Source organism: Micromonospora reichwaldensis, from assembly GCF_031845925.1.
Classification (GTDB): domain Bacteria; phylum Actinomycetota; class Actinomycetes; order Mycobacteriales; family Micromonosporaceae; genus Micromonospora; species Micromonospora reichwaldensis.
This window is the reverse complement of the sequence record NZ_JAVRFL010000020.1, coordinates 57,672-115,342: the sequence shown is the minus strand read 5'-3', so window position 1 is coordinate 115,342 and position 57,671 is coordinate 57,672. Positions and strand designations below refer to the sequence as shown.

The following is a 57,671-nucleotide window of genomic DNA, read 5'->3' as shown; positions in this document are numbered from 1 at the left end:
GGCGACACGGGCGTGGGAGCCTGCGCTCAGGGCTTGCGGGAGGAGAGCAGGGTGGCGAAGGCGATGATGTTGTCGGCGTAGCCCGTCCGGCCGCCGAGCCAGTCGCCGCCGCAGGTGATCAGGCGCAGGCCCGCGGGGCCCTCGTCGCCGTAGACCCGCTCCGCCGGCAGCCGCTCCTTGGGGAAGTGCTCCACGGAGTCGACCCGGAACACCACGACCGACCCGTCCGCCCGGGCCACCTCGACGGTGTCGCCCGGGCGCAGCTTGTGCAGGTCGTAGAAGACCGACGGGCCGCGCTTGGTGTCCACGTGCCCGACGATGACCGACGGGCCCGCCTCGCCCGGGGTGGGGCCCCGGTCGTACCAGCCGGTCTCGTCGGCCCGCTCCAGCGGCGGGACGGCGATGGAGCCGTCCCGGGCCTGGCCGACGGGGGCCACCGGGGCGGACACCTTGATCGCGGGAATCGACAGGCGCACCGGCCGGCTGGCCGCCAGCGCGCCGTTCTCGCTGCGGGCCGGCCGGTCCTGTCCCCCGCCGGCGGCCCATTCGAACGGCCCGGCGGTGCGCCCCAACCCCGCGCCGGTGGCGAAGACCCCGGCCAGCACCAGCACCACGGCCAGCGGCACCGACCAGGGGCGGCGTCCGGGCGGCCGTGGGCTCCGGGCCGCTGCGGCGGCCGGCTGCGGGGCGGGTGTGGGGACCATGACCGCGCTCAGCGCCGGGCGGTACGCGGGCGGCGGGCCGCCCGGACCGCGAGCACGATGCCGGTCACGATCAGCGCGAGGCCACCCGGAAGCAGCAGCCCGCCCGTGACGCCACCAGCGCCTCCGCCGAACCCGGTCGCCGGGCCGCGACTGGGCTTCACGGCCTTGACGACCTGGAGCATCGTCGAGGCGGTCTCGCCGTCGCGGCACTCCAGCTTGATCCGGTAGTTGCCGGGCCGGGTGCGCTCCCGCACCATCGGCGCGGCGGTCAACGTGCCGCCCTGCGGCTGCACCTGCACCCGGCCGAAGGCGTCCGAGACCACGGTGGCGGGGACCGAGTTGTCCTGGCAGCTGGCCCGGATCCCCACCAGGAAGCCGGGCTCGACGGTGCTCGGGCTGACCTCGACGAAGACGCGCGGCCCCGGCGGTCCCGGCTGGGGCGCGCCGCCGGGCGGCAGAGCGGTCGACGGCAGAGCGACGTTGAGCGGCAGGGCGACACTGGGCGCGGCGGTGGCCGGCTGGGCGGCCGGGGCCGGCGAGGCCGCGAGCAGGGGACCGGCGACCACGGTCACGATCGCCAGCGCCACACCGCCGCGGTGCACCGACACGACGCCCCCTCCCGGCGCGTTGGGGCAGTGCCGGGCAATACCAGACGCCCGGTCTGCCGTACGGGATGGATCCTCTCATCCCCGGGCGAACATCACATCCGATTCGGCGCGGTCGTCGCGTACCCTCGGGTCGTTGTGACCTCCACCGACTCCCCCGCCGCCGCCGCCGTCGCGCCGCCCGCCGCCCGACCGATCCGGACCTTCCATCCGCGTCGTGGCCGGATGAGCAGCCGCCAGACGGACGCCCTCGACCGGCTCTGGCCGGTCTACGGCCTGGACGTGCCCGAGCGGCCCGGCACGCCGGTGGACCTGGCCGGCCTGTTCGGCCGACGGGCCCCGCTGGTGCTGGAGATCGGCTCCGGGATGGGCGACACCACGGCCGAGATGGCCGCCGCCGACCCCGACCGGGACTACCTGGCGGTCGAGGTGCACACGCCCGGGATCGCCAACCTGCTGGACCTGGTGGACCGGCACGGCCTGCGCAACGTACGGGTGGCGCAGGGCGACGCCCTGGACCTGGTCGCGGGCCTGGCGGAGGCGTCGCTGGACGCGGTGCACGTCTTCTTCCCCGACCCCTGGCCCAAGTCCCGGCACCACAAGCGGCGGATCATCCAGCCGGCCCACGTGGCGCTGCTGCGCTCCCGGTTGGCGCCCGGCGGCACCCTGCACTGCGCGACCGACTGGGCCGAGTACGCCGAGGCGATGCGCCAGACCCTGGACGCCGACCCGGGGCTGGTCGACGCGTACGACGGCTTCGCGCCCCGTCCCACCCACCGTCCGGTCACCAAGTTCGAGCGCCGGGCCCTGCGGGCGGGTCGCCCGATCTTCGACCTGATCCACCGCCGGCCGTGAAAGGAAGGGCCCCCTGTTAACGGATTCCGTTGCACAGGGGGCCCTTCCTCACACTTCAGGCGCGCGGAGCCGGTTGGCGTTCGGGGGCATGATCCAGGCACCATGGACGGGCTATGACGCTCACCGCCGCGCTGCCGACAAGCGCCGACCCCGACACCCTCTTCGACGCGTTCGCCGGCTGGGCGAAGGAGCGCGGCCTCGACCTCTACCCCCACCAGGAGGAGGCGGTCATCGAGATCGTCTCCGGCGCCAACGTGATCATGAATACGCCGACCGGCTCCGGCAAGAGCCTGGTCGCGATCGCGGCGCACTTCGCGGCCCTGGCCGACGACCGGACGACCTTCTACACCGCCCCGATCAAGGCGCTGGTGTCGGAGAAGTTCTTCGCCCTCTGCGAGGTCTTCGGCGCCGACAACGTCGGCATGCTGACCGGCGACGCCAGCGTCAACGCCGACGCGCCGATCATCTGCTGCACCGCCGAGATCCTCGCCAACCTGGCGCTGCGCGAGGGTGACCGGGCCGACGTCGGCCAGGTGGTCATGGACGAGTTCCACTTCTACGCCGAGCCGGACCGGGGCTGGGCGTGGCAGGTGCCGATCATCGAGCTGCCGCAGGCCCAGTTCGTCCTGATGTCCGCCACGCTGGGCGACACCACCCGCTTCGTGGACGACCTGACCCGGCGTACCGGCCGGCCCACCGCCGTCGTCCGCTCGGCCGAGCGGCCGGTCCCGCTGATCTTCTCGTACGCGATGACGCCGCTGCACGAGACGCTCGAAGAGTTGCTGGAGACGAAGCAGGCACCCGTCTACGTCGTGCACTTCACCCAGGCCGCCGCCCTGGAACGCGCCCAGGCGCTGATGAGCGTCAACGTCTGCACCCGCGCCGAGAAGGACATGATCGCCACCGCGATCGGGAACTTCCGGTTCACCTCCGGGTTCGGCAAGACCCTGTCCCGGCTGGTCCGGCACGGCATCGGCGTGCACCACGCCGGGATGCTGCCCAAGTACCGCCGGCTCGTCGAGACCCTCGCCCAGGCCGGCCTGCTCAAGGTCATCTGCGGCACCGACACCCTCGGCGTCGGCATCAACGTGCCGATCCGCACCGTGCTCTTCACCGGCCTGTCCAAGTACGACGGGGTGCGCACCCGGCTACTCAAGGCCCGCGAGTTCCACCAGATCGCCGGCCGCGCCGGGCGGGCCGGGTTCGACACCGTCGGCCGGGTCGTCGTGCAGGCCCCCGAGCACGTCATCGACAACGAGAAGGCGCTCGCCAAGGCCGGCGACGACCCGAAGAAGCGGCGCAAGGTGGTGCGCAAGAAGCCGCCGGAGGGGTCGATCGGCTGGGGCAGGCCCACCTTCGACCGCCTGGTCGAGGCCGAGCCGGAGCCGCTCACCTCCAGCTTCCAGGTCAGCCACTCGATGCTGCTCAACGTCATCGGCCGTCCCGGCGACGCGTTCGCCGCGATGCGGCACCTGCTCACCGACAACCACGAGGACCGCGCCGCCCAGCGCCGGCACATCCGGCGGGCCATCGCCATCTACCGGGCGTTGCGCGCCGGCGGGGTCGTCGAGCAGCTCGACGAGCCCGACGAGACCGGGCGGCGGGTCCGCCTCACCGTCGACCTCCAGCTCGACTTCGCCCTCAACCAGCCGCTCTCGCCGCTGGCGCTGGCCACGATCGAGCTGCTCGACGTCGAGTCCCCCGCGTACGCCCTCGACGTGCTCTCGGTGGTCGAGTCGATCCTGGACGACCCGCGCCAGGTGCTCTCCGCGCAGCAGTTCAAGGCGCGCGGCGAGGCGGTCGCCGCGATGAAGGCCGAGGGCATCGAGTACGAGGCCCGCCTCGAACTCCTCGACGGGGTGACCCACCCGAAGCCCCTCGCGGAGCTGCTGGACTCGGCGTACGAGATGTACCGGCAGGGGCACCCGTGGGTGGCCGACCACCAGCTCTCCCCCAAGTCCGTCGTTCGGGACATGTACGAGCGGGCGATGACCTTCACCGAGTACGTGCAGTTCTACGGGCTGACCCGGTCGGAGGGCCTGGTCCTGCGCTACCTCGCCGACGCGTACAAGACGCTGCGCCAGACGGTGCCCGAGGACGCCAAGACCGAGGAGCTGGTCGACCTCATCGAGTGGCTCGGCGAGCTGGTCCGGCAGGTCGACTCCAGCCTCATCGACGAGTGGGAGCGGCTGCGCAACCCCACCGACGCCGCCGAGGCGGCCGAGGCGCTGGACGACCGGGTCCCGGCGGTCACCCGCAACGCCCGCGCCTTCCGGGTGCTGGTGCGCAACGCCCTGTTCCGCCGGGTCGAGCTGGCCGCCCTGCGCCGCTGGTACGACCTCGGCGAGCTGGACGCCGCGTCGGGCTGGGACGCGGACGCCTGGGCCGACGCGCTGGAGCCGTACTTCGAGGCGTACGACTCGATCGGGGTGGGTCCGGACGCCCGCGGCCCGGCGCTGCTGATGATCGAGCAGGGCCGGGAGCGGTGGACGGTCCGGCAGATCCTCGACGACCCCGAGGACGACCACGACTGGGGGATCAGCGCCGAGATCGACCTCGCGGCCTCCGACGAGGCGGGCGCGGCGGTCGTCCGGATCACCTCGGTCGGCCAGCTCTAGCCACCGCCACGACCGTGGGGGCCGGCTCCGGCCGGCCCCGCCACGGTGTTCCGGGTGCCCACGGGCACATATCGCGTTGCCGGGGTGAACCGCCCTGGACTACGTTGACCCCGTGCCCGCCTCGGACAGGGTGCGCCGCCCCTAGCGGCGGCGCGAAACCCCAGACTGCCGAACGCTCTGCGTTTCCGCTCCGCCGCATCAGCGACCCTTCGCCGGTGTGGCCGTCCGAGCTGCCCGGCTCCGCATGCGATGTCCGGAGCCTTTCGTGCACAGTTCTGCATCCACCTGTCCCGTCCCCTGTGACGCCCCCCGCTTCCGTCTCCTCCTGATCGTCGTCGTCCCGGGTCGGTGGTCGCGGTGAACGCGCGCGCCCTCACCCTGACCGCGGTGCTGTTGTCGTCGCTGTCGTTCCCGCTGACCATCACCGGAGCGTCCGTCGCGCTTCCCGGCATCCAGCACGATCTCGACACGTCACTCACGACGGCACAGTGGGTCGTCAACGGCTACAACCTCTGCTTCGCGGCGTTCCTGGCCTTCGGCGGCTCGCTCGCGGATCTGCTCGGCAAGCGCCGCCTCTTCACTGCCGGGGTCGCGGTCTTCTTCGCCGGCAGCGTGCTGTGCGTGCTGGCCCGGGACGCCACGGTCCTCAACCTCGCACGCGTCCTCGCCGGGACGGGGGCGGCAGCGGCGACGGCGACCGGTCAGTCGATCCTGGCGGCGACCTTCGGCGGACCGGCCCGGACCCGGGTGTTCGGCGCGCTCGGCGCGGTACTCGGCGTCGGCCTCGCGTTCGGGCCCACGATCTCCGGCCTGCTGGTGGACGCGCTCGGGTGGCGGGCCGTCTTCGCGGTCCCCGCCGCGCTGGCGGGAGTCGTGCTGCTGGTGTGCCCCTTCCTGCCCGCCCTGCCTGGCGCGAGAAGGAGGATCGACTGGGCCGGCGGCACGCTGTTCACCGCCGCGCTCGCGCTCCTCATCTGGGCCTTCGTCGAGGCACCCGCCCTGGGTGCCTCGCATCCGTCGGTGATCGCCGCGCTTCTCGCCCTCGTGATCTGCGGGATCGCCTTCGTACGGGTCGAGAAGCGCGGCACCGACCCGATGTTCGACCTCGGCCTCCTGCGCGACCAGCGCTTCGTCGGGTACTCGCTGGTCGCCGCGACCATGATGGGACTGCTCGTTCCCCTTCTGGTCTACCTGCCCTCCTACCTCATCGACGTCGCCGGCCTCGACGCCGGGCGAGCCGGGCTGTGGATGCTCATGCTCACCCTGCCCTCGGTCGTCCTACCCCCGGTCGGCGCGACGGTCGCGCGTCGCTCGCCCCGCCTGCTGTCAGTCGGGGCGGTCGCCCTCGGCACGGCGGGCATGTTCACCCTCACCACCGTCGGGCCCGACAGCACACCGGGTTCCCTCCTGCTCCCGCTGCTGCTGATCGGGGCCGGTGTCGGCGCCACCACGGGCGTGATCGACGGACTCGCCATCTCCAGCGCGCCCGTCCGACAGGCCGGCACCGTGGCCGGGCTGTTCAACACCGGCCGGCTCGTCACCGAGACGGTCGCGCTCGCGCTCGTCGGCTCCACCCTCGCCACCGTCAGCGGCGGGCACCTCGCCGGCGACGGCTTCACCGCCGCGCTGCGCGTCGTCGCGACGGCGCTCGGCTGCTTCGGCGCGGTCTCCGCCGTCGGCGTCGGTCTCCTCCTGCGACGACGGGATGCCGGGCGCCCGGCGGCGTGAGCCTCTGACGCCGCGCGTCCCGGCGCCCGTCGCGTGCCTGGGACGCGCGGTGGGCGCGTCGTCAGGAGGTGGTGAGGACGACGAGCTGACGGGTCGCCCGGGTCATCGCGACGTAGCGGTCCACCGCGCCGGCGACGCCGGCGCCGAACGCCTCCGGGTCGACGAGGACGACCAGGTCGAACTCGAGCCCCTTCGCCAGCTCCGGCGTCAGTGACCGGACGCGGGACGTCGCCCGGAACGTGGGGTCGCCGATGACGCAGGCGGTCCCCTCGGCGTGGGCGGCGAGCCAGGTGTCGAGGATCGGGTCCCGATCGGCGGCGGATCCGCGTACGACGGGGGCGCCGCCGCCGCGGATGGAGGTCGGCACGTTGGCGTCGGGGAGCACGGCCCGGATGACGGGCTCGGCCTCCGCCATGACCTCCTCCGGCGTCCGGTAGTTGACGGTCAGGGAGGTCACGGTGATCCGGTCGAGCCCGACGCGCTCCAGCCGTTCCCGCCACGGCTCGGTGAACCCGCGCCGGGCCTGGGCGCGGTCCCCGACGATGGTGAAGCTCCCCGACGGGCAGCGCAGCAGCAGCATCTGCCACTCGGCGTCGGTCAGTTCCTGAGCCTCGTCCACCACGATGTGGGCGAACGGTCCGGCGAGCAGGTCCGGCTCCGCGTGGGGCAGGGCGGTCTCGTCGACCAGGGCGTCCTGGAGGTCCAGCTGGCGCAGGCTCGACAGCACGCCCTCGCCGTCGTCGTAGGCGTCGGCCTCGATCAGGTCGTCGACGACGGCGGCCATGCGCGCGCGTTCGACGGCGACGACGGCCTCCTGCCGGCGCCTGCGTCCGGACGCCTCCGCGTCGCCGAGCCGCTGCCGTGCCGCGTCCAGCAGCGGCAGGTCGGACACCGTCCACGCCCGGGCGTCGCGGCGCTGGAGGGTGCGGACCTCGTCCGGGCTGAGCCAGGGAGCGCACCGGCGCAGGTAGGCGGGCACCGACCACAGGTCGCCGACGAGGTCGGTCGCCTCGATCAGCGGCCAGGCCCGGTTGAACGCCGTACGCAGCTCCCGGTCGCGCAGCAGCGAGGCGCGGACCACGTCGTCGGGCTCGTCGCCGTCGTACTTCTCCACCAGGATCGTGAGCAGCTCCGCCCAGACCTCGTCGCGCGCCTCGTTGTGGGGCGTACCGGGTCCCGGCGCCTCGAACGCCTCGGCCCAGTCGGCGGCGCGCAGCCGGATGTCGGCCTCGTCCGTGCTGACCGTCATCGGTGCGCTCGGCGGCTCCTCGTAGAACCTGACGGCCGACTCGATCGCCTTCACCATCTCCGCCGACGACTTCAGGCGGGCCACCTCCGGGTCGGTCTCGACGCTCGCCGAGGCCCCCTCGGGTACGAGGTCGCGCAGGGTGCAGGTCTGCACCTCCTCCTCCCCCAGGCTGGGCAGCACGTCGGAGACGTACGCCAGGTAGGGCTGGTGCGGCCCGACGAACAGCACGCCGCCACGGCGGTGGCCGAGGCGCGGGTCGGCGTAGAGCAGGTACGCGGTGCGGTGCAGCGCGACGACGGTCTTGCCGGTGCCGGGACCCCCGTCCACGACGAGCGCCCCGCTCGACCCCGCGCGGATGATGGCGTCCTGGTCGGCCTGGATCGTGCCGAGCACGTCGCGCATCCGCGGCGACCGGCTGGCGCCCAGGCTGGCGATGAAGGCGGACTGGTCGTCGAGCGCGGCGTGCCCCTCGAGGGCGTCCGGGGTGAACACCTCGTCCCAGTAGTCGGTGATCCGGCCGCGCGTCCAGCGGTACCTGCGGCGGCTCGCCAGGCCCATCGGGTTGGCGTGGGTCGCCGCGAAGAACGGCTCGGCCGCGGGGGAACGCCAGTCGAGCAGCAGCCGCCCGCCCGCGCCGTCGGTGAGGCCGCGCCGACCGACGTACACGGGCGCGGGATCGTCGGCGCCGACCATACGGCCGAGGCACAGGTCCACGCCGAAGCGGCGCAGTGTGCGCAGGCGGGCGGCCAGCCGGCGGACCTCCATGTCCCGGTCCACCGCCTGCCGGCCCTTGCCACCGGGGGCCCGGCGCTCGGCGTCGAGGCGGTCGGACAACTCGGTGCCCGTCCGCTCGATGCTCCCCGCGACGGCCGCGAAGTGCTGCTCGTCGGCGGCGATCAGCATCGGATCGGCCTTGGCGGCCAGGTGGTCGGGAAGGTCGAACGCGCTGGTCGTCAGGCGATCCACGTCAGCAACTCCACTCTCGTTCCGGCTCCTGGCCCCCGATGCCGTGCGCCGCACGCGCACCGGGCGTCCGACCATCGGCTCGACGTTTCCATTCGGCCGTACGTCGACGGCGACCCACGCTTTCGCTGGTCCCGTTTCCGCAGCTCGCGGCCTCGGCCGGGTGATTCTGCGGCACGGACCGGGTCTTGCCGCAAGCCCCCGGGTGCGATATACCTTGAAAAGGGAAAGGGGTGGCCACACTCCCTTTCCCTTGTTTCTTTCCGGGACGGAGTGTCTTTTCCGGAGCGGAAAACCCTTCGGAATCGGCACCGCCCGAGACGGGCACCGCACAAGGCGGCAGCGGGGCGCGCCTCGGCGCGGGCCGTCGGCGGATCTCCCGCGTGCGCGTCGGGGGCCTCCCCGCGCGCCCGCCCTCGGGCGGCAGCTACGCGCTGGGTACGCGGACCACGTCGTCGAAGAGTTCCTGCAGTCGGTCCCGGCAGCGCAGCAGCAGGCCGGTGATCTCGTCGAACGTCACCGCGTCCACCCGGCCGTGCTCCGACCACAGCGCCCGAACGGCTCTCTGGCTCTGCGTCAGATACAGCTCCGCGGAGTCGAGCAGCCTGCTGAACTCGTCGTGGCGGTCCGCGGCGGCGAGCCGGACCAGGTCGCGTGCGGCCAGCAGGGGATCCCCGGGGACCGCGAAGACGGTCGCCGGATCGTCGCCTGCCTGGTCCGCCACGATCCGCGCGAGGAGCCGGTCGGCCGTCGGCGGACCGGGCGAGAGAGTCCCCGCGAACCCTGGGAGATGTCACACCCGTCGATTAGAATGTGTGTACTAATCGAGGTCCTGACCTGGGAGGACGCCCGTGACCACGCCCGCCTCCGCCCCACCCACCCCCTACGCCACCCTGCTCGGTTTCACCCGCTACGTCGACCGCACCGGCCCGACCAAGGCCACCTTCGTCGGGGGCCTGCGCAAGCAGCGGGCCAGCCGCTCCGGCTTCAACCCGCACGGCCAGTTCGTCAAGGCGCTCAAGGCCGACATCGCCTTCCACACCGGCGGCACCCACCTCGACCAGGTGGTCGATGTGGTCAAGCCCCGCTGGCGACCGCTCTACCAGGCCCTCGTCCCCGGCGCGACGACCTGGCTGCGTTCCCTCGGCGAGCCGAGGGCCGTCGACCTCGCCCAGACCCGCGACGCGCTCGCGATGCTGGGCGACCTGCCCGTCAAGGTCAACCCCCAGTTCGGCGTACGGCACGCCGACGGTCGCGTCGAGGCCGTCCGACTGCACTTCGACGAGGCGCCGCCCAGCGAGGAGGCGACGCTCGCCACCCTGCACCTGATGGCCCGGCACATGGACGCGGTGCTCCCGCACGCCGAGCCGGTCCTGGTCGACGTCCGCCGCGGCGAGGCCCACCGCATGCCCGCCGACGCCCGTCCGGAGCAGATCGAGCGCTGGCTGGCCGGCGAGGCGGCGGCCTTCCGGGCCATCTGGGCCACCGCCGCCTGATCCCTTCCCACCACCCACCCACCCGATCCCGATCGCCCGGTCCGGCCGACGTGGCCGGGCCGGGCGGCTCGGCCAACCAGCCCGGAAGCCCATATCCCGGGCGGCGGATCGACACGGCGGCCACCATCGTGAATCATCTATCTTCATGACCACCGGGTCCACGGACGCCCGTCCGTCCGCCGAATTCGCCGACCACGACCAGGTCCCCGACCCCGGGGATCCCGGCCGACGGGACCGGTGGGGCTGGCTGCGCCACGAATGGACGCTGGCGGTGCTCGGCGGGCTGCTGCTGGCGGTGGTGCTGACCTGGCCGACGATGCGGCATCCGGCGAGCACCATCCCCGGCGACATCGGCGACCCCACGCTGCAGGCGTGGCAGATGGCCTGGGCCGGGCACGCCGTGCTCAACAACCCGGCCGGCCTCTGGCACTCGAACACGTTCTTCCCCGAGACCTACACGTACGCCTACAGCGACACCCTGCTCGGCTACGCCCCGTTCGGGATGCTCGGCTCGGGCTTCGAGGCCGCCCTGGTCCGCTACAACGTGATGTACGTGCTGGTGCATGCGTTGGCCTTCGTCGGGGCGTACGCGCTGGCCCGGCAGCTCGGGGCGGGCCGGCTGGGCGGGGCGGTCGCCGGGATCGCGTGGGCGTACGCGCCCTGGCGGCTGGCGCACTCCGGCCACCTGAACATCCTCTCCAGCGGCGGGATCGCGTTGTGCCTGGCGATGCTGGCGCGCGGCCACGGCTGGTCGCTGCGGCACGGCTACCGGCCGGAGCGGCGGCGACCGGGCTGGGCCTTCGCGGGGTGGCTCGTCGCCGCCTGGCAGATCAGCCTGGGCTTCGGCATCGGGCTGCCACTGGTCTACTTCCTGCTGGCCGCGGTGCTGGTCGGAGCCGGGGGCTACGGCTGGTCGTGGTGGCGGCGCGGGCGACGACCCGCGTTCGGCCGGCGGCTGCTGGTCGCCGACGTGGCCGGTGGCGGCGTCTTCGGCGCGGTGACGCTCCTGCTGGGCCTGGTCTACCTGAAGGTCGTCGACCTCAACCCGCAGGCCGAACGGTCGTTGGCCTGGACGGAGATGTTCTCGCCGCCGCTGATCGGCTTCGTCACCGCCCCGGCGGACTCGTGGTGGTGGGGCGAGCGGCACGCGGCGGCGCGGGAACAACTGTCCTGGCCGCCGGAGATGGCGCTGCTGCCCGGGATGGTCCTGCTCGCGCTGGCCGCGGCGGGGCTGTTCGTCTCGGTCTACCCGGCCCGGCGCCGGGTCGCGTTGGCGCTCGGCGTGCTCGGCACGGTGCTGCTGGGGCTGGGCGTCACCCTCGGCGGCGACGGCGATCCGGGCTACCTGACGCTGTCGAAGCACCTGCCGGGCTGGGACGCGCTGCGGACGCCGGGCCGGATGATGCACTGGACGAGCCTGCTGCTGGCGGTGCTGGCGGCGGGCACGGTGACGGTGTTCGCCACGGCGGTGCGGCGCTGGTCGTCCCGGGGCTGGACCAGGCTCCTGGCACCGGTGCTCCTGCTGGTGCCGCTGGCCCTGGTCGGGCTGGAGGGGGTCAACCGGACGCCGCATCCGGTGGTGCCGACGCCGCCGGCGGCGATGCGTACGGCGGCGGAACCGATGCTGGTGCTGCCCGCCGGCGGCGCGGTCGACCTGATCTTCATGTTGTGGACGACGGACGGGTTTCCCCGGGTCACGAACGGGCTGGGCGGGTTCGAGCCGGTGACCCAGGCGCAGACCCGGGCCGCGACGGCCACCTTCCCCGATGCGGGCAGCGTGGCGTACCTGCGGGGCATCGGCGTACGGTCCGTGACGGCCCTGCCGGGCTGGACCGCCGGGACGCCCTGGGAGGGCATCGCGGACCGGCCGATCGACGGGCTCGGCATCACCCGGGAGGAGATCGATGGTGTGCTGGTCTACCGCCTCTGAGCGGGGCGGCGCGGGGCGGGCGTCCTCGGGCGCCGGCCGGGCGGGGTGACGCAGGTGCGCCTGTCGCTGGTGGTGCCCTGCTTCAACGAGGAGGCCTCGGTGGAGCGCCTGCACACGGCGGTGACCGCCGCGGTCGCGGAGCTGACCGACGTCGACATCGAGGTGGTCTACGTCGACGACGGCAGCTCCGACGGCACCCTCGTGGCGCTGCGCCGGCTCGCCGCCGCCGATCCCGCCGTGCGCTACACGTCGCTGAGCCGCAACTTCGGCAAGGAGGCGGCGATGCTGGCCGGGCTGGAGCGGGCCACCGGGGACGCGGTGGTCATCATGGACGCCGACCTCCAGCACCCGCCCCGGCTGCTGCCCGACATGGTGGCGTTGTACCGGCAGGGTTTCGACCAGGTGATCGCGCGCCGGGACCGGCGTGGCGACCGCTTCGTCCGGATGCTGGCCTCGCGGTCCTTCTACCGGGTGGTCAACTGGTGGATCGACGTGCGGCTGCTGGACGGGGCGGGTGACTTCCGGCTGCTGTCCCGGCTGGCGGTGGACGCGGTGCTGGCGATGCCGGAGTACAACCGCTTCTCCAAGGGGCTGTTCTCCTGGATCGGCTTCCGGACGGTGGTGGTCGCGCACGGCAACGAGACCCGGCAGGCGGGCCGGAGCAGGTGGACGTTCGGCAAGCTGTTCAACTACGCGTTCGACGGGCTGCTGTCGTTCAACAACCGGCCGCTGCGGCTGGCGATCTACGGCGGCCTGTTCCTCACCCTGATCGCGGTGGTCTACATGGCCTGGGTGGTCGCCGACGCCGTCAGCAAGGGCATCGACGTTCCCGGCTACACCACCATCATCGTCAGCGTGATCGGCCTCGGCGGCATCCAGATGACGATCCTGGGCGTGATCGGGGAGTACATCGGCCGGATCTACTACGAGACCAAGCGTCGGCCGCACTACCTGGTCCAGGAGACCGAGGACCTGGTCACGCAGGACGGGGAGTCGCCCCGGGTGCCGGACCAGCCGGCGGTGCACCCGGCCGGGGGGGCCCGGCAGGGCGGGCCCGCCCGCGAGGACCTCTCCCGGTACCGCTCGCTGCGGCGCGCCGCCGGGGAGTCCGTGACGGGTGACGCGCGGCAGCCGTAGCGGCTGCCGCGCGCGACACGGGTCAGGCGGTGAGGTACTTCGCCAGGTCGTCGAGGATCTTGTTGGCGGCGCCGATGCCGATGCCGGTCATCCAGATCTCGTCGGAGACGACGTGCGACTTGCCGGCCTTGACCGCCGACAGCCCCTTCCAGAGCGTCCCGCCGGTGACCTTGGCCTGCTCGGCGGCGGCCTTCTCGCCGTACGCGGTGACGAAGATGACGTCGCCGTCGACCTCGCCGATGCGCTCCGGGCTGACCCGGTCCATCCGCCGGTCCTCCTTGCCGGTGAGCTGCTGGCGCTCGGGGCGGCCCAGCCCGGTGTCGCCGATGACGATGCCGGAGAACGAGTCCGGCCCGTACACCCGGATCTCGGTCGGCATGAAGCGGACGATGGAGACCTTGCGGGTGGCGGCGTCGCCGAGCTTGCCGCCGAACTCCCTGGCCCGCGTCTCGTACGCGGCCAGCAGGTCCTTGGCCTGCTGCTCCTTGCCGAGCGCCTTGCCGTCGAAGAGGAAGTTCTCCTTCCAGGTGATGCCGACCTTCTCGGTGAAGACGGTCGGCGCGATGGCGGCCAGCTCGTCGTAGAACTTCTCCTGGCGGAACTTGCTGCCCAGGATCAGGTCGGGCTTGAGGGCGTTGATGGCCTCCAGGTCGGGCTCGGTGAGCACCCCGACCTCCTTGATGCCGGCGAGCTTCTCCTCGCCGAAGTAGGTTGGCCAGCTCCGCGCCTCGCCGGCGGTGGCGGCGCCGACCGGTGTGACGCCGAGTGTCAGGGCTGTGTCGATCTTGTCTGTGTCGAGCACGACGACCCGCTTGGGCTCCATCGGCACCTTGGTGGTGCCCATGGCGTGGACGATCTCCCGGGTCTGTCCGGTGGTGGTGTCGGCGACCGGGTCGCTCTCACCACAGGCGGTGAGACCGACGCCGAGGGCCAGCGCCGCGGTGAGGGCGGCGGCGAGACGACGCATCAGATTCCTTTCGAAGGGTGCGAGCCGGTCAGCGACGTCGCCGCGTTCCCGGCGGGCAGGCGGGTCAGGGAGGGGCTGGTGAGCGCGGGCACCACCAGGGGCGCCCCGGTCACCGGGCAGGGCACGACCACGCAGTCGAGGCCGAAGACGTCCCGGACCAGGTCGGCGGTGAGGATCTCCCGGGGCGGCCCGGCGGCCACCACGGCACCGGAGCGCATGGCGATCAGGTGGTCGGCGTACCGGGCGGCCTGGTTGAGGTCGTGCAGTACGGCGACGACCGTACGGCCCCGCTCGACGCGCAGCCGGTGCAGCAGGTCCAGCACCTCCACCTGGTGGGCGAGGTCGAGGAAGGTGGTGGGCTCGTCCAGCAGCAGCGCCTCGGTGTCCTGGGCGAGGGTCATGGCGATCCAGACACGCTGCCGCTGCCCCCCGGAGAGGGTGTCGACCGGCCGGTCCGCCAGCGCCGTCACGTCGGCGAGCGCCATGGCCCGGTCGACGGCGGCCCCGTCGGACTCCGACCACTGCCGCCACCACCGCTGGTACGGCTGCCGGCCCCGGCCGACCAGGTCGGCGACGGTCACCCCTTCGGGCACCAGCGGACTCTGCGGCAGCACGCCGAGCCGGCGGGCGACCTCGCGGGTCGGCAGGTCCCGGATGGCGGTGCCGTCCAGCAGCACGGCGCCGCGCCGGGGCGTGAGCAGGCGGGCCATGGTGCGCAGCAGGGTGGACTTGCCGCAGGCGTTCGGCCCGACGATCACCGTGAACGCGTCGCCGGGCAGCTCCAGGTCGAGCCCGTCCAGCACGGTCCGCTCGTCGTAGCCGGCGACCAGGTCGCGGGTGGAGAGCATCACGCCTCCTTGCCAGGGTGGGACATCACGAGGGCCGCCGCCGGCCGCGGAGCAGCAGGAAGATCAGGTACGGGCCGCCGATGGCGGCGGTCAGCACCCCGGCGGGCAGTTGGGTGGGGGCGAACAGCCGCCGGCCACCCAGGTCGGCCAGCACCAGCAGCAGGGCCCCGAGCAACGCGGCGCAGAGCAGCGGCGGGCGCTCGGTGCGGACCAGCCGCCGGGCCAACTGCGGGGCGACGAGGGCCACGAAGTCCACCGCGCCCACCTGAGCGGTGACCATCGCGGCGGCCAGCACCCCGGTGCCGGCGAGGCCGACCCGGCGGGCCACCGGGCGCAGGCCGATCCCCCGGGCGGTGTCGTCGTCCAGGGCGGTGCTGTTCAGCGCCCAGCCGGCCCAGGCCAGCACCGGCAGGAGCGCGGCCAGGGTGAGGGCGATCCACAGGCTCTCGTTCCAGCCCTTGCCGGCGAGCGTGCCGATCAGCCAGATCTGCGCGCGCAGCCCGTCGATCGGGTCGGCGGTGAGCAGGACGACCTCGATCAGGGCCCGCAGCGCGAAGGCGACCGCCACGCCCGCGAGCACGAACCGCTGGGCGGCCAGCCCGTGCCGGGCGCCGAGGAGGAACAGCAGCGCGGCGGCGACCAGCCCACCGAGCAGCGCCGCCGGCGCCACGAGCACCGCCGCGGCGCCAGTCGTCAGGGCCACGGTCGCGGCGAGACCGGCACCCTGGGTGATGCCGACGACGTCGGGGCTGGCGAGCGGGTTGCGGGCCACGCTCTGGATCAGCGTGCCGGCCACCCCGAAGGCCGCGCCGGCCACCGCGGCCAGCACCAGCCGGGGCAGTCGCAGGTCGAGGACCACCAGGTCGTACGGGGTGCCGGCGCCGGAGAGGGCGCGCAGCACGTCGGCCGGGGCGACGTACGGGGTGCCCAGGGAGAGGCTGAGCACCCCTGCGGCGAGCAACAGCACGACCAGCGCGGCGGCGACCAGCACGGAGCGGCGGCGGACCTGCACGCTGACCGGACCGATCCGCACGAGCGACCGCCCCGGCAGCGCGGTGACGCCCACCCGGGGACGGCCGGCCGGCCGCCCGGCGGCGGGGGCGACGGGGGCGCTCACGCCGTCACGACCTTCGCGCGGCGGACCAGGAAGGCCAGCAGCGGGGCGCCGATCAGCGCGGTGACGATGCCCGCGGGCACCTCCCCGGGCGGCGCGACGAGCCGCCCGACGACGTCGGCGCCGAGCAGCAGCGCGGGCCCGAGCAGCGCCGAGACCGCGAGGGTCCAGCGGTGGTCGGCGCCGACCAGGGCGCGGGCCAGGTGCGGCACCGCGAGCCCCACGAACGCGATCGGCCCGGCGGCGGCGACGGCCGCCCCGGTGAGCAGCACCGCGGCGACGCCGCCGCCGAGGCGGACCAGCCCGATCCGGTGCCCGAGGCCCCGGGCCACGTCGTCGCCGAGGGCGAGCGCGTCCAGGCCCCGCGCGACGAGGGCGGCCAGGACCAGCCCGGCGAGCACGAACGGCACCACCTGGGCGGCCACCGTGAGGTCCCGGCCGGTCAGCCCGCCGACCACCCAGAAGCGGTACTCCTCGAAGGTGCGGGCGTCCATGCTGAGCAGCGCGTACACCACGGAGGCGAGACTGGCGTCGAGGGCCGCGCCGACCAGCGCGAGGGTGACCGGGCTGGCACCCTCGCGGGCCTTGGCCGCGACGGCGAAGACCAGCACGCCGGCCCCGAGCGCGCCGGCGATGCCGAACCAGACGTACCCGGCCAGCGTGCTCACGCCGAAGACGGAGATGGCCAGCACCACGCCGAACGAGGCGCCGGCGCTGATGCCGAGGATCCGCGGTTCGGCCAGCGGGTTGCGGGTGAGGGCCTGGAAGAGGACGCCGGCCACGGCGAGCGCCAGCCCGACGGCGAGGCCCAGCGCGGTGCGCGGCATCCGCAGTTCCCGCACGATGGTGGCGGCCTCGCCGCCGTCCGGGGCGACCAGCGCGCGCCACACCTCGTCGACGGCGAGCGCCCGGCTGCCGAGCGCGAAGCTCGCCAGCACGGCCAGCAGCAGCACCAGCGCGGCGGCGACCGTGACCGCGAGCCGACGACCCCCACGCACCCGGGGCCGGGTGCCGGCAGGTGCCGGGCGGGTGGCGAGGGTGGTCACGAGGCTCCTGCACGTTCGGGCTTAGGGTCGCCTTACCGTAGCGGAACGCCCTGGCCGGGCCTAACTCGCCGTCGTCGATCCGGGCGGCGCTGAGCAGGGCGGACAGCGCCGGATCCGGTCGGGCGGCGGCCCCGGCCGCCCTAGGGTTGTCAGCATGCGATTCGACCAGCACACCGTGGTGCTCCTGAGCCGGCCGACGGACGCGCCGCAGCTACCGCTGGACGCGGCCGACCGGTTGCAGGACGCCCACCTGGCCCACCACGCGGGACTGGTGGAACAGGGGCTCGTCCTGGCCGCGGGGCCCTTCGTCGACGCCGACGACGAGCGGCTGCGCGGGTTCGTCGTGCTCTCCATCTCCCCGCAGGAGGCCCGAGAGCTCTACCACAACGACCCGGCTGTGCGGGCGGGGCGGCTGGGCGTGCAGGTGATGAGCTGGATGGTGCCGGAGGGCATCGTGCGGTTCGAGAGCGTGCCGCTGCCCCGGTCGATCCTGGCGGCCGCCGCCGGCGACTGACGGCCCGGGAGGTCAGTCGGCCGGTCGCGGCGCGGGGAGCGGGCCGGCGGGCCCGTCGAGCTGCTGGTCGGCCCAGACGTACGTCTCCGGCAGCAGTTCGGCGACGTGCACCACGCGCAGCGCGTCCATCGGCCCGACGATGACCCGGACGGTGGGGAAGTAGTCGCGCAGCACCTGCCGGCAGCGCCCGCAGGGCGGGATCACCCCGCGCCCCCGGTCGCCCACCGCGACGATCGTCTCCAACTCGGTGACGCCCTGGGTGGCGGCGGCGCCGACCGCGACCACCTCGGCGCAGGGGCCACCGGTGAAGTGGTAGACGTTGACCCCGGTGAAGACCCGGCCGTCGGTGGTCCGCGCGGCGGCGGCGACCGTGTGGTTGTCGCTGCGGCAGCGCAGCTTGGCGACCGCCGTGGCGGCCTGCACCAGGGCCCGGTCGGTGTCCCGCATCGTCATCCCATCCCCCGTGGCCAAGGTCGGTCGGCGCCCCACTCTAGTCCGAGGCGGCACCGCCGCGCTTGCCCTGACGGGCGCCGCTGAGAGGCGTGCGCGCGGGCGGACCGGGGCGGGGCGGCGGTAACCCGGGGGCGGTCCGGCCGTCGGCTGCCTATCCTTGGCGACGACATGCAGAATCCAGCCGCACCCGCCGCGACCGACCCCGTCCGCGAGCTGCACCGCCGCCTCCGTCCCCTGATGTTCCGCGACCAGCGCCGCCTGCAACGGCGCCTGGACGGGGTGCGCCGGCTGCGCGACCCGCAGCGCCGGGAGTCGGCGCTCGACGAGATCGCCGCCGACGTGGCGCGGGCCGAGGCGGTGCTGGCGGGCCGGCGGGCCGCCGTGCCGGTGGTCACCTATCCGGCCCAGCTGCCGGTGAGCGAACGCAAGGACGACATCGCCGCCGCGATCCGCGACCACCAGGTGGTGATCGTGGCCGGCGAGACCGGCTCCGGCAAGACCACCCAGCTGCCGAAGATCTGCCTGGAGCTGGGGCGCGGGATCACCGGGCTGATCGGGCACACCCAGCCGCGCCGGCTGGCCGCGCGTACGGTGGCGGACCGGATCGCCGAGGAACTCGGCACCGAGCTGGGCGACGTGGTCGGCTACAAGGTGCGCTTCGCCGACCAGGTGAGCGACCGCAGCCTGGTCAAGCTGATGACCGACGGCATCCTGCTCGCCGAGTTGCAGACCGACCGGATGCTGCGCCAGTACGACACGCTGATCATCGACGAGGCGCACGAGCGCAGCCTCAACATCGACTTCATCCTCGGCTACCTCCGGCAGCTCCTTCCCCGCCGGCCCGACCTCAAGGTGATCATCACCTCGGCGACCATCGAGACCGAGCGGTTCGCCCGGCACTTCGCCGGACCGCCCACCGCCGACGAGCCCGACGGCGTACCGGCGCCGGTGGTCGAGGTCTCCGGGCGCACGTACCCGGTCGAGGTGCGTTACCGGCCGCTGGTCGAGGTAGCCGAGGGCGAGGACGACGGGGAGGACGAGGAGAACGTCCGCGACCAGGTCCAGGCGATCGGCGACGCCGTCGAGGAACTGGCCGCCGAGGGCCCCGGCGACGTCCTGGTCTTCCTCAGCGGCGAGCGGGAGATCCGCGACACCGCGGACGCGCTGGGCAAGCTGGTGGAGAAGAAGCCGGCGCTGCGCGGCACCGAGATCCTGCCGCTGTACGCCCGGCTCTCCACCGCCGAGCAGCACCGGGTCTTCGCCCCGCACGCCGGGCGCCGGGTGGTGCTCGCCACCAACGTCGCGGAGACCTCGCTCACCGTGCCCGGCATCAAGTACGTGGTGGACCCGGGCGCGGCCCGCATCTCCCGCTACAGCAGCCGGCTCAAGGTGCAGCGGCTGCCGATCGAGCCGGTCTCGCAGGCGTCGGCCAACCAGCGCAAGGGGCGCTGCGGACGCACCTCGGACGGCATCTGCATCCGCCTCTACGACGAGCAGGACTTCCTGTCCCGCCCGGAGTTCACCGACCCGGAGATCCTGCGCACCAACCTCGCCTCGGTCATCCTCCAGATGACCTCCATCGGGCTCGGCGACATCGCCGCGTTCCCGTTCATCGACCCGCCGGACCGGCGCAACGTCGCCGACGGCGTCAACCTGCTGCACGAGCTCGGCGCGCTGGACCCGGCCGAGGCCGACCCGGCGAAGCGGCTCACCCCGCTGGGCCGGCGGCTGGCGCAGCTGCCTGTCGACCCACGGCTGGCCCGGATGGTCGTCGAGGGCGAGCGCAACGGCTGCGCCACCGAGGTGATGGTGATCGCCGCCGCGCTGTCCATCCAGGACCCCCGCGAGCGGCCCGCCGACAAGCAGGCCCAGGCCGACCAGGCGCACGCCCGGTTCACCGACCGGGAGTCGGACTTCGTGTCGCTGCTCAACCTGTGGCGGCACCTGCGCGAGCAGCAGCGCGAACTGTCGTCCAGCGCGTTCCGGCGGATGTGCAAGGCCGAATACCTCAACTACCTGCGGGTACGCGAGTGGCAGGACATCGTCAGCCAGTTGCGCCAGGTGCTGCGTACGCCCGAAGAAGGGCGACCGACGCGCGACGGCGGCGGGCGCCGGGGCGGCGCGGACCTGCCGGAGGAGATCGACACCCCGAAGGTGCACCAGTCGCTGCTGGCCGGGCTGCTGTCGCACGTCGGGCTCAAGGACGCGCAGAAGCACGAGTACCTGGGCGCCCGGGGCGCCAAGTTCGCGCTCTTCCCCGGCTCGGCGCTGTTCAAGAAGCCGCCGCGCTGGGTGATGGCGGCCGAGCTGGTGGAGACCTCCCGCCTCTGGGGCCGGGTCGCCGGCCGGGTCGAACCCGAGTGGGTCGAACCGCTGGCCCAGCACCTGGTCAAGCGCAGCTACAGCGAGCCGCACTGGGAGAAGAAGCAGGCGGCCGTGATGGCCTACGAGAAGGTGACCCTCTACGGCGTCCCGCTGGTCACCTCACGCAAGGTCAACTTCGGCCGGATCGACCCGGCGCTGTCCCGGGAGCTGTTCATCCGGCACGCCCTCGTCGAGGGCGACTGGCAGACCCACCACCACTTCTGGGCCGACAACCAACGGCTGCTGGCGGAGATCGAGGAGCTGGAGCACCGCGCCCGGCGCCGCGACATCCTCGTCGACGACCAGACCGTCTTCGACTTCTACGACGCGCGCGTCCCGGCCGACGTGGTCTCCGGGCGGCACTTCGACGCCTGGTGGAAGAAGACCCGCCGGGAGCAGCCCGACCTGCTCACCTTCACCCGGGAGCTGCTGGTCAACGCCGGCCGCACCGGCGTGGACGAGGCCGACTACCCCGACGAGTGGTCCGCCGACGGGGTGACCCTGCCGCTGACCTACCGGTTCGAGCCGGGCACCCCGACCGACGGCGTGACCGTCGACATCCCGCTGCCCCTGCTCAACCAGGTGCCGGCGGAGAGCTTCGACTGGCAGGTCCCCGGGCTGCGCGAGGAGTTGGTGATCGCGCTGATCCGCTCGCTGCCCAAGGCGGTGCGCCGCAACTTCGTCCCGGTGCCGGACTACGCCCGCGCGGCGCTGGCCGCGATGCCCGCCGGCGAGGAGCCGCTGCTGGACGCGCTGACCCGGCAGCTGCGCCGGATGACCGGCGTCACCGTGCCCCGGGACGCGTGGGAGCCGGAGAAGCTGCCGCCGCACCTGCGGGTCCGCTTCCGGGTGCTCGACGAGGAGAACAAGCCCGTCGCCGAGGGCAAGGACCTGCCGACCCTGCAACGCCAGCTCAAGGCGGAGGTACGCCAGGTCGTGGCCGCCGCCGCACCCGACGTCGCCCGTACCGGGCTGCGCGAGTGGAGCATCGACGATCTTCCTCGCACCATCGAGCAGGTCCGTTCCGGCTACGCGGTGACCGCGTACCCGGCCCTGGTCGACGAGGGCGACACGGTCGGGGTGAAGGTCTTCGACTCGCCCGCCGAGCAGGAGGCCGCGCACTGGGCGGGCACGCGGCGGCTGCTCCGGCTGACCGTGCCGTCGCCGGCCAAGTTCCTCCAGGGGCGGCTGTCCAACGAGGCAAAGCTGGCGCTGAGCCGCAACCCGCACGGCGGCGTGCAGGAGCTGATCTCCGACGCGGCCGGGGCGGCCATCGACAAGCTGATCGGCGACGCGGGCGGCCCGGCCTGGGACGCCGAGGGCTTCGCCGCCCTGCGGGACAAGGTCCGGGCCGACCTGGTGGACACCGTGGTCGAGATCATGGACCGGGTGCGCCGGGTGCTCGCCGCCGCGTACGCGGTCGAGCAGCGCCTCGGTGCCACGCGGAACCTGGCGGTGGTGGCCGCGCTGGCCGACATCCGGGCCCAGCTCAACGGCCTGGTGCACAAGGGCTTCGTCACCGAGACCGGGTACGCGCGCCTGCCCGACCTGCTGCGCTACCTCACCGCGATCGAACGGCGGCTGGACCGGCTGCCGGGCAACCCGCAGCGCGACAAGCAGCAGCAGGACCGGGTCGCGGTGGTGCAGAAGGAGTACCAGGAGATGCTCGCCGCGCTGCCGCCAGGGCGCCGGCAGTCGACGGCCGTCCGGCAGATCCGCTGGATGGTCGAGGAGCTGCGGGTGAACGTCTTCGCCCAGGCGCTGGGCACCCCGTACCCGGTGTCGGAGCAGCGGATCTACCGGGCGATGGACGAGGCCGAGGGCAGGTAGGACGACCCGCGCAGCACCCGCAACAGCACCGGCGGGGAGAGCAGCCGCGTCGGCGGGTCGACGAGGTTCACCACCCGCAGGAACGCCGCGCCCAGCGCCGGGTCCCGGGTCGCCGCCGCGTGCAGCCGGCCCACGTACGCGTTGACCAGGCGTACCCGCGGCGAGCGGCGGCCGGGCACCTCGGGGAAGCGCAGGTCGGTGCCGACCGCGATGGACCACGGCCCGTCGATCAGCCGGGCCGCGCCCCGGAAGAACCGCCGGGCGAGCCGGTCGGACGGCCGTCGCAGCAGTCGGCGCAGCAGCAGGGCCTCCAGCGCGGCCACCGTCATGCCCTGCCCGTAGACCGGGTTGAAGCTGCACACGGCGTCGGCCACCACCAGGTAGCCGGCCGGGAAGCGGCGCAGCCGCTCGTAGCGCCGCCGCACGCTGGCCGGGAACTTCATCGTCGCCGGCGGGCTCTCCGGCCGCGCCGTACGCAGCAGGTCGGCGATCTGCGGGGCGGCGAGGGTCTCGGCGAAGGCGGTCATCCCCTCGTCGTCGGCCGGCGGCTCCTCGCCGAGCATGCCGCTGAGCGCCACCGCGAACCGGCCCTGCTCCTGCACGGCGACGATGCCGCCCCGGGGCTGGCCGGGCACGGCGTTGGTGAGCGCGCCGAGCAGCCCCTCCAGGTGGTGCGGCTCCCGCCGGTAGGTGCGGGTGAGGTAGGTGACGCCGACCTTGACCCGCTCCTCCGGCGCCGGCCGGTAGCCCAGCTCGGCCAGCCACACCGGGCTGCGGGTGCCCCGGCCGCCGGCGTCGACGACGAGGTCGGCGGCGACGGTGGTCGGGTCCCCGTCGCGGGGGCGCAGCCGTACGCCGGTGACCCGTCCCCGGTCGAGGGTGGTGGTCAGCCCCTCCACCTCGCAGCCCGCCACGATCCGCACCCCGGGCAGGGCGGCGACCCGCTCCCGGACGACCTGCTCCAGCAGCGGCCGGCTGACCCCGAGGGCGAACAGCGGGGACGGCGCGCGCCGCATCCGGTGGCCGTTGTTGTACCAGTGGACCTGCTCGTGCAGGTCGACCGTGGGCACGCCCCGCGCGCTCAGCTCCGCCGAGATCCCGGGCAGCAGCTCCTCGAACGCCTGCCGGCCCCGGGTCAGCAGGACGTGCAACTGCCGCCCCTGCGGTACGCCCCGGCGGCTCTCCGCCTGCTCGGGCAGCAGGTCACGGTCCACGAGGGTGACCCGCTCGTACGCCTCGGTGAGTGCGCAGGCGGTCAGCAGCCCGCCCATGCTCGCGCCGATCACCACGGCGCTGCCCGTTGCCATGCGGGCAGCGTAGGCAGGCCGGCGGGGGCCGGTCGTCTTCCGTCGTGCGCACCTGGCGGCGTCGGCCGGCGCGGTCCGGCGGCCTGGGACCGGCGCGGTCCGGGCGGCGTGGAACCGGTTTGGCCGCGCGGCCTGGGACCGGCGCGGTCCGGCGGCGTGGGACCACTGCGGCCGGGCGCGCGGGCGGCGGGGTCAGAGGGGCTCGACGCCCGGCGGCAGGTCCCCGCCGGTGGTGGCGTCGCGGACGTAGTCCAGCAGTATCCGGCGCAGCTCCCGGCCGGCGTGGGTGGGCACCACGTCGCGGCGCCGGGCGACCGCGATGGTCCGCCGGACGCCGGGTGGGGCCAGCCGGGTGACGCGCACGCCGGGGCGTCGGGCCACCACGATGCCGGGGACCAGCGCGACGCCCAGCCCGGCCTCGACGAAGCTCAGCACCGCGTCCATCTCGCCGCCGTCGACGGCGATGGTCGGCTCGAAGCCGGCCTCCCGGCAGGCCTGGAGGGTGGCGTCGCGCAGGTCGTAGCCCTCCCGGAACATCACCATCGGCTGGTCGCGCAGGTCGGCGACGCGCAGCTGACCGGTCTCCGGGGTCACCGACAGCTCCTCGACGGAGGCGACCACCAGGCTCTCCCGCAGGATGGGGTCGGCGCGCAGCCCGGGGTCGGTGCCCTGGGCCGGCATGATGATCAGTGCCAGGTCGAGGTCGCCGCGGAGCAGGCCGCGGACCAGGTCCTGCGAGCCGCTCTCCTCCACCCGCAGGTCGATGGTGGGGTGGGCGTCGCGGAAGCGGCGCAGCACGGGCGGGGCGAGCGAGGTGGCGAGGCTGGGGGTGGCGCCGAGCCGGACCCGGCCGCGGCGCAGGCCGACCAGCTCCTGCACCTCGCGGGTCGCGGTGTCGACGTCGGCGAGGATCCGCTTGGCCAGCGGCAGCAGCACCTCACCGGCCGCGGTGAGCGTGATGTTGCCCCTTACCCGCTCGAACAGCGGGGCGCCGAGGCCGTCCTCCAGGGCGTGAACTTGCTTACTCAACGAAGGCTGGGTGATGCCCACGATGTCGGCGGCTTGGGTGAAATGTCGTACTTCGGCCACCGCAACGAAGTACTTCAGCTGATGGAGCTGCATCTACATAGCCTATAGCTATCAAGACTGCGAGGTCGATGCATTGGACGACTGAATCAAGTGCTCCTAGCGTCGATCGCGTGGTAGTCACGAGAACTCGGTCGCCCATCCGCTCCAGCGTCGGCCTGAAGGCCGTCATGGCGGTGACGGGCATCATCCTGGTGTCATTCCTGATCGCGCACATGCTCGGCAACCTGAAGATCTTCACGGGGGCGACCTCGTTCGACCACTACGCGCACTGGCTGCGCGAGATCGGCACCCCGCTGCTGCCGGGCGTGTGGTTCCTGTGGATCATGCGGATCGGCCTGGTCGTGGCGGCGGTCGGCCACATCTGGGCCGCGACCGCCCTCGCCGTGCGCGCCCGCGCCGCCCGCCCGGTGCAGTACGCGCACCGCAAGAAGGTCCAGGGCAGCTACGCGGCCCGCACCATGCGCTGGGGCGGCGTGATCATCCTGCTCTTCGTGATCTACCACATCCTGGACCTCACCACCGGCACGCTGAACCCGGTCGGCGACCCGAGCCGGCCGTACGCCAACGTGGTGGCCGACTTCGCCCCGGAGCGCTGGTACGTGACGCTCTTCTACACCCTGGCGGTCGTCACCCTCGGCTTCCACCTGCGGCACGGCCTGTTCAGCGCGCTGCGCAGCCTCGGCCAGCAGAGCCCGCGCGGCGAGCGGCGGGCCCGAGCCGTGGCGCTGGGTTTCGCCGTCGTGCTCTGTGCCGGCTACCTGGCGGTCCCGTTCGCCGTACTCACCGGATTGGTGTCCTGACATGGATCTCTACACCGAGGGCGACCCGATCGCCGACACCAAGGCCCCCGACGGCCCCATCGAGACCCGCTGGGAACGCCGCCGCTTCGAGGCCAAGCTGGTCAACCCGGCCAACCGCCGCAAGATGACCGTGATCGTGGTCGGCACCGGCCTGGCCGGCGGCTCGGCCGCCGCCACGCTGGGCGAGCAGGGCTACCGGGTCAAGACCTACTGCTACCAGGACAGCCCGCGCCGGGCGCACTCCATCGCGGCGCAGGGCGGCATCAACGCCGCCAAGAACTACCGCAACGACGGCGACTCGGTGCACCGGCTCTTCTACGACACCGTCAAGGGCGGCGACTTCCGCTCCCGGGAGTCGAACGTGCACCGGCTGGCCGAGGTCTCGGTCAACATCATCGACCAGTGCGTCGCCCAGGGCGTCCCGTTCGCCCGCGAGTACGGCGGCCTGCTGGACACCCGCTCCTTCGGCGGCGCGCAGGTGCAGCGCACCTTCTACGCCCGGGGCCAGACGGGCCAGCAGCTGCTGCTCGGCGCGTACCAGGCGCTGGAGCGGCAGATCGGCCTCGGCAACGTGGAGATGAACACCCGGCACGAGATGCTGGAGCTGATCGTCGTCGACGGCAAGGCCCGCGGCATCGTGGTCCGGGACATGGTCACCGGCGAGATCACCACCGAGTTCGCGGACGCGGTCGTGCTCGCCTCCGGCGGCTACGGCAACGTCTTCTACCTCTCCACCAACGCCAAGGGCTGCAACGTCACCGCCACCTGGCGGGCCCACCGCAAGGGCGCGTACTTCGCCAACCCCTGCTACACGCAGATCCACCCGACCTGCATCCCGGTCTCCGGCGACCACCAGTCGAAGCTGACCCTGATGAGCGAGTCGCTGCGCAACGACGGCCGGGTCTGGGTGCCCAGGACCAAGGGCGACACCCGCAGCCCGCGGGAGATCCCCGAGGACGAGCGGGACTACTACCTGGAGCGGATCTACCCCTCCTTCGGCAACCTGGTCCCCCGCGACATCGCCTCGCGCGCCGCCAAGAACGTCTGCGACGAGGGGCGCGGCGTCGGCCAGACGGGGCTCGGCGTCTACCTCGACTTCTCCGACGCGATCGACCGGCTCGGCCGCAAGGCCATCGAGGCCAAGTACGGCAACCTCTTCGAGATGTACGAGCGGATCACCGGCGAGGACCCGTACGAGGTGCCGATGCGGATCTACCCCGCCGTGCATTACACGATGGGCGGCCTCTGGGTCGACTACGACCTCCAGTCCTCCATCCCGGGCCTGTTCGTGATCGGCGAGGCCAACTTCTCCGACCACGGCGCGAACCGGCTCGGCGCCTCGGCGCTCATGCAGGGCCTGGCCGACGGCTACTTCGTGCTGCCCAACACCGTCGCCCACTACCTGGCGTCCGGCCCGTTCGAGAAGGTCGACGCCACGCACCCGGCGGCCGTGCAGGCCCGCGCCGACGTCGAGGACCGGATCCAGCGGCTGCTGGCCGTCGACGGCGACCGGACCGTGGACTCGTTCCACCGCGAGCTGGGCCAGATCATGTGGGAGCACTGCGGCATGGAGCGCAGCGAGGCCGGGCTGCGCAAGGCGATCGACGAGATCCGTGCCCTGCGCGAGCAGTTCTGGCAGCGGGTCCGGGTGCCGGGCACCGGCGAGGGGCTCAACCAGTCGCTGGAGAAGGCCGGCCGGGTGGCCGACTTCTTCGAGCTGGCGGAGCTGATGTGCATCGACGCCCTGCACCGCGAGGAGTCCTGCGGCGGTCACTTCCGGGCCGAGCACCAGACGCCCGACGGTGAGGCGGAGCGCGACGACGACCGCTTCGCGTACGTGGCTGCCTGGGAGTTCACCGCCACCGGCGAGCCCTCGGTGCTGCACAAGGAAGACCTGAACTTCGAATACGTCCACCCCACGCAGCGGAGCTACAAGTGAACCTGACCCTGCGCATCTGGCGCCAGTCCGGCCCCGAGGACAAGGGTCGGATGGTGACCTACAAGGTCGACGACGTCTCCCCGGACATGTCGTTCCTGGAGATGCTCGACGTCCTCAACGAGCGGCTGATCCTCGCCGGCGAGGAGCCGGTGGCGTTCGACCACGACTGCCGCGAGGGCATCTGCGGCATGTGCGGCCTGATGATCAACGGCGACGCGCACGGGCCGCAGCGCGGCACCACCGCCTGCCAGCTGCACATGCGGCAGTTCTCCGACGGCGAGACGATCGACATCGAGCCGTGGCGGGCCCGGGCCTTCCCGGTCATCAAGGACCTGGTGGTCAACCGGGGCGCCTTCGACAAGATCATCGCGGCCGGCGGCTACATCACCGCGCCGACCGGCAGCGCCCCCGAGGCGCACTCGACCCCGGTCGCCAAGGCCAACGCGGACGCCGCGTTCGAGGCGGCGGAGTGCATCGGCTGCGGCGCCTGCGTGGCGGCCTGCCCGAACGGCTCCGCCATGCTCTTCACCGCCGCGAAGGTCACCCAGCTCTCGCTGCTGCCGCAGGGCCAGCCGGAGCGCTACACCCGGGTGATCGGCATGGTCGACGCGCACGACGAGGCCGGCTTCGGCGGCTGCACCAACGCCGGTGAGTGCACCGTGGTCTGCCCGAAGGGCATCCCGCTGAACACCATCGGCCGGCTCAACCGCGACTTCCTGATGGCGACCTCGAAGCGAGGCGACAACACCCCCGGTTCCTGACGGCACCCGGTCGGACCGGACGGGCGGGCCGCCGCACCCCCACGGGTGTGGCGGCCCGCCCGCGTTCCGGTAGCGGCCCCGCGGGTGTGGCGGCCCGCGCGCGTTCCGGTAGCGGCCCCGTCAGCCGGTGTACGCCCTGTCGGCCCCGCCGCGCCCCGGGTGGCGTCCCTCGACGGCCCCTGTCGAGCTGCCCCGTCCATGAGACCAACCGCCAGCGGCGGCGAGCGCGACGTGGCGAGCGGATGTCCCCCGTACCGACGGCACCCGCACGCTCCCCGCATCCCACGCCCGCCTGCCCTCGCCGGTCCCCGCGACGCCGTCCGTCACCGGCCAGCCGCTCTCTCCACGGGTCGCGGTCCGCGCCCGCCATGTTTCGGTTCCCGCCCGTCCCGCCCGCCCATCCCGCCGGGCGGTTCCCCGACCGACGCACCGCCTGCGCCACGGAACGGGCTGCCCCACGCCACGGGGCAGCTCGACAGCGCCCACGCGACACGACTTGGTTCGCCCCGGAGGGGTCGACGGGCCTCGCGGGCCGGGCGGAGGGCGCAGCGCGGCCCCAGCGCGCGGTACGACCACGTGACCGCCGCCGGGTGGGCCGCCGGTTCAAGTCGTCGGGGGCGGGTAGCAACCCCGGGGACGGCACGAGGAGGGACGACGGGACATGAAGGCACTGACCTGGCAGGGCAAGCGGGACGTACGGGTGGAGGAGGTGCCCGATCCGCGGATCGAGGAGCCGACCGACGCCGTCGTCCGGATCACCTCGACCGCGATCTGCGGCTCCGACCTGCACCTGTACGAGGTGCTCGGGCCGTACCTGAAGCCCGGCGACGTCCTCGGCCACGAGCCGATGGGCATCGTCGAGGAGGTGGGCCCGGGGGTGACCCGGCTCAAGCCGGGCGACCGGGTGGTGGTGCCGTTCAACATCTCCTGCGGCTCCTGCTGGATGTGCGACCGGCAGCTGTACGCGCAGTGCGAGACCACCCAGGTCACCGCCGAGGGCAAGGGCGCCGCGCTGTTCGGCTACACGTCGCTCTACGGCTCGGTGCCCGGTGGGCAGGCGGAGTACCTGCGGGTGCCGCACGCCCAGTTCGGCCCGATCACGGTGCCCGACACCGGGCCCGACGAGCGCTGGCTCTACCTGTCCGACATCCTGCCGACCGCCTGGCAGGCGGTGAAGTACGCCGACACCCCGCGCGGCGGCACCCTCGCCGTCTTCGGGCTCGGGCCGGTCGGTCAGTTCTGCGCCCGCATCGGCCGGCACCTCGGCGCGGACCGGGTCATCGGGCTGGACCTGGTGCCGGAGCGGTTGGCGATGGCCCGCCGGCACGGCATCGAGGTGCTCGACGTCAGCGAGCTGGACGACGTGCCCGGCGCGCTGATCGACCTCGTCGACGGGCGCGGCCCCGACGCCGTCATCGACGCGGTGGGCATGGAGGCCCACGGCGCGCCCCTCGGCAAGCTCGCCCAGACCGCCGCCGGGCTGCTGCCCGACAAGCTCGCCCAGGCCATGACCGACAAGGTGGGTGTCGACCGCCTGGTCGTACTCAAGGCCGCGATCAAGGCCGTCCGCAGGGGCGGCACGGTCTCCGTCTCCGGCGTCTACGGCGGCGAGGTCGACCCGATGCCCCTGATGGAGATGTTCGACCGGGGCGTCCAGCTGCGGATGGGGCAGTGCCACGTGCGCCGGTGGACCGACGAGATCATCCCGCTGCTCTCCGGCGACGACGACCCGCTGGGCGTGATGGACCTGCGTACCCACCGGGTGCCGTTGGTGGAGGCGCCGGAGGCGTACGAGATGTTCCAGAAGAAGGAGGACGGCTGCGTCAAGGTCGTGCTGGCACCGTGACCCGGACGGTGGTCGTGACCGGCGCGACCAGCGGGATCGGCCGGGCGGCGGCCCGGGCCTTCGCGGCGCGCGGGGACCGGCTCGTGCTCGCCGCCCGCTCCCCCGTCGCCCTCGCCACGGTCCGCGACGAGTGCCGGGCCGCGGGCGCGCAGGTGCTCGAGGTGCCCACCGACGTCACCGCCGACGGCGCCCTGGCCGCGCTCGCCGACGCGACCCTCGACCGGTTCGGCGGCATCGACGTCTGGGTGCACACGGCGGCGGTGATGGCGTACGGCCGGTTCGAGGAGACCCCGGAGCGGGTCTTCGAGCAGGTGGTGCGCACCGACCTGCTCGCCGCCGCCGCGGTCGCCCGGGTGGCGCTGCGCCGCTTCCGGGCGGACGGCGGGGGCACGCTGATCCTCACCGGATCGGTGCTGGGCCACATCACCGCGCCCTACATGAGCGGCTACGTGGCGAGCAAGTGGGGGTTGCAGGGGCTGACCCGCACGTTGCAGCAGGAGGCCCGGGAGACCCCCGGGGTGCACGTCTGCATCGTCAACCCGGGCAGTGTGGACACCCCGGTCTACCAGCGGGCCGCGAACTACCTCGGCCGGACCGGCCGGCCCCCGCCGCCGATCACCACCCCCGAGCGGGTGGCGCGGGCCATCGTGGACTGCGCCGACCGGCCCCGCCGGGAGGTGTCGGTGGGCCGGGTCAACGTGGTCATGCGGGTCGGCTTCACCCTGCTGCCGGGCGTCTACGACGCCCTCGTCGGGCCGTTGATGCGGCTACTCGGGCTGACCGACCGGCCGGTCGCGCCGCACGACGGCACGGTGTTCGCGCCGGACCCGGCCGCCGCGTCGGTACGCGGCGGCTGGCGGCCCGACCTCGGGCGGGTGGCGCGGGCCGTCGGGGAACTGCCCGGCCCGGTCGTGGCGGCCGTCCGGCGTCGGCTGCCGTGAACCCCGCGCGGGATCACCGGCGTCGATCGTTTCGCCTAGGGTGGTGGGCCGGCCCACCACGACGGGAGAGACGATTGACTATCCGGGTGAACCGCAGGACCGCGCTGGGACTGGGCACGGTGGCCACCGCCGGGACGGTGCTGGGCGCCGCGTCCCCGGCCGCGGCCGCCCCGGCGACCGCCGGCCGTGGCGTGGCCGGGCCGGCGCCGGCGACGCCACGGCAGGCCGCGCACCGGGTGACCACGAGCTACCAGGGCGAGAGCGCGCACGCGGGCGGCAACTGGCAGGCGTACGTCAGCGTCGTGGACCCAGCGGGCCCGCTCCTGGTGCCGGTCGCCGACGAGCCCGACCGGCGGATCGAGGCGTACAGCGTCAACAAGATCGCGGTGGCGGTGGCGGTGCTCGACAAGGTCGACCGGGGGCTGCTCACGCTCGACCAGCGCATCGAGGTGACCGAGGCGATCGTGGTGCCCGGCGGTGACGGCATCTTCAGCCTCGACGGGGCGTACCCGAGCTCCGTCACGCTCGGGCACGTGCTGGCCAACCTGCTGACCGTCTCCGACGACACGGCGGTACGGCTGTGCGGGTCGGTCTGCCCGGCCGCCGAGCTCAACGAGATCCTGCGCGGCAAGGGCTTCCCGAACACCCAGGTGCAGCCGGTCGCCAACCCCTACCGGTTCTTCCTCGGCACCAGCACCCCCCGGGAGACCCACGACCTGCTGCGCGCGCTGGTGGCGGGCACGCTGCTCGCGCCGACCTCCACGGCGCTGGTGCTCCGGCTGCTGCGGGCGCCGGTCGCCTACACCGACGGGGTGCGGCGGGTCATGTCCTCCGCCGAGCGGGCCCGGGTCGCCACCAAGGCGGGCTGGTTCGCCGACGCCCGGCACGAGGCCGGCGTGATCTTCGACAAGGCCGGCGCGCCCGTGCTGACGTACGCCCTCTTCGCGGACGGCCAGGCCGGCGCCGACAACTTCGGCGCGACGCACCCCGCCGTCGCGGCCCGGGCCCGGATGGGCCGGCACTTCCTCGCCGCGGTCGACAACCTCGTCGGCACCGGCCTCGTCCACCGCCCGGCCGTGCAGCGACCCAGCAACGGCGGCTGAACCGCCGCGACCGCCGTCGGGGCCACCGGCGCGCCGCGACCGCCCGCCGGGGTCCGCCGCCCGGGGGCGGTCCGGCCGGACCGCCCCCGGCGCCCGGCCGACCGCCCGGCGGTCGCGCGGCGGCCCGGCTACCGTGTACGACGGGGCACGGCGGAGGGACTTGCGATGGGGGCACAAGGGGAAGGCGCCGGCGGCGACCGCCGGCTCGGGCGGCGGCTGCGCGGGGCCGCCGGGTTGGCCGCGCTCGCCGGGCTCGCGTGGGTGGCCCGGGACGTGCCGGCGGCGCTCGGCGGCCGGCTCACCGGTGCCCGCGCGGAGCGGGCCGCCCGCTCGCCCCGGTTCCACGACGGCGTCTTCCGCAACCCGGGCGGCTCCCGGTCGATGGCCGGCAACCCCGACCGCAACCTGGTCCGTGAGCTGATCTTCGGCAAGCAGAAGCGCCGGCCGAGCGTCGCCGTGCCGCTGTCGCGCCCGGGCGCCGCCCCGGCCGGCGACGCGGGGCGTGAGCTGAACGTCGTCTGGTACGGCCACGCCTCCGCGCTGCTCGAGATCGAGGGTCGCCGGGTGCTGCTCGACCCGGTGTGGAGCGACCGGTGCTCCCCGTCGAGCCTGGTCGGCCCGCGCCGCCTGCACCAGCCACCGGTACGCCTCGACGAACTGCCCCCGGTCGACGCGATCCTGATCTCGCACGACCACTACGACCACCTCGACATGGCGACCGTCCAGGCGCTGACCGCCCTGCAGTCGGCGCCGTTCCTGGTGCCCCTGGGCGTGGGCGCGCACCTGGACCGCTGGGGCGTACCGGCCGGGCGGATCGTCGAGCTGGACTGGGAGGAGAGCCACCGGGTGGCGGGGCTGGAGATCACCGCCACCGCCGCGCAGCACTTCTCCGGCCGGGGGCTGCGCCGCGACGGGACGCTCTGGAGTTCCTGGGTGGTCGCCGGCGCGCACCGCAAGGTCTTCTACACCGGCGACTCCGGCTACTTCGACGGCTACGCCGAGATCGGCGAGCGGCACGGGCCGTTCGACGTCACGCTGATGCAGATCGGGGCGTACGACCGGGCCTGGCCGAGCATCCACATGTTCCCCGAGGAGGCCGTCGCCGCCCACCTCGACCTGCGCGGCGGGCTGCTCGTACCGGTGCACTGGGCGACGTTCAACCTCGCCCTGCACGAGTGGTCCGAGCCGGTGGACCGGATCTGGGCCGAGGCGAAGGCCCGGGACGTACGGCTGGCCGTGCCCCGCCCCGGGGAGCGGGTGGTGGTGGACGACCCGCCGGCGGTCGACGGCTGGTGGCAGGCCGTCGCCTGAGGTGTAAGGAAGGGCCCCCTGTTAACGCCTGAGGTAGAGGAAGGGTCCCTTTCTCACACCAGTCGGGCGACGCGACGGATGCGGGTCAGAGCACGAAGGCGTCGGTCCAGAGCGCCCCGGAGCGGCCCGACAGGGCGTCCAGCATGGCGACCGCCTGGCCGTCGGTGAGCTGGGCGACGAAGTCGACGATCGCCCGCCCGCGGGCCTTGCCGATCCGGTCCGGCGTACGCGGGTGCAGCTCCGCCTCGGCCAGCTCCACGAGGTCGTGCAGGCGGCGCGGCAGCCGGGACTCCTCCTCGGGGTCGAGCAGCCACTCGAGCAGCGCCTCCACCAGGGTGCCCAGCAGCCGGGCCTGCCCGCGCTGGTGCAGGGCCAGGTCCGGCCGCGCCAGCACGAACCGGTGGTGGACGAACTTGAGCACCTGCACCTCGTGCCACTGCGCGGGGGCGAGCAGCACGTGACCCGAGCGGACCGCCGGCTGCTCGACCACGGTGATCGCGTCGACGAAGCGGGTCGTCCACCGGGCGGAGAACCGGGCCACGTACTGCTCCGCCTCGATGGAGCCGTCGAAGGGCATGGCGAGCAGCCCCTCCACCAACTCCTCGCGGACGTGCTCGACGGCGGCGGCGAACGCCTCGTCGTCGGCGATCCAGGCGTCCTTGCGGTGCAGTTGCCGGCGCAGCCGCTCGATCGCTGAGCCGGGCCGGCGGGCGGCGGCGGCCAGGGCCGCGTCGGTGATGGCCCGGAAGTGCCCGCTCTCGCGCTGCCAGGCCATCAGCTCGGCGGCCACCGCGCCCTGCTGGAGCACCCCGACCCGGTAGAAGTCCTCCACGTCGTGGATCGCGTACGCGACGTCGTCGGCGGTGTCCATGATCGACGCCTCGGGGGTCTGCTGCCAGTCCGGGATGCGCCCCACGAACGGCTCCCGGGCCTGCCGCAGGTCGCCGAGCTCGGTCCGGTACGCCCCGAACTTCGACGAGCCGCTGTCCGGGTCGTCCGGCGGCGGGGTGGCGCCGCGCGGCGGCGGGTCCAGCAGCCGGGGGTGCGGGTCGGGGTGGTCCAGCCGCGTCCACGGGTACTTCAGCAGCGCCGCCCGCACCGCCGCCGTGAGGTCCAGGCCGGTGGTCGCCGCGCCGCGGATCTCGGTGCTGGTGACGATCCGGTACGACTGGGCGTTGCCCTCGAAACCGTCGGTCAACCCGAGCCGCTGCCGGGCCAGCCGGTCCAGCACCCGCTCCCCCAGGTGCCCGAACGGCGGGTGGCCGAGGTCGTGCGCGAGCGCGGCGGCCTCCACCACGTCCGGGTCGCAGCCGCCCAGCTTCTCCAGCAGGTCGCGGTGCGCCTCGTCGGCGGTGAGCCGCTCGGCGATGGCGCGCGCCACCTGCGCCACCTTGAGGCTGTGGGTCAACCGGTTGTGCACGAGCAGGCCGGAGCCGCCGGGGCTGACCACCTGGGTCACGCCGTTGAGCCGGGCGAAGAACGGCGAGGCCACGATGCGGTCGCGGTCGGCCCGGAACGGGCTGGTGGCGAGGTCGCCGAGCGCCCGGGCGCTGCCGCCGAAGAGCCGCCGGGCGCGCGGGTCCACGGGATGTTCCATGATCGCCACGCTAGCGCAGCGGGCGGCGTCGCGGGCGAGGCGGTGTAAGGAAGGGCCCCTTCCTCTACCGCAGACGATAGGAAGGGGCCCTTCCTTACACCCCCGGCAGCGGTGGGAGGGGTGGGGCGGCTCGCCGGGCCGGGGGCGGCGACGGCCGTCGGTGCGGGCCGGCACAATGCAGGGCGGAACCCACACCGAAGGCGGATCGAGATCGTGACCCTCTCTGTTCATCAGCGGATCGCCGACGAGCTCGGCGTCGCCGAGCGTCAGGTACGGGCGGCCGTGGAGCTGCTCGACGGCGGTGCGACCGTGCCGTTCATCGCCCGCTACCGCAAGGAGGCCACCGGCCTGCTCGACGACACCCAGCTGCGCACTTTGGAGGAGCGGCTGCGCTACCTGCGCGAGCTGGACGAGCGGCGCGCGGCGGTGCTGGAGTCGATCCGGAGCCAGGGCAAGCTCGACGAGGCCCTGGAAGCGCAGATCATGGCGGCCGACTCGAAGTCCCGCCTGGAGGACATCTACCTGCCGTACAAGCCCAAGCGCCGCACCCGGGCGCAGATCGCCCGCGAGGCCGGGCTGGAGCCGCTCGCCGAGTCGCTGCTGGCCGACCCGGGTCAGGACCCGCGCCAGGCCGCCGCCGGCTTCGTGGACGCGGAGAAGGGCGTGGCCGACGCCGCCGCCGCCCTGGAGGGCGCCCGCGCGATCCTCATCGAGCGCTTCGCCGAGGACGCCGACCTGATCGGCACGCTGCGCGAGCAGATGTGGTCGCGGGGCCGGCTGGTTTCCCGGGTACGCGACGGGCAGGAGTCGGCCGGCGCGAAGTTCGCCGACTACTTCGACTTCGCCGAGCCGTACCCGAAGCTGCCCTCGCACCGGATCCTGGCCATGTTCCGGGGCGAGAAGGAGGGCGTGCTCGACCTGACCATGGAGCCCGAGGAGGCCGGCGAGGCCGACGCGGTGGTCACCGGGCCGAGCCGCTACGAGGCGGCGATCGCCGGGCGGTTCGGCATCACCGACAAGGGCCGGCCGGCGGACCGGTGGCTGGCCGACACGGTGCGCTGGGCCTGGCGTACGCGGATCCTCATCCACCTCGGGGCGGACCTGCGGATGCGCCTGTGGCAGGCGGCGGAGGAGGAGGCGGTGCGGGTCTTCGCCACCAACCTGCGGGACCTGCTGCTCGCCGCACCGGCCGGCACCCGGCCCACGATGGGGCTGGACCCGGGCCTGCGTACCGGCGTGAAGGTCGCCGTCGTGGACGCCACCGGCAAGGTGGTCGCCACCGACACGATCTACCCGCACGAGCCGCGCCGGCAGTGGGACGCCTCGATCGAGACCCTCGCCCGGCTGGCCGGGGCGCACGGCGTCGAGCTGGTCGCCATCGGCAACGGCACCGCCAGCCGGGAGACCGACAAGCTCGCCGGCGAGCTGATCAAGCGGTACCCGCAGCTGAACCTCACCAAGGTGGTGGTCTCCGAGGCCGGCGCGTCGGTCTACTCCGCCTCCGCGTACGCCTCCCAGGAGCTGCCCGGGCTGGACGTCTCGCTGCGCGGCGCGGTCTCCATCGCGCGCCGCCTGCAGGACCCGCTCGCCGAGCTGGTGAAGATCGACCCGCGCTCGATCGGGGTCGGCCAGTACCAGCACGACCTGTCGGAGGTGAAGCTCTCCCGGTCGCTGGACGCGGTGGTCGAGGACTGCGTCAACGCGGTCGGCGTCGACGTCAACACGGCCTCCGCGCCGCTGCTGACCCGGGTCTCGGGCATCGGCGCCGGGCTGGCGGAGAACATCGTGCTGCACCGCGACGCGAACGGTCCGTTCCGCACCCGGTCGGAGCTGAAGAAGGTCGCCCGGCTCGGGCCGAAGGCCTTCGAGCAGTGTGCCGGCTTCCTGCGTATCCCGGGCGGCGACGACCCGCTGGACTCCTCCAGCGTGCACCCCGAGGCGTACCCGGTGGTCCGTCGGATCCTGTCCACGACGGGGCAGGACCTGCGGTCGCTGATCGGCAGGAGCGCCATCCTGCGGGGGCTGCGGGCCACCGACTTCGTCGACGACACCTTCGGCCTGCCCACCGTCACCGACATCCTCGCCGAGCTGGAGAAGCCGGGCCGCGACCCGCGGCCGGAGTTCCGCACCGCCACCTTCGTCGAGGGGGTGGAGAAGATCAGCGACCTCGTGCCCGGCATGGTGCTGGAGGGCGTGGTGACCAACGTGGCCGCGTTCGGCGCGTTCGTGGACGTCGGCGTGCACCAGGACGGGCTGGTGCACGTCTCGGCGATGTCCCGGACGTTCGTGAAGGACCCGCGCGAGGTGGTCAAGTCCGGCGACGTCGTACGGGTCAAGGTGCTCGACGTCGACGTGCCCCGCAAGCGGATCTCGCTCACCCTCCGGCTGGAGGACGACGCGGAGGCGGGCGCCGGGCGCGGCGGCCAGGACGGCGGGCGCCGCGAACGTGGCGGGCAGGGCGGGCCGCGCGGCGACCGGGGCGCCTCGCGGGGCGGCCAGCCCGGCCAGGGCGGTGGACGCGGTGACCGGGGCGCACAAGGCACCCAGGGCGGCGCGCGCGGCGGTCAGGGTGGCGGCGGACGCGGCGGTCAGGGCGGGCAGGCTGGTCAGTCCGGGCAGGGCGGACGGGGCGGGGCGCAACGGCAGGGCCGTGGCGGAGCGGGGTCCGCGCCGGCGAACGACGCCATGGCGGACGCGCTGCGCCGAGCCGGACTCGCCTGACGCGGTCGCACGCGGCGTCGCCCTCGACGATCCGCCCGCCGGCTCACCGGCCACCCGCGCCCGACGGCGCGCGCTTGTCGACCGACCGGACCGGCGGGTGAGGCGCGCTGGAGCGTGCCGAGGCGCGCCCCGACAGACCGGACCAGCCTGGGTGGGCTCGCGCTGGTGCTTTCCGGCGCGGGCGGCGGGGCGTACCGTCGCGGTCGTGAATGTGGGCGACGGCCTGGAGTGGCGGGAGCGGCAGCGGCGGGCGGTGCGGGCGCACGCGGCGGCCGACGAGCGTCGGCGGGCGGCGGAGCACGCCGAGGCGGCGGAACTCGTCGCCTGGTTCGTCGCTGAGGCGACCCGGCGCGGGCTGCCCACGGAGCGGCTCACGGCCCGGGGCCTCGACGGGCGGGGCAGCTACCGGACCGGGCTGCGCGGCTGGTACGTCGACCGGGCCCGCACCCGGGCCGTTGACGTCGACGGGCGGTTCCACCTGCTGACCGTGGCGGGCGGCCCGCGCGCGCTGCTGTTCGGGGCGCAGCCGCAGCCCAGCCCGCCGCCGCTCGTGGTCGGCGCGGGCGGTCGCGACGGCGAGTCGCTCCCGCTGCGCACGCTGCTGGAGCGCCGGTTGGAGACGGGCGGCGCGACGCCCTGAGCGGGGCGCGGCGTTCGGAGCAGCGCGCGGGGCAGGCGCTCCGGGCTGGGCACGCGGAGGGCCAGGCGGCCCGGGCGGGTCAGCGGGTGACGCCGCCCGGCCGGCGGAGCCTGCGCCGCCGGCCCAGGTGCCTCCACCACGCCTGCTGCACCAGCAGCGTGGCCAGGCCGGCGAGCAGGATCGCGCAGAGGTTGATCACCAGTTGGAGCGCCGAGCCGGACGCCTCGTGCCAGACGCCGTAGGCGACGGCGACGGCCGCGTTCGCGGCGGCCGGCACGGTGGTCACCGAGATCAGCACGCCGACCAGGCTGCCGGACTTCTTCGAGGTCAGGGAGAGCATGCCGGCGACTCCTGCCAGCAGGCCGACCACCCAGGACAGCGCGTCGGGCCGCCAGATGAAGTCGGTCAGCGGGCGTTCGGACTCCAGCATCCCGCGCTCGACCAGCCCCACCGCGTCCAGGCCCCAGGTGCTGAGGACGGTGACCACCATCGCGGTGACGAAGCCGACCACCAGGGCCTGCACCGACCGGCCGATGACCGGCAGGTTGCGGCGCAGCAGCGCGACGCAGAGCGCCGCCAGGGGGCCGAACTCGGGGCCGACCACCATCGCGCCGACGATGAGGATCGGCTGGTCGAGCAGGACGCCGACGCCGGCGAGCATGATGGCGACGGTGAGCAGCACGAGGTACGTGGCGGAGAGTTCGGTCTGCTCGCCGGTCTTGGCGGCGATCTCGTCCCAGACCACCGCGTCCGCCCCGCTGCCCGGCGCCTTCTCGGCCGCCCGGCCGGCCGCCGAGGAGATGGACAGCTCGACGTCGTGGGCCGAGATGGCGCCGCGCTCCTCCACGCCGAGCTGCCGTAGCGCGTGCAGCACGCCGTCGGCGCTCTCCCGGACCACGTCGCAGAGGATGAGGTCGCCCGCCGGTTGACGGGCGGCGCCCGGGAGCACCGCCAGGTGGGTCACCCCGGGATCGGCGGCCAGCAGGTCCGCCACGGTGGAGGACTGTTCGCTCGGCGCGATGACCCTCAGATGCAGCACCGGCTCTCCCCGCGTCGTGGACCGTCGAGCACTCTACTGCCGGCGCGGGCGGGCCGAGGTGCCACGTCTTCGGCGCCGGGCCGCGTCCTGACGGGCCGTTGCGCGGTTGACCTGTCGGGAACGGCGCGAGTGTCGTGATTTCGCACCACTGGCGCGTTCGCCCCTGTTAGAACGTGTTTGTCGACTGGTGTCCGACTCTGCCCTGGAGGTCGAAGCCTTGCCTGGTTCCGTGCACACGCCGGGAAGAAGCCTCGCTGAGCGGCCCCGACCGGAGGCCCTGAAGCGGGCGATCGACGTGCTGGCGGCCGCGGTGCTGCTCGTACTGACCGCGCCACTGGTCCTCGTCGTGGCGGTGCTGGTGGCGGCGGGACTCGGTCGGCCGGTGCTGTTCCGGCAGCCCCGCGTCGGACGGCACGGCCAGGTGTTCGAGCTGGTCAAGTTCCGCACCATGCTGCCGCCGGATCCGCTGCGGGGACGGGTGCGCGACGGGGACCGGCTGACGCCGCTGGGGCGCTTCCTGCGCTCCACCAGCCTGGACGAGCTGCCGACGCTGTGGAACGTGCTGCGCGGCGACATGAGCCTGGTCGGCCCCCGGCCCCTGCTCACCGAGTACCTGCCGCGCTACTCCCCCACCCAGGCCCGCCGGCACGAGGTCAGGCCGGGCGTCACCGGGCTGGCCCAGGTGCGTGGCCGCAACAGCCTGGGCTGGGAGGAGAAGCTGGACCTGGACGTCTGGTACGTCGACCACCGCAGCCTGCGGCTGGACCTGTCGATCCTCGCCGCGACCGTCCGCACCGTGCTGCGCCGCGAGGGGATCTCCGCGGCGGGCTCGGCCACGGCGCCCGAGTTCCTCGGCACGCCCCCGCTCGCCCCCGCGGTGCCGGCACCGGACACCACCCTCACCGTCCCCGCCGGAGGTGGCCGATGAGCGGGACCATCCACCTGTCCCCGCCCGACGTCGGGCCGCTGGAGGAGTCGTACGTCGTCGCCGCCCTGCGGTCCGGCTGGGTCGCGCCCGTCGGCCCGGACCTCGACGCGTTCGAGCGCGAGGTCGCCACGCGGGTGGGCACCCGCGGGGCCGTCGCGGTGAGTTCCGGTACGGCGGCGCTGCACCTGGCGCTGCTCGGGGTGGGAGTCGGGCCCGGGGACGCCGTCATCGTGCCGACGCTGACGTTCGTGGCGAGCGCGAACGCGGTCCGCTACGCCGGTGCCCGGCCGGTCTTCGTCGACTGCGACCCGCATTCCGGGAACCTCGACGTGGCCCTCGTGGACGAGCTGATCCGGGCCCTCGTCCTCCGGGGACAGCGCGTCGGCGCGGTCGTCCCCGTCGACCTCTTCGGCAGCTGCGCCGACCACACCGCGCTGGCCCCGGTCTGCGCGGCGGCGGGCGTACCGGTCGTCGAGGACGCCGCGGAGGCCCTCGGCGCGACCCATCACGGCCGGCCCGCCGGCTCCTTCGGGCAGGTGGGCATCCTCTCCTTCAACGGCAACAAGATCATGACCACCTCGGGCGGCGGGATGCTCGTCTCCGACGACACAGCCCTGCTGGCCCGGGCCCGGTTCCTGTCGACCCAGGCCCGCGAGGCGACGCCGCACTACGAGCACCGCGAGACGGGCTACAACTACCGGCTGAGCAACCTGCTCGCCGCGCTGGGCCGCGCCCAGCTCGTCCGGCTGGACGGGATGATCGCCCGGCGCCGGCACCTGCGCGACCAGTACGCCAAGCTCTTCGCCCCGATCCCCGGTGTGCGGCTGCTCGGCGTGGAGGACCCCGGCTCCAACTGCTGGCTGACCACGATCGCGGTCGACCCGCAGCGGGCCGGCTGGCGGGCCGCCGACCTGGCCGCCCACCTGGCGGGGCGGGACATCGAGACCCGCCCCGTCTGGAAGCCGATGCACCTGCAACCGGCGTACGCCGACGCCGAGTGCCTCGTCACCGGGGTGGCCGAGCGGCTGTTCGCCGACGGGCTGGCCCTGCCCAGCGGCAGCGCGATGAACGAGCGGCAGGTCGGCCTCGTCCTCGCCGCCGTCGACGAGTTCCTGGCGGCCCGCACGGGAGGGTCGACGGCGTGACGGTCCCGCTGGTGGTCGTCGGCTGCGGCGGGCACGGCCGGGAGGTCCTCACGATCGCGCGGGCGATGGACGTCGCCGCCGGCCGAGCACGCTGGCGCCTCCTCGGGTTCGTCGACGACCGGCCCTCCGAGGAGCACCTGAAGCGGGTGCAACGGCTCGACGTGCCCTATCTCGGCGGCGTCGCCTGGCTGCGCGACGCGCCCCCGGACGCGCACCACGTCATCGGCATCGGCGACCCGCGCGTCCGGCGGGCGGTCGCCGCCCGGGTCGAGGCGTACGGCACGCCGGCGGCGAGCCTCGTGCATCCGGCGGCGACGATCGGGCTGGACACGGTGCACGGCCCGGGCCTCGTCGCCTTCGCCGGGGCCAGGGTCACCACAAACGTCACGCTCGGCCGGCACGTGCACCTCAACCAGAACGCCACGGTGGGGCACGACTGCACCCTCGCCGACTTCGTCTCGGTCAATCCGCTGGCCGCCGTCTCGGGCGACTGCCACCTGGCGGAGGGGGTGCTGGTCGGCACGACGGCGGCCGTGTTGCAGGGCCTGCGGGTGGGCCGGGACAGCACCGTCGGGGCGGGCGCCTGCGTCGTCCGGGACGTGCCGGACGGTGTCGTCGTCAAGGGCGTGCCCGCCCGTTGACCCGACGAGCCCTCGGCCCCACGGACGAAAAATCGGTCATCGAACCCGAAAGCCGCCAAAAATTATGTTCGGGCATGTATCAACCTAAAGAGCCCTAAAGCTCCTTCCGCCCTGCGGCGGAAGCCCTCGGAGACGGACAGGGAGCACAGATGCCGCCCGAAACAGAGGCCACCCGACTCGGTGAACAGAGTTCACACCGGGCCAGGGCGCGTCGCCGCACCATCGGATTCCTCGCCACCGACAGCACCGCCTGGGTCGGTGGGTTCACCGCAGCGGTCTGGTTCCGTTACGAACTCGACCTGGCCTCCGGCCAACTCGCGCGAGCCGCCACCTGCGGCGCCCTCGCCGCCGTCGTGCACGTCGCCGTCGCGGCGGTCCGCCGGATCTACTCCGGACGCCACCCGCTGGGCAGCCTCCAGGAGGTGCAGGGGGTCGCGGGCACGGCGGCCACCACGGCCGCGATCATGCTGATCGGGCTGCTGCCGGCCGGCGTACGACCGGTGCCGGCGAGCACGCCGCTGGTCGGCGGCGCCCTGGCGCTGCTGTTCATGCTGACCGCCCGGTTCACCTACCGGCACCGCCGTGACCTCGCCATGCGGCCCGACGCCCGGTCCTCCCACCCCGTGCTGCTGTTCGGGCTCGGCGACGCCGGGCAGGGGCTGTTGCGGGCCATGCTCAGCGATCCACGTGGACGCTACCGGCCCGTGGGCGCCCTCGACGACGACCCCGACAAGCGGGACCTGCGCATCGGCGGCGTACGCGTGCTCGGCGGCCGTCAGGACGTGGCGACGGCCGTACGGCGCACCGGCGCGACGACGGTGATCTTCTCCGTCGCCAACGCCGACGCCGCGCTGATCCGGCAGATCCGCGAGGCCACCCTCCGGACCGGAGCGACGTTCAAGGTGCTGCCCCCGGTCCGGGACCTCGTCGACCACCGGATCACCGTCACCGACGTCCGCGACGTGCAGATCGACGACCTGCTCGGCCGCCGGCAGGTGGTCGCCGACATGGCGCTGAGCGGCAACGGGCTCAGCGGTCGACGGGTCCTGGTCACCGGCGCCGGCGGCTCCATCGGCTCGGAGCTGTGCCGGCAGGTGATGAAGGCGGACCCGGGCGAGCTGATGATGCTCGACCGCGACGAGTCGGCCCTGCACGGCCTCCAGATGTCGCTGGCCGGACGCGCCCTGCTGGACGGCCCCGAGCTGATCCTCGCCGATCTCCGCGACGACGAGGGCATCCGGCGGATCATCCGCGAGCGCCGGCCGGACGTCATCTTCCACGCCGCCGCGCTCAAGCACCTCACGCTGCTCCAGCGGCACCCCGGCGAGGCGGTGAAGACGAACGTCTGGGGCACCCTCTCCGTGCTCGACGCGTGCCGCGACGTGGCCCGCTTCGTCAACATCTCCACCGACAAGGCGGCCGACCCGATCAGCGTCCTCGGCTACTCGAAGCGGATCACCGAGCGGCTGACCGCGCACGCCGCCTCCCGGTTCCCCGGCACCTTCCTCAGCGTCCGCTTCGGCAACGTGCTGAGCAGCCGCGGCTCGGTGGTGACCGCGTTCCAGCGGCAGATCGAGCTGGGCCACCCGCTCACCGTCACCCACCCGGAGGTGACCCGCTACCTGATGACGGTGCAGGAGGCGGTGCACCTGGTGTTGCAGGCCGCCGAGATCGGCCGCGACGGGGAGGCGCTGGTGCTGGACATGGGCGAGCCCGTCCGCATCGCCGACCTGGCCCGGCAGATGGCCGAGCAGGCGGAGAGCAGCGTGCCGATCGTCTACACCGGGCTGCGCCCCGGCGAGAAGCTGCACGAGGACCTGTTCGGCACCGGCGAGGCCGACGCCCGGCCACTGCACCCGCTGGTGTCGCACGTGGCGGTGCCCGCCCTGGACCCGATCGAGGTCAGCGGACTCGACCCGTACGACGATCCGGAGAAGGTGGTCGCGCAGCTCGCCGCGCTCTGCGACCACCCGGTCGTGCCGGTCCCCCGCGCCTCGGTGCAGGTGCCGTTGGCCCGCTGACGCGCCACACGGTGAGGGCCGGCGACCGGGAAGTTCCGGTCGCCGGCCCTCACGGTACGGGGTCAGCGGCGGATGCCCGCCCAGTCGTGGTGCCGGCGGACGGTGGAGAGGATGAAGTCGACCACCCGGCGGGAGGTGTCCGGGACCCGGTAGTCGACGGGGCACGGCACCCCCTGGGCGGCGACCTGGGCCACGGTGACCTCGACCGCCTCGACGACGCCCTGCGGGTCGAGCCCGGTCATGATGATCCCGCCGGCGTCCAGCGCCTCGGGACGCTCGATCGACTCGCGCAACGTCACGGCGGGGAAGCCGAGGATCGCGGCCTCCTCGCTGATCGTGCCGCTGTCGGAGAGCGTGCAGAAGGCCCTGGTCTGCAGGTGCACGTAGTCGAAGAGGCCGAACGGCTCGTGGAACGCGATGCCGTCGAGGGCGGCGGCGTCGGGCGCCAGCGCCTCCAGCCGCTTTCGGGTACGCGGGTGCGTGGAGACCAGCACCGGGTGCCCCCACCGGTCGCGGACGGCCCGGAGGCAGTCGAGCAGGCGCTGGAGGCGGTCCGGCCGGTCCACGTTCTCCTCGCGGTGCGCGCTGACCACGAAGTACCGGCCGGGCGCGAGGTCGAGCTGGCGCAGGACGCCCGACGCGGCGACGTCGGCGCGGTAGTGCTCCAGCACCTCCCGCATGGGCGAGCCGGTGTGCAGGATCCGGCGCGGGTGCAGCCCCTCGGCCAGCAGGTTGCGCCGCGCGTGCTCGGTGTAGACGAGGTTGAAGTCGGCGACGTGGTCGACGAGCCGCCGGTTGGTCTCCTCGGGGACGTTGAGGTCGAAGCAGCGGTTGCCCGCCTCCATGTGGTAGACCGGCACCCGCATCCGCCGGGCCATCAGCGCGGCGATGCAGCTGTTGGTGTCGCCGAGCACGAGCAGCGCGTCCGGCCGCGTCTCGGCGATCGCCGTCTCCATGCCGACCAGCACGCCGCCCAGCACCCGGCCGAGCGACGAGGTGTCCACCCGCAGGAACCGGTCCGGCTCGCGCAGCCGCAGCTCCTTGAAGAAGACGTCGGAGAGGGTGCTGTCCCAGTTCTGCCCGGTGTGCACCAGCAGGTGGTCCACGGTGTCGTCGAGCCGGGCGATCACCCGGGACAGTCGGATGATCTCCGGTCGGGTGCCGACCACCGTCATGATCCGGGTCATGCCCGTCCTCTCTCTGCTGCCAGCTTGGTCATGATGTCCTCGAACTGGTCCACGCCCACCCGCAGCGACATGCGCTCCTGGTAGACCCGTCGGGCCCGCCGGCCCAGTTCCGCCCGGGCGTCCGCGGACTCGGCCGCCGCGACGGAGAAGCGCGCGGCGAGCGCACGCCAGTCCCCCGGCGGGGAGACGAGGCCGACCCCGGCCGAGCGGACCAGGGCCGCGGCGTCGCCGCCCACCGACGCGATCACGGGACTGCCGCAGGCCAGCGCGGCCTGCAACTTCGACGGGATGCTGCCGCGCAGCGCGGGCAGGTCGCGCAGGCAGATCAGCTGCCAGTCGGCGGCGGCGTACAGCGCGGCCATCCGTTCGGCGGGCCGCCGGCCGACGAACCGCACGTTGTCGGCGCCGAGATCCGCGGCGAGCCGGCGCGCGGCCTCCTCGCCGGCACCGGAGCCCACCAGCACCAGGTCGATCCGGTCGCGCACGACGGCCGCCGCCCGGATCGCGGTCTCGATCCCCTGCAACAGGCCGATGTTGCCGGCGAACATCACCGTGCAGCGTCCGCGGTGGCCGAGCGCCGCGCGGGCCTCGTCGGTGGCCGGCACCGGCCGGAACAGCGCGTCGTCGGTCCAGTTCCACACCACCCGCACCCGGTCCGGGTCCGCGCCCCGGGCCACGACCAGGTCGGCCATCGCCGGCGAGATCACCACCACGGCGCCGGCGAGGCGGTACGTCGCGCGCATCAGTGCGGCGACGCCGCGCTCCAGGGCCCGGCCCGCCCGGCCGGCGGGCGCCATGCCCGAGCCGAGCACCGACTCCGGCCACAGGTCCTGGACGTGCAGCACGATCGGCGTACGCCGGGCCAGGCGGACCAGCGCCGCCGCGGCCGCGGAGGTGGGTGGCGGGTGGTAGACGTAGGTGACGTCGACGCCCGCCAACCAGCGGACGCCGCCCAGCGCGCTGCTCGCCCCGAAGGACAGGTGGCTCAGCGCGCGCCGGGCGGCGGACGTGTCGTGGCTGGGATAGGCGGGCACCCGCCGGACGGCGACCGGCCCGTCGGTCTCGGTGTGTCGCCAGCGCTGCCGCCAGCCGGGGAAGATCCGGCCGTGCGGGTAGCTCGGGAAGGTGGTGAGCACCCGCACGTCGTGGCCGCGCCCGGCCAGTTGCCGCGCCAGGTTGCCGGGGATGAACACCCCTTCGGGCGGGTACCACTGGCTGACCAGGCCGATCCTCACGTGGCGGCCACGGCGCGCTCCGGCCGGCCCGTCTCCACCGGCTCGGGCCAGGTGTCCGGCCGTTCCGGGTCGAACAGCTCGTTCGTCCAGAACATGGTGACCAGGTCGTCGCCGCCGGTGTTGACGAGCTTGTGCGCCCACATGGTGGGCATGTCCACGAGTGCCGGCTCGTCGCCGGAGACCGCGAACCGCACCACCCCGGTGTCGCCGACGCGGCGCAGGCTGATCTCCGCCGAGCCCCGCAGCACGACGAAGCGTTCCACCTTGGCCAGGTGGAAGTGCTCGCCCCGGGTGATGCCGGGGCGGGTGGTGGAGCAGAAGGTCTGGCCGCCTCCCCCGTGCGTCCGGACCGTCTCGACCAGCTCGCCCCGGGCGTCCGCCCGGCGCGGCAGCGCCAGCGGGTAGTGCGCCGGGAAGCAGTGCGAGCGGTAGGTGTTGAACAGCCGCACGTCGTGCCGGTCCACCAGGGCCGGCAGCTCGCCCGTGCGGTAGGTGGCGGCGACGTCGGCGAGCCGGTCGGCGAGGGCCCGTACGCCGGTCCGCAGCGCCGGCATGGCGGGGTCCCAGGAACCGCCGGCCGGGACGCCGACGAGCCGGGCCGCCGCGTCGGTGACGTGCACCAGGCTCAGCTCGCGGTCGCCGTGCACCTCCGGCTGCCCGCCCTCGGCGAGCAGCCGGCAGAAGGTCGCGACCGCCGAGTTGTAGTACGGCCGGCCGTGCTCGCCGTACAGGTTGGGCAGCAGGACGTCGTCGAACGGCAGGCCCGTGTCGGCCAGGATGCCGGCGGCGGCGGCCTTGGCGTCGCCGTAGGGCGTGCCGTTGCCGGCCTGCACCGAGTTGGCGAAGACCACCGCGCCGGGTGGCGTCGGGCAGTGCTTGAGGCCCTGCGCGAGCTGGGCGGCGAGCTGCACGTTGCCGGCGGCGACGTCCGCCGGCTCGCCCCGGTTGACCCCGGCCAGGTGCAGCACCCGGTCGACGCCGTCGAGCTTCGCCGCGACCCGCTCCGGGTCGGTCAGGTCGGTCCGGGTGACGACGAACGGCTCCGGCCGGCCGAGAACGCGCAGCAGCACCCGCACGTGCCAGCCGAGGAAGCCGCCGGCGCCGGTGACGGCCAGCCTCAGCACGCCAGCACCGGGTCCCGCAGGGCCAGCTCCGCGCGGACCTCCGGCAGCGTCCTCAGCAGCTCGACGATCTCCGGTACGCCCAGCCGCGGCGCGTTGGCGGAGTTGAAGTCCTCCCGCGGCCCCCGGCCCAGCTCGCCCTCGGAGACGTAGAGCGCGTAGTTGAGGTCGCGGGCGTCCAGCGGCACCCGGAGGAAGTCGCCGAAGTCGTCCGCCTGGGCGAGTTCCTCCCGGCTGGCCAGCGTCTCGTCCTGCTTCTCGCCGTGCCGTACGCCGATCACGTCGAGCTTCGCGGGCACGTCGAAGAGTTCGCAGACCGCCTCGGCCAGGTCGCCCACGGTGCAGGCGACGGCCTTGCGGATGAAGATGTCGCCGGGCCGGGCGTGCTGGAAGGCGTGCTCGACCAGCTCCACCGAGTCGTCCAGCGACATCAGGAAGCGGGTCATCCCCGGGTCCGTGACGGTGGGCGCCCGGCCCGCCTTGATCTGCTCGATGAACAGCGGGATCACCGAGCCGCGCGAGTACATGACGTTGCCGTACCGGACGCAGGAGACCGTGGTCGCGCTGTTCGGGTTGTTCCGGGCGTGCGCCTGGGCGACCTTCTCCATCATGGCCTTGCTCATCCCCATCGCGTTGACGGGGTGGACGGCCTTGTCGGTGCTCAGCACGACCACGGAGCCGACGCCGTTGCGCTCCGCCGCCTCGACGACGTTGGCGCTGCCCAGCACGTTGGTCCGCACCGCCTCCAGCGGGAAGAACTCGCACGAGGGCACCTGCTTGAGCGCCGCCGCGTGGAAGACGTAGTCGATCCCCCGGCTGGCCCGCAGCACCGAGTCGTAGTCGCGCACGTCCCCGACGTGATAGCGGACCCGGTCGTCGCCGAGCTGGCGGCGCATGTCGTCCTGCTTGGCCTCGTCGCGGCTGAGCACCCGGACCTCACCGACGCCGCGGTCGAGGAGGCGGCGGACCATCGTCTTGCCGAAGGAACCCGTGCCGCCGGTGATGAGGACCCGGCGGCCGTTGGTCGAATACGTCACTGGTTGCTCCCCGTCTCGGTTCTGGGATCGCGGCGGCCGTGCCACAGGTCATGGGCGGCCACATCTCCCGCAACGAGCCAGGCGAGCGGGGGGAACGCCCAAAACGGACGAACATGTCGTCAGGGTGGCAACACCACTGCTGACCTTCGGGTGCCGGCCCACGGTCAACCGACATTCATGAAACACCCGAGGATGCCGCCCCGGTGCTGCTATAACCAGGGCACTCACCCATCGAGCAGACATCCGTCGGACGGTCCTCCGCCGACAAGGCCGTAAGGGCAGGAGCGCGGACCAGTGACGACGATCATCTCGAAGAGGGCTACGCCGCGCGGCGCGATGCGGGACGACACGGGCGGCTGGAATGCTGCCTACATTCCACTCAAGCTGGCCGTCGCTTATCTGGCCGGTACCTATGTGCTCTTCCTGACTCTCGGCAGAGCGGCGGAAAGCCCCGACCTGACGAAGCTCACCCTGTTCGTGTCGGCAACGATGGTGGCGTTGTGCGTCGGGTACGTCATATACGCGGCCCGTCGATCATCGACCATGTCGCTCCGGCCGGCCGTCGGCCGCCGTCATGCCGCACCGCGCAGGCTGGTGGTCGTCTGCGCCACATACGTTCTCTTCCTCGGGGTCGCGCAGCTGAACGTCATCGGCATATCAGGTCCAGCTGAACTCGCACACGCCGTCACCCACCCCGGCGAGCGCTACTTTCTGCAACTACAGCAGGAGGGACAGTTCTCGCGCCCGGTGCAGCTACTCACACTGCTGTCCGCGCTGTACCCCCTGCTCATACCAGTCGCCGTTCTTCACTGGTCGAAGCTGGGTCGATTCCTGCGGCTGTATGTTCTCGGCAGTCTCGCCTCCTACGCGGTCTACTACATGGCGATCGGCATCCTCAAGGGACTGGGTGACATGCTGATCTGGTGGGCCGCCAGCTACCTCCTACTGCTCGGCTCCAGGTCGACCCGCACGAGACGCGCGATGAGACTGGCAAACTGGCGGCACCTGGCGGCCTTCGCCGCAATGTTGGTGATCTTCCTCGGTTACATGTCCTTCAACCAGAGCGATCGAGCCCGGACATCGGGACAGGGCCCGGCCGTACAGGGTAGCCCCCTGGTCGCAGGCCTGATCGGAGAAGATCTCGCCGCAGGTCTCGCGATCACCATTTCCTATCCCACACACGGATATCTGGGCCTCAGTCACAACCTGAGCGTGCCCTTTGAATGGACCAGGGGAACCGGGTCGTCACCGGCGCTCAGCAGCTACCTGGAGCAGTACACAGATCTCGAATCCCAGCACGAGAAGCGGTACACCGCTCGCACCGAGGTGGCGACCGGTTGGCCTGACGGGATGTACTGGTCGACCATCTACCCATGGCTCGCCTCGGATCTGACATATCCCGGTGCCATTCTGCTCATGGCGGTGGTGGGATGGTTCCTTGCCAAGTTCTGGCACGAGGCAGTCCTCCAGCGACGCGTCCTTTCGATGGCCCTCTTCGGTCAGCTCGCTCTGCTGATCGCCTTCGTGCCTGCCAACAATCAACTCGGCCAGACAAGACCAGCACTGATCGGGTTCGTCTCGCTGTGCACGTTGTCGATACTTGCCCGGATCCAACGACGCGTGTCGCTGGAAGTCGCGCCTGCTGATTCAGCGTTGCCGACCGGTCGACACCACCGGGGCACCGCTGGTGGTGCCATCCGAGGTCCTCGTCCCGTCAGTCTCTCCAGGGCCTGAGGAGGCACGGGCAGCGCAGCCCGGCGGCCTTGCACGTGCGCTTCTCAGCCAACGACATCCTGGGTGACGGCCGAGCTGGCACCGGTATCGGCCGAGGCCGAATCATCGATACGGGAGACCCTCCGCCACAGCCCTTCGTAGCGGTCGAAGACCACGGGCAGTGCGTACTCGTCGGCCGCCTTCGCCCTGGCTCGCTCGCCGAGCCGAACCCGACAGGCCGGGTCGCCCATCACCGCCGCCAGCGCGGTAGCGAGTCGATCCGGCTCACGCGGCGGAACCACCACCCCGCACCCGTCGCTGAGCATGTCCCCCACCGCCCCCACGTCGGTGGCTATCACCGCCCGTCCGAGAGCCATCGCCTCGAGGATCGCGTTGGGGAAGCCCTCCGAGTGACTTGGCAGCACGAAGACCTCGCAGGTGGCCATGAGCTCAAGCAGATCCTGTCCCCCCAGCTCGCCCGGGAAACGCACGGCGTGCCCGTCCACCAGCGGCCGGATCCGCCGTAGGTAGCCGCTCTCGCAGGGACCGGCGACCACCAACTCCCAACCGGACGTGTCGATGCCGGACCAGGCGGACAGCAGATCCTCGACACCCTTCGCGGGAATCACCCATCCGGCGAAGAGCACCCGTTTGCGCGGAGCCTCGTGGTCGGACGGCTGCGGCAGCGTCGATGTGTCGATGCAGTTGGGGATGCGCAGGAGAGGACCGTGGTCGGCGTACGTCCGGATGGCGCGTTCGGTGCGTTCGTCAAGAACCACCACCGCCGCGGCCCGCGCAATGACCCGCCGCATCAGACGCCACTCCTTGCGATTCCCTGCTGCGATCTGCGGCACCCTGCCGAACCGGATGTGGTAGACGAACGGCACCCCGAACGCCCGGGACATCTGGAGCAGCACGAGATCGCGGACAGTGCCCAGGTGCCCGGACGTGTTGACATGCACGACGTCCGGCCGCCGCCGCACCATCTCCCAGGCGAGCGACCACGAGCTGCGTGCGATCTGGATGGCTCCCGCGGCGACCCGCCGGAAGAGCCGCGTCTGATGGATCGACCGGCCTCTGAGCGCGATGTCCACCACGACCAGGTCGACGGCGTCGGCGTCCCGCGCGGCACCGTCGATCATGCGGGTCCACCGTGCGATGCCCCCCTGCGGTGGCGGCAACGGCGAGACGAGCGCCACCCGGAGCGGACGGTTCACGACCGCGTCTCCTGCGCCGCACCCGCCACCTGGGCGAGATGGGACGCGAACTGCGCGGCCACCTCCTGGCGTGAGTGGTGCACCTTGGCGTAAGAGCGGCCGGCGTCCCCGAGCCGCTGCCGCAGCAGGGGGTCCTCACACAGTTGCGCGATCCGCCGCCTCAACTGCTCCACGTCCTCCTCCCCCACCACCAGCCCGGCGCCCGCCGTCCCGATGTGCCGCATCGAGGCGAGTCCGGCCGGGCCGTGCCCGAGGATGGGTCGGCCTGCCGCCAGGTACTGCGGCAGTTTCGTCGAGAGCGACAGACGGGTGTACCGCGCGAGTTCAGGCTCGAAGGACTCGACGTGGACGAGAACGTCCGCACGCCGCAGGATCGGGACCACCTCCGTGCTGTCGACCGACCGAGCCAGGTGCACCGTTGGCACGTCGGCGAACGCGTGGGCGTAACGCGCCAGGTCATGCTCCGGCGCGTACACCGTCAGCCGGGCAGGCGGACGAGGCGATCCCGTCCGCTCCAGCGCCGATCCGATCCGGGCCAGTGCGGACCAGCGGCCCAGGTGCAGGCCGCCGACGTAGACGAATTCCAGCCCGTCCGCGACCGGCACCGACCCCGGCGCCTCGTGGCGCTCGCGATACCCGTCGAAGGCGGCGCTGTCCACGCAGTTCATGAAGGCGGCGAAGGGGATCCGGTAGCGACGGCGGTACTCGTCGGCCATGGGCCCGCTGATGCACAGCCCGGAACGGGAGAGCAGTACCGCCTTGCGAAGGCCCGCTTCGACCGCCCGCCGGCCGAGGCCAAGCAGTTCCCCGTCGGCATAGAGCGTGCTCGGCCAGTCGTCCATGAAGTGCGGAACGATCGGCACCCCGCAGGTGCGGGCCAGGCCACAGGCCAGCCGCATGACCCGGACGCTGCCGAGCACCGAGTAGACGACGTCCGGGCGGTACCGGCGGGCCCATCGGCGCAATCCCTGTGGAACGACGAGAGGGCTCAGGTCCGCCATGGCCCGCATGTGCTGCCGCAGCCGCCCCTGCCACGACGGGGCGGTAGAAGCAGAGCCCGGCGCGGGTGTGCCGCCGGCCGGGTCCCTGGCCAGCAGGCGCCGTACACAGTAGTCGAGCGGCGCGCTGCGCGGGTCCAGCGCGTAGTAGTGCCGGCACACGTCGGTGGAGGGCGTCGCCGCGGAGATGTGGACCTGCGCCAGACGATCCGCCGGCCAGCCGCCGAAGAGGTTGGACAGCGTGATCCCGGTGCCGGTCGTACGCCCGAAGGGTTCGGCGCCGACCACAAGTACGCGAGGGTGCGGTGTCACGTCCGTCATCGATGAGGTTCCTTTGCTCGTGCCACATTGGTCCTGCACGCCACGCGGTATCCGTACAGCGCCCCCGGAACCACCGTCAGCAGGTAGACCACGGTGCCGGTGACCGGTACGGCGGCCACGCCGTACCGACCGGCCGCGTACCACTTGAGGGGGATCGAGACGGCCAGGTAGAGCGTCCATCCCCACAGTTGCGGGCGGACGACGCCAGCGGCGTTCTGGACCATGAAGCACGGCGACATCGCGGCCAGCAGAGTCCACCAGCCGGCGAGCCCGGCGAGCAGCCACACTCCCCCGGCAGGTCGGATACCCGCCCACGTCTCGAGCAGCGGGCCGCCGGCGAGCACCAGACCGGCTCCCACGGTGACGCCGATACTGGCCGACACGATCGTCATCCGGCGGTTCGTCCGCCGTACCCAGTTCAGTTCGCCGCGCGCGAGGGCGTCCCCGTTCGCCGACCAGAGCGGCACGTTCACCAGCGAGATCAGGACTCCCAGTTGAGCGAAGAGTCGCGCGGCGACTGCGAAGTCGGTGACATCCCGCATCTGCAACACGTGCGCGATCACGAGAGCGTCGGCGTTGGTTGCCACCGACATGACGACCGTCAGCAGCAGGAACAGCCCTCCCAGGGCCAGCAGTTCCCGCGCCCCTGCGCGATCGGCCGCGCGCAACCCGGGCCGCAGTTCCGGCAGCGCGCGGCCGTACACCCAGCAACTGGTGAGCAGGTTCGTCAGGACCGGACCCGCCACGCTGGCCGTCACCACGCCGACGGGCGGCAGGTCGACGTGCACCGCGAGCAACACCAGCGGCACAGTCAACAAGCCGCCGAGCGCCTGCCACAGGTTGCTCTGTGCGACCTGCTGGTACGCGAACTGCACCCGGACGACCAGGGAGAGAGGCACGTTGACGACGAAGGCGGTGAGGCAGGCGAGCACGAACGGCTCCGCCGCGGCGCCGACCGTGTCGCCCTCGGCGCCGAAGAGCCCCGACCACGGGACCAGCGGCGAAGTCGACCACAGGCACAGCAGGATCAGGCCGGCGATGGCAGTGAGCAGGAGATAGGCGCTCGACACGTATCGGCGGGCGCGAGCAGTGTCACCCGTCGCGTAACAGGGTGCGAGTTTGGTCATCAGACCGTTGCCGAGACCGAGGTCGGCGAAGGCCGCCATCGCGGTCACGGTGCCGATCGCCGCCCACAGCCCGTAGAGATCCGGACCGAACTCCTTGAGCATCACCGGTATCAGCACGAGTGGGGTCACGACGCCGACCGCTCGGCAGACCACCGTTGCCGCCATGCCGGTGAGGAGACGTCGTTGGCGGTCACGGGCGGGTAGCAGGTCCGCGTCCGCCACCGTCACCGGGGGCGCGGACCGCACCATAGGTGCAACGGCCTTCTCACGGTGCAAGGACACGGATCACCCACCGGTCCACGGCGTGGGCCTCGTTGCGCCAGTCATGGCTGCCCGCTCACGCTGCCCTGGCGGAGTAGCGCTTCAGCCGCAGGGCGGGCTTCTCCACCAGATGCCAGGAGGCAGCCGCGCAGGCCAGGGTGAGCGCGAGCATCAGGACGACCAGGGCGGTGCCTCGCACCGGCCAGTGGTCCCGCCCGAGCCAGATGAAGAAGTTGACCAGAGGCATGTGCCAGATGTAGGCCCCGAAGCTCAGGTCGCCGATGCGAGCGGTGAGGCCGTGGAATGCGGCCGGGCCGCGATACGCCAACCAGAACACCAGGTAGGAGAGGGGAACGCCTGCCAACATGCCGAGCACGACCCGCCCCGATGGGCCGGTCAGGTGCTGTGCCCAGGTGAGCGCCAGGTATCCACAGAGGGCGGCGAGCGCGACCGCCCCCGACCGGGGTGCCCGCTGCCAGAGTCGCGACCACATGACGCCGAGCAGGAAGTAGCCGAGCCAGGGCAGGGTCGACACGCCGAGCAGTTGCGCGATCCGGTGTTCGCCGGCCAGGCTCAACGACCAGGCGTACAGGCCACACCCTGTCACGGCGACGAGTGCCGCGCAGCACATCATCGCGCGGAACGAGCGACGAACGGTAACCAGCACCAGCACCGGCACGATCATGTAGAAGCCGATCTCGGCGGGAATCGTCCAGAGGCTGCCGTTGATCACACCCGTACCGAAGTCGCTGAAGAGAGACGGATGGTAGACCGGCACCAGCAACAAGGTGCTGCCGAACCAGCCGGCGAACCGGGTGTCGGCCAGAGACCGAACACCGATGACGCCGATGAGCAGCAGGGCCGCCGTCGCCACCAGCAGATAGACGTGGATAGCCGGCGCGACCCTCAGGAGCCGGTTACGGAAGTACTCGGTCCAGCCCCGGCCACTCTGCTGGCACCTGAACGCCGAGGAGAAGACCAATCCGCCGCTGATGATGAAGAAGACGGCGACCCCGTCGCCGAACCACCTGGCGCTGCCCGGTTCGTACCAGAGAAAGCTACTGCCCGTGTGCTCCACGGCGTGCTGTACGACGACCGCGAGCGCCGCCAGCAGTCGGAGCAGATCGAAACAGTTGCCGCCCTGCTGTTGCGGGGATCCGGTTCGGCGTTCCGCCGAGCGGGCGATGGTCGTCATGTGATGTCGTCTCCCAGCGATCGACATGTCCGTACAGCTGCCGCAGCCGCTGCCTCAGTGCCTACCGCCGTCCGGGTAGTGATCCGAGAAATGCGGCGAGCGGGTCAGCGAACCTTCGGTAGTCGAAGAAGGACTCGGCCGTGACGCGCGCGGCCAGGCGCATCTCCTCCCGCTGAGGGCGGGGAAGCACAGCCGCCCGCCGCAACACCCGTTGGATTTCGTCGCTGCTGTGATCGACGCAGACAAGACCCTGCCGACCGTCCTTCAGGTATTGCCCGATGTCGCTCGTCAGGTTTGCGATCACGGGAGTCCCGCAGGCCATGCTTTCGACGAACTTGGTGGGGAAACCGGCGTGCGTGAACCTCTCGGACGGGCGGACCAGGATGCTGAAGTCCGCTTCCCGGACGATCTCCTCGACGTCCTGCTGCGGCACCCGGCCGGGCACCCGCACCGAGGGCGGCAGTTGAGCGTCACCGAGCAGGCCTCGGACCTGCTCGATCGAGGGCCCGTAGACGGAAAGGGTGAGCCGAGTCGTGCGCGCGACCGCGTCAGCCGCGCGGATGATCGGCGTCAGCAGGTCCTTCCGGCCCGGTGTCCCGAAGTACACGACGTTGAGCGGGCTGACCTCCGCTCTGATCGCTTGGCCCCCGGTCTTCACATCGAGGACGTCCAGCGTCGGCGGGACGCGCAGGACGCGGCGCCCACGTCCCCGGTAGTGGTGTTCCAGAAGCGAACTGATCGCGATGACGCCCTGACAGCGGGGGTAGTAGTGATGCAACGCGAGCTTGGCGCTCAAGTGGGGCGGGCCGAGTGCTCCGCCCGGAAGCTGATGAGGGGCGTACCACTCCACGACGTCCGCGACCACGGCAACGCCGTTCCGGCGGCACCACCGCCCCACCCGAGCCATGTACTGCGCTCCACCGCCGTAGACGACGACGCAGGACGGGCGACTGGGCTGCTCGTCGAGCCATCGCACGGTCCGCTCGCCGAGGCCGACGACCATCTGGAAGGCTTTCGAGACCACGTTGGCACCGCCTGCGGGTCTCTCCCCAGCGCCGACATGCCACACGGTGCCCGAGCCCGAGGTCCCGGTGACCGCGGCCGGCGTCGTCGGTCCGCTCTCACCGCTGACCACGACGACGTCCGTGCCGGTCGCGGCGATCGACTGGGCCAGCCCGAAGACGCGTCGCGATCCGGGCTCGCCCCAGGGGAACCGGAACGGCCCCACGTAGGCGACCCATGCCCCTCTACCTGTCATCGTCACGCCAATCCCGTCGGACCCACCCGGCACCGCTGTCCGGTGCCGGCGGAGAGAGCGTCACTGCTCGATGAGCACACGACCGGACATCCAGCGGACGGTCTCCACCAAGCCGTCGCGGAGCGGATACCGACGCACTGCGGGAAACAGCTCCAGTAGCTGTGCGCAGTCCGCCTGTGAGTCGCGCACGTCGCCGGCCCGCGGCGGGCCGTGCACCACCTCGAGCCGTCTGCCGAGCACCTTTTCCAACTCCGTGATCAGCTCCAGTAGGGAGATCCGCGCGCCGAAGGCGAGGTTCACCACGTCCGGTGCACAGACGCGCCGCAGGACCGCGTCGACGATCACGTCGGTGACGCTGCCGACGTAGGTGAAGTCGCGGGTCTGGGTGCCGTCGCCGTGCACCTGGAGCGGTCGACCCTGCAACGCCGCGGAGACGAAACGCGGCACCACGGCGGCATACGCGTGATTGGCGGCCTGACGGGGGCCGTAGACGTTGAAGAAGCGGAACGGCAGCACGTCGATGCCGTAGCAGGAGGCGTACGCGAGCGTGTATGCCTCGGTCGCGAGCTTGGAGACCGCGTACGGGCTGACCGGCATCGGCCGCAGCGACTCCTGGCGGGGCAGGACGGGGTTGGCGCCGTAGACGGAGGACGACGAGGCCACCACGACGTGGGGAACCCCGTGGCGCCGGACGGCCTCCAGCACGCTCAGGGTGCCGGTGGCGTTGGCGTGGTGGCTGCGCAGCGGATCG

The 57,671-nt window shown here is 73.0% G+C and carries 45 protein-coding genes (1 of these 45 only partly in view); 22 read left to right on the top strand and 23 right to left on the bottom strand.

From position 1 onward, the window contains the following. Positions 1 to 26 precede the first annotated feature (26 nt). Both RM555_RS18190 and RM555_RS18185 read right to left on the bottom strand, forming a co-directional pair. Positions 27 to 704 carry a class F sortase gene (locus tag RM555_RS18190; protein ID WP_311412880.1) on the bottom strand — a complete coding sequence of 226 codons (678 nt, stop codon included), beginning with the start codon at positions 702 to 704 and terminating at the stop codon, positions 27 to 29. A gap of 8 nt (positions 705 to 712) precedes the next feature. After that, a complete protein-coding gene (locus RM555_RS18185) occupies positions 713 to 1,312 on the bottom strand; it encodes a hypothetical protein (protein ID WP_396888798.1) in 600 nt (199 codons plus the stop codon). Positions 1,313 to 1,534: 222 nt separating this feature from the next. Between RM555_RS18185 and trmB the strand changes: the two genes are divergently transcribed. From trmB to RM555_RS18170, 3 genes are all read left to right on the top strand, one after another. Continuing rightward, positions 1,535 to 2,164: a tRNA (guanosine(46)-N7)-methyltransferase TrmB gene (gene trmB / locus RM555_RS18180; protein ID WP_311412894.1), complete on the top strand. Its 630-nt coding sequence runs from the start codon at positions 1,535 to 1,537 to the stop codon at positions 2,162 to 2,164. Between the two features lie 113 nt (positions 2,165 to 2,277). Continuing rightward, complete coding sequence (locus RM555_RS18175; protein WP_311412879.1) at positions 2,278 to 4,782, top strand: DEAD/DEAH box helicase; 2,505 nt, start codon at positions 2,278 to 2,280, stop codon at positions 4,780 to 4,782. A 357-nt stretch (positions 4,783 to 5,139) separates the two neighbouring features. Then, complete coding sequence (locus tag RM555_RS18170) at positions 5,140 to 6,510, top strand: MFS transporter (RefSeq protein WP_311412878.1); 1,371 nt, start codon at positions 5,140 to 5,142, stop codon at positions 6,508 to 6,510. A 61-nt stretch (positions 6,511 to 6,571) separates the two neighbouring features. On the opposite strand, the gene helR is transcribed toward RM555_RS18170, so the two are convergent. Together helR and RM555_RS18160 are read right to left on the bottom strand one after the other, a co-directional pair. Continuing rightward, entirely contained in the window at positions 6,572 to 8,716 is a 2,145-nt protein-coding gene (gene helR, locus RM555_RS18165; protein ID WP_311412893.1) for an RNA polymerase recycling motor ATPase HelR, read from the bottom strand. A 433-nt stretch (positions 8,717 to 9,149) separates the two neighbouring features. Then, positions 9,150 to 9,446 carry a hypothetical protein gene (locus tag RM555_RS18160; protein WP_311412877.1) on the bottom strand — a complete coding sequence of 99 codons (297 nt, stop codon included), beginning with the start codon at positions 9,444 to 9,446 and terminating at the stop codon, positions 9,150 to 9,152. A gap of 127 nt (positions 9,447 to 9,573) precedes the next feature. Here RM555_RS18160 and RM555_RS18155 point away from each other — a divergent pair, with 127 nt between their 5' ends. The 3 genes from RM555_RS18155 to RM555_RS18145 all read left to right on the top strand — a co-directional run bounded on the left by RM555_RS18155 (position 9,574) and on the right by RM555_RS18145 (position 13,285). Continuing rightward, on the top strand, positions 9,574 to 10,218 hold the full coding sequence (locus RM555_RS18155; protein ID WP_132235878.1) for a hypothetical protein: 645 nt from the start codon (positions 9,574 to 9,576) through the stop codon (positions 10,216 to 10,218). Positions 10,219 to 10,363: 145 nt separating this feature from the next. Further along, positions 10,364 to 12,148, top strand: coding sequence for a hypothetical protein (locus tag RM555_RS18150; RefSeq protein WP_311412876.1), 1,785 nt, complete (start codon positions 10,364 to 10,366; stop codon positions 12,146 to 12,148). A 45-nt stretch (positions 12,149 to 12,193) separates the two neighbouring features. Next, positions 12,194 to 13,285 carry a glycosyltransferase family 2 protein gene (locus tag RM555_RS18145; protein WP_311412875.1) on the top strand — a complete coding sequence of 364 codons (1,092 nt, stop codon included), beginning with the start codon at positions 12,194 to 12,196 and terminating at the stop codon, positions 13,283 to 13,285. Between the two features lie 22 nt (positions 13,286 to 13,307). Here RM555_RS18145 and RM555_RS18140 read toward each other — a convergent pair whose 3' ends face one another. The 4 genes from RM555_RS18140 to RM555_RS18125 are packed head-to-tail and all read right to left on the bottom strand — an operon-like array spanning position 13,308 to position 17,260. Next, positions 13,308 to 14,252, bottom strand: coding sequence for an ABC transporter substrate-binding protein (locus RM555_RS18140; RefSeq protein WP_311412874.1), 945 nt, complete (start codon positions 14,250 to 14,252; stop codon positions 13,308 to 13,310). Continuing rightward, positions 14,252 to 15,100, bottom strand: a complete 849-nt coding sequence (locus RM555_RS18135) for an ABC transporter ATP-binding protein (protein ID WP_311412873.1) — start codon at positions 15,098 to 15,100, stop codon at positions 14,252 to 14,254. Before RM555_RS18135 ends, RM555_RS18140 begins: the two co-directional genes overlap by 1 nt. 25 nt (positions 15,101 to 15,125) lie before the next feature. After that, on the bottom strand, positions 15,126 to 16,217 hold the full coding sequence (locus tag RM555_RS18130; protein ID WP_311412872.1) for a FecCD family ABC transporter permease: 1,092 nt from the start codon (positions 16,215 to 16,217) through the stop codon (positions 15,126 to 15,128). After that, positions 16,214 to 17,260 carry a FecCD family ABC transporter permease gene (locus RM555_RS18125; RefSeq protein WP_311412871.1) on the bottom strand — a complete coding sequence of 349 codons (1,047 nt, stop codon included), beginning with the start codon at positions 17,258 to 17,260 and terminating at the stop codon, positions 16,214 to 16,216. Before RM555_RS18125 ends, RM555_RS18130 begins: the two co-directional genes overlap by 4 nt. 154 nt (positions 17,261 to 17,414) lie before the next feature. Between RM555_RS18125 and RM555_RS18120 the strand changes: the two genes are divergently transcribed. Continuing rightward, the gene (locus RM555_RS18120) at positions 17,415 to 17,774 is read left to right on the top strand and encodes a YciI family protein (protein WP_311412870.1); all 360 of its coding nucleotides are present in this window, start codon (positions 17,415 to 17,417) and stop codon (positions 17,772 to 17,774) included. Positions 17,775 to 17,786: 12 nt separating this feature from the next. Here the strand turns inward: RM555_RS18120 and RM555_RS18115 are convergent, their stop codons facing one another. Next, entirely contained in the window at positions 17,787 to 18,227 is a 441-nt protein-coding gene (locus tag RM555_RS18115; RefSeq protein ID WP_132235868.1) for a cytidine/deoxycytidylate deaminase family protein, read from the bottom strand. A 168-nt stretch (positions 18,228 to 18,395) separates the two neighbouring features. Here RM555_RS18115 and hrpA point away from each other — a divergent pair, with 168 nt between their 5' ends. Continuing rightward, positions 18,396 to 22,421: an ATP-dependent RNA helicase HrpA gene (hrpA, locus tag RM555_RS18110; RefSeq protein ID WP_311412869.1), complete on the top strand. Its 4,026-nt coding sequence runs from the start codon at positions 18,396 to 18,398 to the stop codon at positions 22,419 to 22,421. On the opposite strand, the gene RM555_RS18105 is transcribed toward hrpA, so the two are convergent. Together RM555_RS18105 and RM555_RS18100 are read right to left on the bottom strand one after the other, a co-directional pair. Beyond that, entirely contained in the window at positions 22,388 to 23,728 is a 1,341-nt protein-coding gene (locus tag RM555_RS18105) for an FAD-dependent oxidoreductase (protein WP_311412868.1), read from the bottom strand. The genes hrpA and RM555_RS18105 overlap by 34 nt on opposite strands. 192 nt (positions 23,729 to 23,920) lie before the next feature. Continuing rightward, positions 23,921 to 24,850, bottom strand: coding sequence for a LysR family transcriptional regulator (locus RM555_RS18100; protein ID WP_132235862.1), 930 nt, complete (start codon positions 24,848 to 24,850; stop codon positions 23,921 to 23,923). Positions 24,851 to 24,927: 77 nt separating this feature from the next. On the opposite strand from RM555_RS18100, the gene RM555_RS18095 reads away from it, so the two are divergent. The 7 genes from RM555_RS18095 (at position 24,928) to RM555_RS18065 (ending at position 33,518) form a co-directional block, all read left to right on the top strand. Next, a complete protein-coding gene (locus RM555_RS18095; protein WP_311412867.1) occupies positions 24,928 to 25,617 on the top strand; it encodes a succinate dehydrogenase cytochrome b subunit in 690 nt (229 codons plus the stop codon). Between the two features lies 1 nt (position 25,618). Beyond that, on the top strand, positions 25,619 to 27,556 hold the full coding sequence (locus RM555_RS18090; protein WP_151456381.1) for a fumarate reductase/succinate dehydrogenase flavoprotein subunit: 1,938 nt from the start codon (positions 25,619 to 25,621) through the stop codon (positions 27,554 to 27,556). Next, entirely contained in the window at positions 27,553 to 28,317 is a 765-nt protein-coding gene (locus RM555_RS18085) for a succinate dehydrogenase/fumarate reductase iron-sulfur subunit (protein WP_132235856.1), read from the top strand. The genes RM555_RS18090 and RM555_RS18085 overlap by 4 nt, the downstream gene beginning before the upstream one ends. A 661-nt stretch (positions 28,318 to 28,978) precedes the next feature. Further along, positions 28,979 to 30,163, top strand: coding sequence for a zinc-dependent alcohol dehydrogenase (locus RM555_RS18080; RefSeq protein ID WP_311412866.1), 1,185 nt, complete (start codon positions 28,979 to 28,981; stop codon positions 30,161 to 30,163). Beyond that, positions 30,160 to 31,104: an SDR family NAD(P)-dependent oxidoreductase gene (locus RM555_RS18075; RefSeq protein ID WP_311412865.1), complete on the top strand. Its 945-nt coding sequence runs from the start codon at positions 30,160 to 30,162 to the stop codon at positions 31,102 to 31,104. Before RM555_RS18080 ends, RM555_RS18075 begins: the two co-directional genes overlap by 4 nt. Positions 31,105 to 31,190: 86 nt before the next feature. Continuing rightward, positions 31,191 to 32,207: a serine hydrolase gene (locus tag RM555_RS18070; protein ID WP_311412864.1), complete on the top strand. Its 1,017-nt coding sequence runs from the start codon at positions 31,191 to 31,193 to the stop codon at positions 32,205 to 32,207. Between the two features lie 165 nt (positions 32,208 to 32,372). Beyond that, the gene (locus tag RM555_RS18065; RefSeq protein ID WP_311412863.1) at positions 32,373 to 33,518 is read left to right on the top strand and encodes an MBL fold metallo-hydrolase; all 1,146 of its coding nucleotides are present in this window, start codon (positions 32,373 to 32,375) and stop codon (positions 33,516 to 33,518) included. An 85-nt stretch (positions 33,519 to 33,603) separates the two neighbouring features. On the opposite strand, the gene RM555_RS18060 is transcribed toward RM555_RS18065, so the two are convergent. Further along, positions 33,604 to 35,115, bottom strand: coding sequence for a deoxyguanosinetriphosphate triphosphohydrolase family protein (locus RM555_RS18060; RefSeq protein ID WP_311412862.1), 1,512 nt, complete (start codon positions 35,113 to 35,115; stop codon positions 33,604 to 33,606). A 213-nt stretch (positions 35,116 to 35,328) separates the two neighbouring features. On the opposite strand from RM555_RS18060, the gene RM555_RS18055 reads away from it, so the two are divergent. Together RM555_RS18055 and RM555_RS18050 are read left to right on the top strand one after the other, a co-directional pair. After that, a complete protein-coding gene (locus tag RM555_RS18055) occupies positions 35,329 to 37,836 on the top strand; it encodes a Tex family protein (protein WP_311412861.1) in 2,508 nt (835 codons plus the stop codon). A gap of 205 nt (positions 37,837 to 38,041) precedes the next feature. Then, positions 38,042 to 38,476, top strand: coding sequence for a hypothetical protein (locus RM555_RS18050; protein WP_311412860.1), 435 nt, complete (start codon positions 38,042 to 38,044; stop codon positions 38,474 to 38,476). A gap of 79 nt (positions 38,477 to 38,555) precedes the next feature. On the opposite strand, the gene RM555_RS18045 is transcribed toward RM555_RS18050, so the two are convergent. Further along, positions 38,556 to 39,515, bottom strand: a complete 960-nt coding sequence (locus RM555_RS18045) for a DUF389 domain-containing protein (protein WP_311412859.1) — start codon at positions 39,513 to 39,515, stop codon at positions 38,556 to 38,558. Positions 39,516 to 39,732: 217 nt separating this feature from the next. Between RM555_RS18045 and RM555_RS18040 the strand changes: the two genes are divergently transcribed. The 4 genes from RM555_RS18040 (at position 39,733) to RM555_RS18025 (ending at position 44,250) form a co-directional block, all read left to right on the top strand. Then, the gene (locus RM555_RS18040; RefSeq protein ID WP_311412858.1) at positions 39,733 to 40,443 is read left to right on the top strand and encodes a sugar transferase; all 711 of its coding nucleotides are present in this window, start codon (positions 39,733 to 39,735) and stop codon (positions 40,441 to 40,443) included. Continuing rightward, complete coding sequence (locus tag RM555_RS18035; RefSeq protein ID WP_311412857.1) at positions 40,440 to 41,588, top strand: DegT/DnrJ/EryC1/StrS family aminotransferase; 1,149 nt, start codon at positions 40,440 to 40,442, stop codon at positions 41,586 to 41,588. The genes RM555_RS18040 and RM555_RS18035 overlap by 4 nt, the downstream gene beginning before the upstream one ends. Next, complete coding sequence (locus RM555_RS18030) at positions 41,585 to 42,229, top strand: acetyltransferase (RefSeq protein ID WP_311412856.1); 645 nt, start codon at positions 41,585 to 41,587, stop codon at positions 42,227 to 42,229. Before RM555_RS18035 ends, RM555_RS18030 begins: the two co-directional genes overlap by 4 nt. 149 nt (positions 42,230 to 42,378) lie before the next feature. Next, positions 42,379 to 44,250 carry a nucleoside-diphosphate sugar epimerase/dehydratase gene (locus RM555_RS18025; protein ID WP_311412855.1) on the top strand — a complete coding sequence of 624 codons (1,872 nt, stop codon included), beginning with the start codon at positions 42,379 to 42,381 and terminating at the stop codon, positions 44,248 to 44,250. A gap of 62 nt (positions 44,251 to 44,312) precedes the next feature. Here the strand turns inward: RM555_RS18025 and wecB are convergent, their stop codons facing one another. From wecB to RM555_RS18005, 4 genes are read right to left on the bottom strand one after another with little or no spacing between them, the layout of a single operon-like run. Continuing rightward, positions 44,313 to 45,437 carry a non-hydrolyzing UDP-N-acetylglucosamine 2-epimerase gene (gene wecB / locus RM555_RS18020; RefSeq protein WP_311412854.1) on the bottom strand — a complete coding sequence of 375 codons (1,125 nt, stop codon included), beginning with the start codon at positions 45,435 to 45,437 and terminating at the stop codon, positions 44,313 to 44,315. Continuing rightward, complete coding sequence (locus tag RM555_RS18015; RefSeq protein WP_311412853.1) at positions 45,434 to 46,672, bottom strand: glycosyltransferase family 4 protein; 1,239 nt, start codon at positions 46,670 to 46,672, stop codon at positions 45,434 to 45,436. Before RM555_RS18015 ends, wecB begins: the two co-directional genes overlap by 4 nt. After that, positions 46,669 to 47,796, bottom strand: a complete 1,128-nt coding sequence (locus tag RM555_RS18010) for a polysaccharide biosynthesis C-terminal domain-containing protein (protein ID WP_311412852.1) — start codon at positions 47,794 to 47,796, stop codon at positions 46,669 to 46,671. Before RM555_RS18010 ends, RM555_RS18015 begins: the two co-directional genes overlap by 4 nt. Then, positions 47,790 to 48,830 (bottom strand): SDR family NAD(P)-dependent oxidoreductase, encoded by a 1,041-nt coding sequence (locus RM555_RS18005; protein ID WP_311412851.1) that lies wholly within the window; start codon positions 48,828 to 48,830, stop codon positions 47,790 to 47,792. Before RM555_RS18005 ends, RM555_RS18010 begins: the two co-directional genes overlap by 7 nt. Positions 48,831 to 49,124: 294 nt before the next feature. Here RM555_RS18005 and RM555_RS18000 point away from each other — a divergent pair, with 294 nt between their 5' ends. After that, a complete protein-coding gene (locus RM555_RS18000; protein ID WP_311412850.1) occupies positions 49,125 to 50,564 on the top strand; it encodes a hypothetical protein in 1,440 nt (479 codons plus the stop codon). 44 nt (positions 50,565 to 50,608) lie between these two features. On the opposite strand, the gene RM555_RS17995 is transcribed toward RM555_RS18000, so the two are convergent. From RM555_RS17995 to RM555_RS17970, 6 genes are all read right to left on the bottom strand, one after another. After that, a complete protein-coding gene (locus RM555_RS17995) occupies positions 50,609 to 51,760 on the bottom strand; it encodes a glycosyltransferase family 4 protein (RefSeq protein WP_311412849.1) in 1,152 nt (383 codons plus the stop codon). Then, a complete protein-coding gene (locus RM555_RS17990; protein ID WP_311412848.1) occupies positions 51,757 to 53,079 on the bottom strand; it encodes a glycosyltransferase family protein in 1,323 nt (440 codons plus the stop codon). The genes RM555_RS17995 and RM555_RS17990 overlap by 4 nt, the downstream gene beginning before the upstream one ends. Next, positions 53,076 to 54,371 (bottom strand): lipopolysaccharide biosynthesis protein, encoded by a 1,296-nt coding sequence (locus tag RM555_RS17985; protein WP_311412847.1) that lies wholly within the window; start codon positions 54,369 to 54,371, stop codon positions 53,076 to 53,078. Before RM555_RS17985 ends, RM555_RS17990 begins: the two co-directional genes overlap by 4 nt. Positions 54,372 to 54,543: 172 nt before the next feature. Next, positions 54,544 to 55,662: an acyltransferase family protein gene (locus tag RM555_RS17980; protein ID WP_311412846.1), complete on the bottom strand. Its 1,119-nt coding sequence runs from the start codon at positions 55,660 to 55,662 to the stop codon at positions 54,544 to 54,546. Between the two features lie 61 nt (positions 55,663 to 55,723). Continuing rightward, entirely contained in the window at positions 55,724 to 56,920 is a 1,197-nt protein-coding gene (locus RM555_RS17975; protein ID WP_311412892.1) for a glycosyltransferase, read from the bottom strand. A gap of 60 nt (positions 56,921 to 56,980) precedes the next feature. Next, positions 56,981 to 57,671, bottom strand: the 3' portion of a protein-coding gene (locus tag RM555_RS17970; protein ID WP_311412845.1) for an NAD-dependent epimerase/dehydratase family protein. 254 nt of this gene lie beyond the right edge of the window; the window shows 691 of its 945 coding nt (coding positions 255-945); the start codon falls outside the window, past its right edge; it ends in the stop codon at positions 56,981 to 56,983.

Coding starts and splice junctions, on each gene's coding strand:
- RM555_RS18190 (WP_311412880.1), bottom strand. CDS start 704: ATGGTCCCCACACCCGCCCCGCAGCCGGCCGCCGCAGCGGCCCGGAGC.
- trmB (WP_311412894.1), top strand. CDS start 1,535: ATGAGCAGCCGCCAGACGGACGCCCTCGACCGGCTCTGGCCGGTCTAC.
- RM555_RS18175 (WP_311412879.1), top strand. CDS start 2,278: ATGACGCTCACCGCCGCGCTGCCGACAAGCGCCGACCCCGACACCCTC.
- RM555_RS18150 (WP_311412876.1), top strand. CDS start 10,364: ATGACCACCGGGTCCACGGACGCCCGTCCGTCCGCCGAATTCGCCGAC.
- RM555_RS18140 (WP_311412874.1), bottom strand. CDS start 14,252: ATGCGTCGTCTCGCCGCCGCCCTCACCGCGGCGCTGGCCCTCGGCGTC.
- RM555_RS18135 (WP_311412873.1), bottom strand. CDS start 15,100: ATGCTCTCCACCCGCGACCTGGTCGCCGGCTACGACGAGCGGACCGTG.
- RM555_RS18120 (WP_311412870.1), top strand. CDS start 17,415: ATGCGATTCGACCAGCACACCGTGGTGCTCCTGAGCCGGCCGACGGAC.
- RM555_RS18115 (WP_132235868.1), bottom strand. CDS start 18,227: ATGACGATGCGGGACACCGACCGGGCCCTGGTGCAGGCCGCCACGGCG.
- hrpA (WP_311412869.1), top strand. CDS start 18,396: ATGCAGAATCCAGCCGCACCCGCCGCGACCGACCCCGTCCGCGAGCTG.
- RM555_RS18105 (WP_311412868.1), bottom strand. CDS start 23,728: ATGGCAACGGGCAGCGCCGTGGTGATCGGCGCGAGCATGGGCGGGCTG.
- RM555_RS18100 (WP_132235862.1), bottom strand. CDS start 24,850: ATGCAGCTCCATCAGCTGAAGTACTTCGTTGCGGTGGCCGAAGTACGA.
- RM555_RS18090 (WP_151456381.1), top strand. CDS start 25,619: ATGGATCTCTACACCGAGGGCGACCCGATCGCCGACACCAAGGCCCCC.
- RM555_RS18080 (WP_311412866.1), top strand. CDS start 28,979: ATGAAGGCACTGACCTGGCAGGGCAAGCGGGACGTACGGGTGGAGGAG.
- RM555_RS18065 (WP_311412863.1), top strand. CDS start 32,373: ATGGGGGCACAAGGGGAAGGCGCCGGCGGCGACCGCCGGCTCGGGCGG.
- RM555_RS18060 (WP_311412862.1), bottom strand. CDS start 35,115: ATGGAACATCCCGTGGACCCGCGCGCCCGGCGGCTCTTCGGCGGCAGC.
- RM555_RS18035 (WP_311412857.1), top strand. CDS start 40,440: ATGAGCGGGACCATCCACCTGTCCCCGCCCGACGTCGGGCCGCTGGAG.
- RM555_RS18025 (WP_311412855.1), top strand. CDS start 42,379: ATGCCGCCCGAAACAGAGGCCACCCGACTCGGTGAACAGAGTTCACAC.
- wecB (WP_311412854.1), bottom strand. CDS start 45,437: ATGACCCGGATCATGACGGTGGTCGGCACCCGACCGGAGATCATCCGA.
- RM555_RS17990 (WP_311412848.1), bottom strand. CDS start 53,079: ATGACGGACGTGACACCGCACCCTCGCGTACTTGTGGTCGGCGCCGAA.
- RM555_RS17985 (WP_311412847.1), bottom strand. CDS start 54,371: ATGGCGGCAACGGTGGTCTGCCGAGCGGTCGGCGTCGTGACCCCACTC.
- RM555_RS17980 (WP_311412846.1), bottom strand. CDS start 55,662: ATGACGACCATCGCCCGCTCGGCGGAACGCCGAACCGGATCCCCGCAA.
- RM555_RS17975 (WP_311412892.1), bottom strand. CDS start 56,920: ATGACAGGTAGAGGGGCATGGGTCGCCTACGTGGGGCCGTTCCGGTTC.